Origin of the sequence: Rhodobacter capsulatus (assembly GCF_052363185.1) — a bacterium.
In the GTDB taxonomy this organism is placed as follows: Bacteria; Pseudomonadota; Alphaproteobacteria; order Rhodobacterales; family Rhodobacteraceae; genus Rhodobacter; species Rhodobacter capsulatus_E.
In genome coordinates, this window is sequence record NZ_CP198955.1 from 257,501 (window position 1) to 312,855 (window position 55,355).

At 64.6% G+C, this 55,355-nt stretch carries 52 protein-coding genes, 4 tRNA genes, 2 rRNA genes, 8 pseudogenes and 1 riboswitch (2 of these 67 running past the window's edge); of the genes and pseudogenes, 37 read left to right on the plus strand and 29 right to left on the minus strand.

The window, feature by feature from the left end; all coding sequences use genetic code 11:
- From ACTTAG_RS01260 to ACTTAG_RS01280, 5 genes are all read left to right on the plus strand, one after another.
- Positions 1-64: transfer RNA gene (locus ACTTAG_RS01260), tRNA-Ile, on the plus strand; it begins 13 nt to the left of the window's first position.
- Between the two features lie 61 nt (positions 65-125).
- Positions 126-201: transfer RNA gene (locus tag ACTTAG_RS01265), tRNA-Ala, on the plus strand.
- Between the two features lie 287 nt (positions 202-488).
- Positions 489-3,314 (plus strand): 23S ribosomal RNA (locus ACTTAG_RS01270).
- Between the two features lie 144 nt (positions 3,315-3,458).
- Positions 3,459-3,573 (plus strand): 5S ribosomal RNA (gene rrf, locus ACTTAG_RS01275).
- A gap of 71 nt (positions 3,574-3,644) precedes the next feature.
- Positions 3,645-3,721, plus strand: a tRNA-Met gene (locus tag ACTTAG_RS01280).
- A 137-nt stretch (positions 3,722-3,858) separates the two neighbouring features.
- Here the strand turns inward: ACTTAG_RS01280 and ACTTAG_RS01285 are convergent.
- Together ACTTAG_RS01285 and ACTTAG_RS01290 are read right to left on the minus strand one after the other, a co-directional pair.
- Positions 3,859-3,966: pseudogene (locus ACTTAG_RS01285) on the minus strand (type II toxin-antitoxin system RelE/ParE family toxin); the annotation flags it as partial.
- A gap of 41 nt (positions 3,967-4,007) precedes the next feature.
- Positions 4,008-4,391: pseudogene (locus ACTTAG_RS01290) on the minus strand (IS66 family transposase); the annotation flags it as partial.
- A 165-nt stretch (positions 4,392-4,556) separates the two neighbouring features.
- Between ACTTAG_RS01290 and tnpA the strand changes: the two are divergent.
- From tnpA to ACTTAG_RS01320, 6 genes and pseudogenes are all read left to right on the plus strand, one after another.
- Entirely contained in the window at positions 4,557-4,964 is a 408-nt protein-coding gene (gene tnpA, locus ACTTAG_RS01295) for an IS66-like element accessory protein TnpA (protein WP_444462229.1), read from the plus strand.
- The gene (gene tnpB, locus ACTTAG_RS01300; RefSeq protein WP_444462228.1) at positions 4,961-5,314 is read left to right on the plus strand and encodes an IS66 family insertion sequence element accessory protein TnpB; all 354 of its coding nucleotides are present in this window, start codon (positions 4,961-4,963) and stop codon (positions 5,312-5,314) included. Before tnpA ends, tnpB (ACTTAG_RS01300) begins: the two co-directional genes overlap by 4 nt.
- Before the next feature lie 63 nt (positions 5,315-5,377).
- Positions 5,378-7,063: an IS66 family transposase gene (gene tnpC, locus ACTTAG_RS01305; RefSeq protein WP_444463833.1), complete on the plus strand. Its 1,686-nt coding sequence runs from the start codon at positions 5,378-5,380 to the stop codon at positions 7,061-7,063.
- 149 nt (positions 7,064-7,212) lie between these two features.
- Complete coding sequence (locus ACTTAG_RS01310; protein ID WP_444463834.1) at positions 7,213-8,214, plus strand: hypothetical protein; 1,002 nt, start codon at positions 7,213-7,215, stop codon at positions 8,212-8,214.
- Positions 8,211-8,525, plus strand: coding sequence for a head-tail joining protein (locus ACTTAG_RS01315; protein WP_444463835.1), 315 nt, complete (start codon positions 8,211-8,213; stop codon positions 8,523-8,525). Before ACTTAG_RS01310 ends, ACTTAG_RS01315 begins: the two co-directional genes overlap by 4 nt.
- Before the next feature lie 5 nt (positions 8,526-8,530).
- Positions 8,531-9,145, plus strand: a pseudogene (locus ACTTAG_RS01320) (DUF6441 family protein); the annotation flags it as partial.
- Positions 9,146-9,486: 341 nt separating this feature from the next.
- Here ACTTAG_RS01320 and ACTTAG_RS01325 read toward each other — a convergent pair.
- Positions 9,487-11,022: pseudogene (locus tag ACTTAG_RS01325) on the minus strand (phage terminase large subunit family protein); the annotation flags it as partial.
- Entirely contained in the window at positions 10,970-11,506 is a 537-nt protein-coding gene (locus tag ACTTAG_RS01330; RefSeq protein WP_444463836.1) for a hypothetical protein, read from the minus strand. The pseudogene ACTTAG_RS01325 and the gene ACTTAG_RS01330, both read right to left, overlap by 53 nt.
- Before the next feature lie 123 nt (positions 11,507-11,629).
- Between ACTTAG_RS01330 and ACTTAG_RS01335 the strand changes: the two genes are divergently transcribed.
- The 4 genes from ACTTAG_RS01335 (at position 11,630) to ACTTAG_RS01350 (ending at position 13,255) form a co-directional block, all read left to right on the plus strand.
- Positions 11,630-11,824 carry a DUF6900 domain-containing protein gene (locus ACTTAG_RS01335; RefSeq protein ID WP_444463837.1) on the plus strand — a complete coding sequence of 65 codons (195 nt, stop codon included), beginning with the start codon at positions 11,630-11,632 and terminating at the stop codon, positions 11,822-11,824.
- A gap of 14 nt (positions 11,825-11,838) precedes the next feature.
- A complete protein-coding gene (locus ACTTAG_RS01340) occupies positions 11,839-12,060 on the plus strand; it encodes a hypothetical protein (RefSeq protein WP_444463838.1) in 222 nt (73 codons plus the stop codon).
- A 96-nt stretch (positions 12,061-12,156) separates the two neighbouring features.
- A complete protein-coding gene (locus ACTTAG_RS01345; protein WP_444463839.1) occupies positions 12,157-12,756 on the plus strand; it encodes a DUF3489 domain-containing protein in 600 nt (199 codons plus the stop codon).
- A 46-nt stretch (positions 12,757-12,802) separates the two neighbouring features.
- On the plus strand, positions 12,803-13,255 hold the full coding sequence (locus tag ACTTAG_RS01350; protein WP_444463840.1) for a hypothetical protein: 453 nt from the start codon (positions 12,803-12,805) through the stop codon (positions 13,253-13,255).
- Here the strand turns inward: ACTTAG_RS01350 and ACTTAG_RS01355 are convergent.
- The 8 genes and pseudogenes from ACTTAG_RS01355 to ACTTAG_RS01390 form a co-directional block, all read right to left on the minus strand.
- Entirely contained in the window at positions 13,250-13,852 is a 603-nt protein-coding gene (locus tag ACTTAG_RS01355) for a DNA-methyltransferase (protein WP_444463841.1), read from the minus strand. The genes ACTTAG_RS01350 and ACTTAG_RS01355 overlap by 6 nt on opposite strands.
- A gap of 22 nt (positions 13,853-13,874) precedes the next feature.
- Complete coding sequence (locus tag ACTTAG_RS01360; protein WP_444465177.1) at positions 13,875-14,087, minus strand: transposase domain-containing protein; 213 nt, start codon at positions 14,085-14,087, stop codon at positions 13,875-13,877.
- A pseudogene (gene tnpC, locus ACTTAG_RS01365) lies at positions 14,085-15,637 on the minus strand (IS66 family transposase); the annotation flags it as partial. The gene ACTTAG_RS01360 and the pseudogene tnpC (ACTTAG_RS01365), both read right to left, overlap by 3 nt.
- On the minus strand, positions 15,531-15,884 hold the full coding sequence (tnpB, locus tag ACTTAG_RS01370) for an IS66 family insertion sequence element accessory protein TnpB (protein ID WP_444462574.1): 354 nt from the start codon (positions 15,882-15,884) through the stop codon (positions 15,531-15,533). The pseudogene tnpC (ACTTAG_RS01365) and the gene tnpB (ACTTAG_RS01370), both read right to left, overlap by 107 nt.
- On the minus strand, positions 15,881-16,063 hold the full coding sequence (locus ACTTAG_RS01375) for a hypothetical protein (RefSeq protein WP_444463842.1): 183 nt from the start codon (positions 16,061-16,063) through the stop codon (positions 15,881-15,883). Before ACTTAG_RS01375 ends, tnpB (ACTTAG_RS01370) begins: the two co-directional genes overlap by 4 nt.
- The gene (locus ACTTAG_RS01380) at positions 16,050-16,178 is read right to left on the minus strand and encodes a transposase (RefSeq protein ID WP_444463843.1); all 129 of its coding nucleotides are present in this window, start codon (positions 16,176-16,178) and stop codon (positions 16,050-16,052) included. Before ACTTAG_RS01380 ends, ACTTAG_RS01375 begins: the two co-directional genes overlap by 14 nt.
- Positions 16,179-16,381: 203 nt before the next feature.
- Positions 16,382-17,140, minus strand: a pseudogene (locus tag ACTTAG_RS01385) (DNA modification methylase); the annotation flags it as partial.
- On the minus strand, positions 17,137-18,384 hold the full coding sequence (locus tag ACTTAG_RS01390; RefSeq protein WP_444463844.1) for a site-specific DNA-methyltransferase: 1,248 nt from the start codon (positions 18,382-18,384) through the stop codon (positions 17,137-17,139). The gene ACTTAG_RS01390 and the pseudogene ACTTAG_RS01385, both read right to left, overlap by 4 nt.
- Positions 18,385-18,412: 28 nt before the next feature.
- Between ACTTAG_RS01390 and ACTTAG_RS01395 the strand changes: the two genes are divergently transcribed.
- The gene (locus ACTTAG_RS01395; protein ID WP_444463845.1) at positions 18,413-19,129 is read left to right on the plus strand and encodes a DUF5655 domain-containing protein; all 717 of its coding nucleotides are present in this window, start codon (positions 18,413-18,415) and stop codon (positions 19,127-19,129) included.
- A complete protein-coding gene (locus tag ACTTAG_RS01400) occupies positions 19,126-20,235 on the plus strand; it encodes a hypothetical protein (protein ID WP_444463846.1) in 1,110 nt (369 codons plus the stop codon). Before ACTTAG_RS01395 ends, ACTTAG_RS01400 begins: the two co-directional genes overlap by 4 nt.
- Before the next feature lie 157 nt (positions 20,236-20,392).
- Here ACTTAG_RS01400 and ACTTAG_RS01405 read toward each other — a convergent pair.
- The 5 genes and pseudogenes from ACTTAG_RS01405 to ACTTAG_RS01425 all read right to left on the minus strand — a co-directional run.
- Positions 20,393-20,743 (minus strand): annotated as a pseudogene (locus tag ACTTAG_RS01405) (phage tail tube protein); the annotation flags it as partial.
- Positions 20,744-20,769: 26 nt separating this feature from the next.
- Positions 20,770-21,192, minus strand: coding sequence for an acyl-CoA transferase (locus tag ACTTAG_RS01410; protein ID WP_444463847.1), 423 nt, complete (start codon positions 21,190-21,192; stop codon positions 20,770-20,772).
- Positions 21,193-21,269: 77 nt separating this feature from the next.
- Positions 21,270-21,689: a hypothetical protein gene (locus ACTTAG_RS01415; protein WP_444465291.1), complete on the minus strand. Its 420-nt coding sequence runs from the start codon at positions 21,687-21,689 to the stop codon at positions 21,270-21,272.
- A pseudogene (locus ACTTAG_RS01420) lies at positions 21,655-21,921 on the minus strand (IS110 family transposase); the annotation flags it as partial. The pseudogene ACTTAG_RS01420 and the gene ACTTAG_RS01415, both read right to left, overlap by 35 nt.
- A gap of 362 nt (positions 21,922-22,283) precedes the next feature.
- Positions 22,284-22,562 (minus strand): SH3 domain-containing protein, encoded by a 279-nt coding sequence (locus tag ACTTAG_RS01425; RefSeq protein ID WP_444463848.1) that lies wholly within the window; start codon positions 22,560-22,562, stop codon positions 22,284-22,286.
- Between the two features lie 417 nt (positions 22,563-22,979).
- Between ACTTAG_RS01425 and ACTTAG_RS01430 the strand changes: the two genes are divergently transcribed.
- On the plus strand, positions 22,980-24,218 hold the full coding sequence (locus tag ACTTAG_RS01430; RefSeq protein ID WP_444463849.1) for a PAS domain-containing protein: 1,239 nt from the start codon (positions 22,980-22,982) through the stop codon (positions 24,216-24,218).
- 45 nt (positions 24,219-24,263) lie between these two features.
- On the opposite strand, the gene ACTTAG_RS01435 is transcribed toward ACTTAG_RS01430, so the two are convergent.
- From ACTTAG_RS01435 to mobA, 7 genes are all read right to left on the minus strand, one after another.
- Positions 24,264-24,983: an ABC transporter permease gene (locus ACTTAG_RS01435; protein ID WP_444463850.1), complete on the minus strand. Its 720-nt coding sequence runs from the start codon at positions 24,981-24,983 to the stop codon at positions 24,264-24,266.
- A complete protein-coding gene (locus ACTTAG_RS01440) occupies positions 24,980-25,669 on the minus strand; it encodes an ATP-binding cassette domain-containing protein (protein WP_444463851.1) in 690 nt (229 codons plus the stop codon). Before ACTTAG_RS01440 ends, ACTTAG_RS01435 begins: the two co-directional genes overlap by 4 nt.
- Positions 25,666-26,589, minus strand: a complete 924-nt coding sequence (locus ACTTAG_RS01445; RefSeq protein ID WP_444463852.1) for an ABC transporter substrate-binding protein — start codon at positions 26,587-26,589, stop codon at positions 25,666-25,668. Before ACTTAG_RS01445 ends, ACTTAG_RS01440 begins: the two co-directional genes overlap by 4 nt.
- 1 nt (position 26,590) lies before the next feature.
- Positions 26,591-27,388 (minus strand): bifunctional hydroxymethylpyrimidine kinase/phosphomethylpyrimidine kinase, encoded by a 798-nt coding sequence (gene thiD, locus ACTTAG_RS01450; protein WP_444463853.1) that lies wholly within the window; start codon positions 27,386-27,388, stop codon positions 26,591-26,593.
- Positions 27,385-27,996: a thiamine phosphate synthase gene (gene thiE / locus ACTTAG_RS01455; protein WP_444463854.1), complete on the minus strand. Its 612-nt coding sequence runs from the start codon at positions 27,994-27,996 to the stop codon at positions 27,385-27,387. Before thiE ends, thiD begins: the two co-directional genes overlap by 4 nt.
- On the minus strand, positions 27,993-28,781 hold the full coding sequence (gene thiM / locus ACTTAG_RS01460) for a hydroxyethylthiazole kinase (RefSeq protein ID WP_444463855.1): 789 nt from the start codon (positions 28,779-28,781) through the stop codon (positions 27,993-27,995). The genes thiE and thiM overlap by 4 nt, the downstream gene beginning before the upstream one ends.
- Before the next feature lie 45 nt (positions 28,782-28,826).
- A riboswitch (TPP riboswitch) is annotated at positions 28,827-28,922 on the minus strand.
- A 62-nt stretch (positions 28,923-28,984) separates the two neighbouring features.
- Positions 28,985-29,575 carry a molybdenum cofactor guanylyltransferase MobA gene (mobA, locus tag ACTTAG_RS01465; protein ID WP_444463856.1) on the minus strand — a complete coding sequence of 197 codons (591 nt, stop codon included), beginning with the start codon at positions 29,573-29,575 and terminating at the stop codon, positions 28,985-28,987.
- Positions 29,576-29,669: 94 nt separating this feature from the next.
- Here mobA and rnr point away from each other — a divergent pair, with 94 nt between their 5' ends.
- Positions 29,670-31,925: a ribonuclease R gene (rnr, locus tag ACTTAG_RS01470; protein WP_444463857.1), complete on the plus strand. Its 2,256-nt coding sequence runs from the start codon at positions 29,670-29,672 to the stop codon at positions 31,923-31,925.
- A gap of 61 nt (positions 31,926-31,986) precedes the next feature.
- On the opposite strand, the gene ACTTAG_RS01475 is transcribed toward rnr, so the two are convergent.
- A complete protein-coding gene (locus ACTTAG_RS01475) occupies positions 31,987-33,585 on the minus strand; it encodes a phosphoenolpyruvate carboxykinase (RefSeq protein ID WP_444463858.1) in 1,599 nt (532 codons plus the stop codon).
- 326 nt (positions 33,586-33,911) lie between these two features.
- Here ACTTAG_RS01475 and ACTTAG_RS01480 point away from each other — a divergent pair, with 326 nt between their 5' ends.
- The 7 genes from ACTTAG_RS01480 to ACTTAG_RS01510 are packed head-to-tail and all read left to right on the plus strand — an operon-like array spanning position 33,912 to position 39,239.
- Positions 33,912-34,613, plus strand: coding sequence for a response regulator transcription factor (locus tag ACTTAG_RS01480; protein WP_136907654.1), 702 nt, complete (start codon positions 33,912-33,914; stop codon positions 34,611-34,613).
- Positions 34,610-36,352 (plus strand): stimulus-sensing domain-containing protein, encoded by a 1,743-nt coding sequence (locus ACTTAG_RS01485; protein ID WP_444463859.1) that lies wholly within the window; start codon positions 34,610-34,612, stop codon positions 36,350-36,352. Before ACTTAG_RS01480 ends, ACTTAG_RS01485 begins: the two co-directional genes overlap by 4 nt.
- A gap of 3 nt (positions 36,353-36,355) precedes the next feature.
- Entirely contained in the window at positions 36,356-36,775 is a 420-nt protein-coding gene (locus ACTTAG_RS01490; RefSeq protein WP_444463860.1) for an HPr kinase/phosphorylase, read from the plus strand.
- The gene (gene rapZ, locus ACTTAG_RS01495) at positions 36,748-37,686 is read left to right on the plus strand and encodes an RNase adapter RapZ (RefSeq protein WP_444463861.1); all 939 of its coding nucleotides are present in this window, start codon (positions 36,748-36,750) and stop codon (positions 37,684-37,686) included. The genes ACTTAG_RS01490 and rapZ overlap by 28 nt, the downstream gene beginning before the upstream one ends.
- Entirely contained in the window at positions 37,683-38,084 is a 402-nt protein-coding gene (locus tag ACTTAG_RS01500) for a PTS sugar transporter subunit IIA (protein WP_013068539.1), read from the plus strand. The genes rapZ and ACTTAG_RS01500 overlap by 4 nt, the downstream gene beginning before the upstream one ends.
- Positions 38,081-38,353 carry an HPr family phosphocarrier protein gene (locus ACTTAG_RS01505; protein ID WP_444463862.1) on the plus strand — a complete coding sequence of 91 codons (273 nt, stop codon included), beginning with the start codon at positions 38,081-38,083 and terminating at the stop codon, positions 38,351-38,353. Before ACTTAG_RS01500 ends, ACTTAG_RS01505 begins: the two co-directional genes overlap by 4 nt.
- 25 nt (positions 38,354-38,378) lie before the next feature.
- Positions 38,379-39,239 (plus strand): lysophospholipid acyltransferase family protein, encoded by an 861-nt coding sequence (locus ACTTAG_RS01510; protein ID WP_444463863.1) that lies wholly within the window; start codon positions 38,379-38,381, stop codon positions 39,237-39,239.
- Positions 39,240-39,321: 82 nt separating this feature from the next.
- Here ACTTAG_RS01510 and ACTTAG_RS01515 read toward each other — a convergent pair whose 3' ends face one another.
- Positions 39,322-40,197, minus strand: a complete 876-nt coding sequence (locus tag ACTTAG_RS01515) for a 3-hydroxybutyryl-CoA dehydrogenase (RefSeq protein WP_444463864.1) — start codon at positions 40,195-40,197, stop codon at positions 39,322-39,324.
- A 176-nt stretch (positions 40,198-40,373) separates the two neighbouring features.
- On the opposite strand from ACTTAG_RS01515, the gene ACTTAG_RS01520 reads away from it, so the two are divergent.
- On the plus strand, positions 40,374-41,195 hold the full coding sequence (locus tag ACTTAG_RS01520) for a DUF6473 family protein (protein ID WP_444463865.1): 822 nt from the start codon (positions 40,374-40,376) through the stop codon (positions 41,193-41,195).
- Between the two features lie 63 nt (positions 41,196-41,258).
- Here the strand turns inward: ACTTAG_RS01520 and ACTTAG_RS01525 are convergent, their stop codons facing one another.
- The 3 genes from ACTTAG_RS01525 to ACTTAG_RS01535 form a co-directional block, all read right to left on the minus strand.
- Positions 41,259-42,185 carry an electron transfer flavoprotein subunit alpha/FixB family protein gene (locus tag ACTTAG_RS01525; protein ID WP_444463866.1) on the minus strand — a complete coding sequence of 309 codons (927 nt, stop codon included), beginning with the start codon at positions 42,183-42,185 and terminating at the stop codon, positions 41,259-41,261.
- Positions 42,185-42,943 (minus strand): electron transfer flavoprotein subunit beta/FixA family protein, encoded by a 759-nt coding sequence (locus ACTTAG_RS01530; protein ID WP_444463867.1) that lies wholly within the window; start codon positions 42,941-42,943, stop codon positions 42,185-42,187. Before ACTTAG_RS01530 ends, ACTTAG_RS01525 begins: the two co-directional genes overlap by 1 nt.
- A 156-nt stretch (positions 42,944-43,099) precedes the next feature.
- Positions 43,100-43,939, minus strand: a complete 840-nt coding sequence (locus tag ACTTAG_RS01535; RefSeq protein ID WP_444463868.1) for an SDR family NAD(P)-dependent oxidoreductase — start codon at positions 43,937-43,939, stop codon at positions 43,100-43,102.
- Between the two features lie 108 nt (positions 43,940-44,047).
- Between ACTTAG_RS01535 and parC the strand changes: the two genes are divergently transcribed.
- From parC to rpoB, 10 genes are all read left to right on the plus strand, one after another.
- Positions 44,048-46,306: a DNA topoisomerase IV subunit A gene (gene parC, locus ACTTAG_RS01540; protein WP_444463869.1), complete on the plus strand. Its 2,259-nt coding sequence runs from the start codon at positions 44,048-44,050 to the stop codon at positions 46,304-46,306.
- Between the two features lie 255 nt (positions 46,307-46,561).
- Complete coding sequence (tuf, locus tag ACTTAG_RS01545) at positions 46,562-47,737, plus strand: elongation factor Tu (RefSeq protein ID WP_444463881.1); 1,176 nt, start codon at positions 46,562-46,564, stop codon at positions 47,735-47,737.
- A 201-nt stretch (positions 47,738-47,938) separates the two neighbouring features.
- A tRNA-Trp gene (locus ACTTAG_RS01550) sits at positions 47,939-48,014 on the plus strand.
- 92 nt (positions 48,015-48,106) lie between these two features.
- Positions 48,107-48,289, plus strand: a complete 183-nt coding sequence (secE, locus tag ACTTAG_RS01555) for a preprotein translocase subunit SecE (RefSeq protein WP_444463870.1) — start codon at positions 48,107-48,109, stop codon at positions 48,287-48,289.
- 174 nt (positions 48,290-48,463) lie between these two features.
- Positions 48,464-49,003 (plus strand): transcription termination/antitermination protein NusG, encoded by a 540-nt coding sequence (gene nusG, locus ACTTAG_RS01560; protein ID WP_444463871.1) that lies wholly within the window; start codon positions 48,464-48,466, stop codon positions 49,001-49,003.
- 81 nt (positions 49,004-49,084) lie between these two features.
- Entirely contained in the window at positions 49,085-49,537 is a 453-nt protein-coding gene (gene rplK, locus ACTTAG_RS01565) for a 50S ribosomal protein L11 (protein WP_444463872.1), read from the plus strand.
- Positions 49,538-49,540: 3 nt separating this feature from the next.
- Positions 49,541-50,239, plus strand: a complete 699-nt coding sequence (rplA, locus tag ACTTAG_RS01570) for a 50S ribosomal protein L1 (protein ID WP_444463873.1) — start codon at positions 49,541-49,543, stop codon at positions 50,237-50,239.
- Between the two features lie 225 nt (positions 50,240-50,464).
- Positions 50,465-50,980 carry a 50S ribosomal protein L10 gene (gene rplJ, locus ACTTAG_RS01575; protein ID WP_444463874.1) on the plus strand — a complete coding sequence of 172 codons (516 nt, stop codon included), beginning with the start codon at positions 50,465-50,467 and terminating at the stop codon, positions 50,978-50,980.
- 68 nt (positions 50,981-51,048) lie between these two features.
- On the plus strand, positions 51,049-51,423 hold the full coding sequence (gene rplL, locus ACTTAG_RS01580; RefSeq protein ID WP_444463875.1) for a 50S ribosomal protein L7/L12: 375 nt from the start codon (positions 51,049-51,051) through the stop codon (positions 51,421-51,423).
- Between the two features lie 234 nt (positions 51,424-51,657).
- Positions 51,658-55,355, plus strand: the 5' portion of a protein-coding gene (rpoB, locus tag ACTTAG_RS01585; RefSeq protein ID WP_444463876.1) for a DNA-directed RNA polymerase subunit beta. The gene runs 442 nt beyond the window's last position; 3,698 of the gene's 4,140 nt are visible here — the first part of the coding sequence; the start codon lies at positions 51,658-51,660; its stop codon lies off the right edge, out of view.

Genomic DNA, 55,355 nt, shown 5'->3' on the forward strand with positions numbered 1-55,355 from the left:
AGGTGGTTAGAGCGTACGCCTGATAAGCGTAAGGTCGATGGTTCGAGTCCATCTCGACCCACCATACCCCAGATGATCCGCAAAGCGGTTTCGGCCAAGGCCAGCGCGCCGCGAGGCGGAAAGTTGGGGCCTTAGCTCAGCTGGGAGAGCGCCTGATTTGCATTCAGGAGGTCATCGGTTCGATCCCGATAGGCTCCACCACTACAGTATCATCAAGCCCTTCGATGAAGGGTTTGATCATCCTGTAGGATGAATTGACATCGTTTAGAGAGAACATCAGCACTGCTGGTTGTCCGTGTAAGGGCAACAGGCGTGACCAGAATGGACCTTATCCCGGTCCGGTCATGCGACGAGTGGCAGTGCTGTCCAAGTCAAGTACACTAACCAAAATGCGTCGACTGAGGTCGATGCAACGCGACATTCTTCGGAATGTTGCGGGTAGTATACATGCTTTTGATCCGGACAGAAGCCTTGCTTCTTCTGGATCAAATCAAGCGCGAGAAGGGCGTTTGGTGGATGCCTTGGCAGCAAGAGGCGATGAAGGACGTGATACTCTGCGATAAGTCATGGGGAGCTGAGAATAAGCTTTGATCCATGAATTTCCGAATGGGGAAACCCACCTGAATGTCGGTTATGATTGCCCTAGGGCACTTCTTAATCGGCATAACCAGGTACTTTACTCCTGAATACATAGGGGTTTAGAGCGAACCCGGGAACTGAAACATCTAAGTACCCGGAGGAAAGGAAATCAACGATACTCCGTTAGTAGTGGCGAGCGAACGCGGACCAGCCGAGCCGTGAGAATGAGCAGAATGGTCTGGAAAGGCCAGCAATATGGGTGACAGCCCCGTATGCGAAGTTTGATCGGACGCATTAAGTAGGGCGGGACACGTGTAATCCTGTCTGAAGATCGGGGGACCACCCTCGAAGGCTAAGTACTCCTTGCTGACCGATAGCGAACCAGTACCGTGAGGAAAGGTGAAAAGCACCCCGACGAGGGAGTGAAACAGTTTCTGAAACCGGACGCCTACAAGCAGTCGGAGCTTCCTTGAGAAGTGACGGCGTACCTTTTGTATAATGGGTCAACGACTTGGTCTTACGAGCAAGCTTAAGCCGATAGGTGTAGGCGCAGCGAAAGCGAGTCTTAAAGGGCGTTGAGTTCGTGGGATCAGACCCGAAACCAGATGATCTAGCCATGTCCAGGATGAAGGTTGGGTAACACCAACTGGAGGTCCGAACCGACACCCGTTGAAAAGGGTCCGGATGAGGTGTGGCTAGGGGTGAAAGGCCAATCAAATCTGGAGATAGCTGGTTCTCCGCGAAAGCTATTTAGGTAGCGCCTCGGACGAATACCTGCGGGGGTAGAGCACTACATGGATGATGGGGGCCCACAGCCTTACTGAGTCTAAGTAAACTCCGAATACCGCAGAGTACTATCCGGGAGACACACGGCGGGTGCTAACGTCCGTCGTGAAGAGGGAAACAACCCTGACCAACAGCTAAGGCCCCCAATTCGTGGCTAAGTGGGAAAGCATGTGGGATTTCCAAAACAACCAGGAGGTTGGCTTAGAAGCAGCCATCCTTTAAAGATAGCGTAACAGCTCACTGGTCTAGTCAAGAGATCCTGCGGCGAAGATGTAACGGGGCTCAAGCCACGAGCCGAAGCTTTGGATGTGCAGAAATGCACGTGGTAGCGGAGCGTTCTGTGATATAGCACCTTCCGACTTTAGCTCTCCTTCGGGAAAGCCTTGGTCGGAGCGGTGCTGACTGTGAAGCCGGCCTGTGAGGGATCCGGTGGAGTGATCAGAAGCGAGAATGTTGACATGAGTAGCGACAAAGAGGGTGAGAGACCCTCTCGCCGAAAGTCCAAGGGTTCCTGCTTAAAGCTAATCTGAGCAGGGTAAGCCGGCCCCTAAGGCGAGGCCGAAAGGCGTAGTCGATGGGAACCACGTTAATATTCGTGGGCCAGGAGGATGTGACGGATGCTCACTGTTGTTCGACCTTATCGGATTGGTCGGGCAGCTGCGGTGTCCCCTGGAAATAGCCCTCCATATGACCGTACCCTAAACCGACACAGGTGGACAGGTAGAGTATACCAAGGCGCTTGAGAGAACCACGTTTAAGGAACTCGGCAAAATGCCTCCGTAAGTTCGCGAGAAGGAGGCCCCATTCGCACGCAAGTGTGGGTGGGGGGCACAAACTAGGGGGTGGCGACTGTTTACTTAAAACACAGGGCTCTGCGAAGCCGTAAGGCGACGTATAGGGTCTGACGCCTGCCCGGTGCTGGAAGGTTAAAAGGAGGTGCAAGCTCCGAATTGAAGCCCCAGTAAACGGCGGCCGTAACTATAACGGTCCTAAGGTAGCGAAATTCCTTGTCGGGTAAGTTCCGACCTGCACGAATGGCGTAACGATCTCCCCGCTGTCTCAAACGTGGACTCAGCGAAATTGAACTGTGTGTCAAGATGCACACTACCCGCGGTTAGACGGAAAGACCCCATGAACCTTTACTCCAGCTTTGCACTGGCATCAGGATTGTGATGTGCAGGATAGGTGGTAGCCTTTGAAACCGAGACGCCAGTTTCGGTGGAGGCTCCTTGAGATACCACCCTTCGCACTCTTGATGTCTAACCGCGGTCCGTCATCCGGATCCGGGACCCTGCATGGTGGGGAGTTTGACTGGGGCGGTCGCCTCCCAAATCGTAACGGAGGCGCGCGAAGGTAGGCTCAGACCGGTCGGAAATCGGTCGTTGAGTGCAATGGCAAAAGCCTGCCTGACTGCAAGACTGACAAGTCGAGCAGAGACGAAAGTCGGTCATAGTGATCCGGTGGTCCCAAGTGGGAGGGCCATCGCTCAACGGATAAAAGGTACTCTGGGGATAACAGGCTGATGATGCCCAAGAGTCCATATCGACGGCATCGTTTGGCACCTCGATGTCGGCTCATCTCATCCTGGGGCTGGAGCAGGTCCCAAGGGTATGGCTGTTCGCCATTTAAAGAGGTACGTGAGCTGGGTTTAGAACGTCGTGAGACAGTTCGGTCCCTATCTGCCGTGGGTGTAGGATACTTGAGAGGAGTTGCCCCTAGTACGAGAGGACCGGGGTGAACGTTCCACTGGTGGACCAGTTATCGTGCCAACGGTAGTGCTGGGTAGCTATGAACGGACAGGATAAACGCTGAAGGCATCTAAGCGTGAAGCCCCTCAAAACCAGGTATCCCTTGAGGGCCGTGGAAGACCACCACGTCGATAGGCCGGAGATGTAAGTGCAGCAATGCATTCAGTTGACCGGTACTAATTGCCCGATTGGCTTGATTTGATCCAGTAGCAGCAAGGCTCATGATCAAAAGCAAGTATACACTGGTTAGTAAGAAGAACGCTCCGCGCCGGCGCAATGCCGGAGGCCGCATCCGCGGCAGGAGCGCTTCTCAGTTCCTTGACTTGGACGTGGCTTCTTCCTCGGTTTGGTGGTCATAGCGTTGGCTAAACACCCGATCCCATCCCGAACTCGGCCGTTAAGGGCCAACACGCCGATGGTACTGCGTCTCAAGACGTGGGAGAGTAGGTCACCGCCAAACCTAGTAAGAAGCCAGTTCTCTCATGACGATAACAATACTCCCCGATCGCAAACAAAGCCCTCGGGACATAACGCGGGGTGGAGCAGCCCGGTAGCTCGTCAGGCTCATAACCTGAAGGCCGCAGGTTCAAATCCTGCCCCCGCAACCAAAATATACCGGAAAATCAAAGACTTCAAAGCTGAGCGTAACGCTCGGCTTTTGCGATTCCAAATTCTTGTCAACACCTGGTCAACGTTTAACGAGCCCCCCATCAAGGGGTCAGATAATCGTCGCCAGAGGCATCCGTCACTTCGGAAGATCCTCCCGGAACCGGTCCATCTGATGCATCCGCTCGTGCAGGATCGTCACGATGCCGACGTCCCCGTTCGACAGACGCCGCCAGTACACGAAATGATGGTAAGCGCCCGCTCATCGCCCTTTGCCTTGCGGCTTGACTATTCTCGGAAGTTCCAGGGCATGAGCGCGGCGATATCGCTTTGCATGTGCTGGTCGAGGATCTTGCGGAGCGTGGCGGCGATATAGGCCTCGGGGTTTATGCCATTGAGGCGGCAGGTGCCGATCAGTGAGGCGATGCGGGCCCAGGTTTTCGCCCCGTCGTCGGAGCCCGCGAAGAGCGCGTTTTTCCTCGTCAGCGGAATCGGACGGATCGCGTTTTCGACGCCGTTGGTGTCCATTTCGAGCCGACCGTCCGCAAGGAACCGGGTCAGCCCCGCCCAACGTTTGAGCCCGTATCGGATGTGCCGCGCGAGTTCGTTCGTCGAGGAGAGCTGCTGCAGGCAGCCCTCGAGCCAGGGCCGCAGGGCCTCGACGATCGGCCTGACGCCGCTTGAAAGTGCCACGGTGACGATCCTCACCACCGCGAGCGCCAGCATTCTGGAGATCGAACCCTTCTGTATGCGCCGTCTCTGACCCATTGAAATCGTCGGTTCCAGCCGGTCGCGTGAACGGCGATTTTCCTTCTGAAGTTTCAGAAGGAGGCCGTGATGGCGGATGGAGGCGAAGGTTTTGGTGGCCGGATCGATGTGATTTCGCGGACACGGGGTTATCGGCGTTGGCCGGATGAAGTTAAGGCGCGGATCGTGGCGGAGAGTTTTCAGCTCGGCGCACGGGTCGGCGATGTCGCGCGTCGTCATGGGGTTCTGCCGCACCAGCTGTCGGATTGGCGCCGTCAGGCGCGGGCGGGGCGTCTGGCCTTGCCGGAGGAGGCGGTGGCGGACTTCGCCGCTGCTTTCGTGCCGCTGTCGGTGGAACCGGCGGTTGACGGCGACGCGGCGGCCGCGACCGACGGCGTGAGCATCGAGATCGGCAAGGGCGTCGTGTTGCGGGTTCCCGACGGCATTCCGGGCGCCCGGGTGGCCGAACTGGTCAAAGCCCTGCGGGATCTGGCATGATCGTCGCGGGCCAGCGTCTGCCTGTCCTGATCGCGACGAAGCCTGTGGACTTCCGCTGCGGGCATCAGGCGCTCGCGCTGATGGTGCAGAGCGAGCTGAAGCTCGACCCGCATTCCGGGGTGACGGTGGTGTTCCGTTCGAAGCGCGGCGACCGGCTGAAGATCCTGGTGTGGGACGGAACCGGGATGGTGCTGGTCTACAAGGTTTTGGAACAGGGCAGCTTCGCCTGGCCGAAGGTGCAGGACGGGGTGATGCGACTTTCGCGGGCGCAGTTCGAGGCCTTGTTCGAGGGCCTCGACTGGCGCCGGGTTCTGGCACAGCGGGTGCAGGCGCCGACTGCGGCGGGATGACTCGGCGGGCAGATTTTGGGCTTGTTTTATTGGGCTTTCCTCCCGGATCGGGTAGAAAGGCGCATGTCGCAGCCTTTCGATCTCAGCCAGTTTCCGGACCTGCCGCCCGAGGTGGTGCAGGCCTTTGCGGCCCAACAGGCGGCGTTGGAAGCGGCCCGGTTCGAAGCCTCGGTGGAGCGCGCCGCACGGGAGCATGAGCAGTCGGTTGGGGCCGAGAAGGACGCCTTCATCGCCGAGCTGAAGGCGCTGCTCGCCAAGCTGGAAGGTCAGGTTCAGGATTACCGGCGCACGAAGTTCGGGCCGAAGTCGGAAAAGCTCGATCCGGCGCAGCTGGAATTGGCGCTGGAAGATCTGGAAACGGCGATTGCCGAAACGCAGGCCCATATTGCCGCCGTCGAAGACCGGATCGCCGCCAACGAACCGGATCCCGAGAAACAAACGCCGCGCCCCCGCGCAAGGCCGGGCTCTGCCGAGAGCCTGCCGCGGGTCGAGCGGGTGATCGAGCCCGAAAGCATCATCTGTCCCTGCGGCTGTGGCGACATGGTCCGGATCGGCGAAGACAAGACCGAGCGGCTCGATTACATCCCGGCGCGCTATCAGGTGATCGCCACGATCCGCCCCCGATATGCCTGCCCGAAGGGCCGCACAGGTGTGGTGCAAGCCAAAGCTCCCGCGCATCTGCTCGAGGGGAGTTGGCCGACCGAGGCGCTGCTGGCGCAAATCGCCGTCTCCAAACATTCCGAGCACATGCCGCTGAACCGCCAGGCGGTGGTGATGGCGCGGCATGGCGTGCCGATCGACCGCTCGGTTCTGGCCGACTGGATGGGCCGCACCGGCGCGCTGATCGCCCCCGTGGTCGAGCACATGGCCAAGCGCCTGATTGCGGAAAGCACCCGTCTTTACGTTGATGAAACGACGGCCCCGGTGCTGGATCCGGGGAAAGGCAAAACCAAGACCGGCTATCTCTGGGCGGTGCTGCGCGATGATCGCGGCTGGGACGGGACGGCGCCTCCGGGGGTGGTGTTCCACTATCGCCCCGGCCGGAAGGGCACATATGCCGACGAAATCCTCGCGGGCTTCGAGGGCACGATCCAGGTCGATGCCTATGGCGCCTATACCCATCTGGCCACGCCGAAACGCGCGGGCGGCAAGCCTTTGCAGCTGGCGTTCTGCTGGGCGCACGGCCGACGCCAGTTGATCAAGGCCAAGCCAAAGACAGGCTCGCCCATCGTCGACGAGGCGCTTTTGCGCATCGCCGCGCTTTACAAGATCGAGGATGCCATCCGCGGCGCCGCGCCCGACCGACGCCGGGCGATGCGGCAGGACCTCTCCCGCCCGTTGGTGGACGCGTTCTTCCTCTGGCTCGCGGCCCAGGCCAAGCGGGTCTCGAGCAAAACCGACCTCGGCAAGGCGATGATCTACATGCTCAAGCGCGAGGATGGTTTCCGGCGTTTCCTCGACGATGGCCGGGTCGACATGGACTCGAACCTGGTCGAGAACGCCATCCGCAGCCCGGCGATGAACCGCCGCAATGCGCTCTTCGCCGGTCACGACGAGGGCGGCCGCAACTGGGCCCGCTTCGCCAGCCTGATCGGCACCTGCAAGATGAACGGTGTCGAGCCTTACGCCTATCTGCGCGATCTCTTCACCCGCCTCGCCAATGGCCACCTGGCCAGCAACATCGACGCGCTGATGCCATGGGCCTATGCCCGGGGGGGGCGGAAAATGAGGCCCCCTCAGATCTCGTGAAATGAACTCATCAGGGATTCCCCCAGTGAGATCATTTGAGGGCGATACAAAGCCGCAACGCGCACCCGTCCGCTCGCTCCTCCGACACCCGCAAGAAAAATATCAATGGGCCGTGGCCGCCGCATACACCCTTCTCGGACGAGGCCTATGTGCATTCCCGCGCGCTCGATGCGACCTCGGGGCGGGCCAATTCCTATGTCCGCCACCAGCAGATCCCCGACCCTTCGGCGCTTTACAAGCTGCGGCTGCGCAGCCTGAACCACGCCGCCTGGAAGCCGGTGACCGGCGCGGTGGCGGGCTCGGGCGGGGTGATCCGGCTCACCGTCGCCGCGCATGGGCTTGCGACCGGCAACCTTGTCTGGGTCGAATATCTGAACGGCGTGAGCAATGCCGGGGCGGAGCTGCGCGGCAACTTTACCGTGACGGTGATCGACGCGAACCAGATCGACCTGCAGGGCACGGTCTTCGCAGGGGCCTACATCGCGGGCTCGGGCCGGGTTGCGCTCGCCGCTGCGCCGACGGCGGTCAGCCTGCAGATGTCCTTCATCAACTGCCAGGACTATGCCGAGCTTACCGCGGAAATCACCGCCGGGCGCGGCCAGATCGTCGAGGGACAGGCGATTGCCGCACGCACGGTCGCGGGCTCGGTGGTGACGGCCACGGCGGTCGGTCCCGTCGCCCATGACGGCGCGCGCGGTTCGACGGCCCCGGTGATCGTCGCCGCCCGCGCGGTGACGGCGGCCTATGCGAGCGTCGCCAGCGGCGATGTGGCCGATCTGATCACCACGGTGCAGGGCGTGCAGGTGGTGCGCCCCTGGCAGATCCCCGAATTGGAATGGAGCTCAGCCGCCGCGGCAGGCGGGATCACCAACACCAGTGATGTGGTTCTGGGCGCAGCGGCCGGGGCCGGGCTGCGGCGGTTCGTGACCGCGCTGCAGCTGAAGAATGCGGGGACGGTCGCGACAGAGGTGGTGCTGAAGGATGGCGCGACGGTGATCTGGCGCGGGCATCTTGGCGCCTCGATGACGCTTTCGGAAAGCCACCAGTTCGCCGATCCGCTGCGCACGACGGCCAACACGGCGCTGAACGTCGCCTGCATCACCACCGGCGCGCAGGTCTATGTGAATGCGCAGGGCTTCATCGCGCCATGACGGTCTTTGCCGCGGCCGTCGATCGGCTGTTCGAGCACCCTGCCCTTGCGGCATCGGCGCTCTGGATCTCGGCCGCCAGTGCCGAGGAACGCCAGATCAGGGTCATCGCCCGCGCGCCCGACCGGGTGACCGACTTCGGCGCGGGGCGGTTTGTCAGCGACACAACGATGGTGGACGTGCGCGTGGCCGACCTGCCCGCGCCGCGGCCCGGCGATCTGATCGTCATCGGCGCCGAGCGCTTCGTGATCCAGGGCGAGCCGCTGCGCGACCGAGAGCGGCTGATCTGGACGCTGGACCTGCGGCCTGAGTGAGCCCGATGAAGCTGAAACTCGACATCCGGCCCGACCTCGTCGCGCTGATGCGGGAGGAAATCCGCGCGGGCGAAAAGGCCGTCACCACGGCGATGCACGACGCAGGCGCCCGCCTGAAATCGGCCTGGCGCGGGCAAATCGTGCAGGCGGGGCTTGGCACAAGGCTTGGGAATTCGATCCGGCTCGCGACTTATCCGAAGGGTGGTGAAAGCCTGAATGCAGCGGCGCTCGTCTGGTCGAACGCCCCGGTGATCGTCGGAGCGCATGACACGGGGCCGCTGATCCGGTCGAAAGACGGCTTCTGGCTCGCGATCCCCACCCCGGCCGCAGGCAAATCCACCCGTGGCGGCCGGATCACCCCGGGCGCATGGGAGCGCCGCACCGGGTTGAGGTTGCGGTTCATCTATCGCCGCCGCGGCCCGAGCCTGCTTGTGGCCGAGGGGCGGTTGAACAGCAAAGGCCGCGCCGTGGCGTCCCGCTCGAAAACCGGCCGCGGGCTGGCGACGATGCCGGTATTCCTCCTGGTGCCACAGGTCAGGCTCCGCAAGCGACTCGATCTGGCGCGGGAGGCCGAGCGGGCCATCGACGCCGTTCCGGGGCGCATCGCGGCGGGGTGGGTCACACCGCTTTCGAGGCAAAAGAGCTTGGAGGCCACTGCTCTATGCCAACAGCCTCTCGACGAAAGTGCTTGCTTTCGACCAGATTCTTGCCCGTCCCCCCTTGTTACCGAATACTGCCCAGCGCAGATAATCGACATATAGGACAACGAGCATAGGCGGATTTCAGGAATGACCTCGATTGATATTCTCGAGCCGCTTCGGCAGCGTCGTTCTCGGCTGGAGAGGCTCGCCGATCAGGTCAAGGCACTAGAGAAAGGCCGTGATGAGCTTGAGCGCGCGATAGCTGACTACAAGGCCTTCCGGCCAGAGATTGAAAAGGGCAAGATCGACAGCCTAGAGAGCTCTGCAAAGGTCGGGCCAGAGACGGGCGCCGCGCGGTTGAAGCCCTCAAGACCCTTCAGCGGCGCAACCTGTTCGAAGCCAACCTTGCGCGACCAGGCATAAACCGCGGCGGCCTCATAGCCGGTGTCGATGCCGAACCGCGCCACAGTCATGAAGGCGCCGTTGGCATGCTGCCATGACCGACCGAGTAGCGCGGTCAGCTTGTCCCACGCAGCAGGATCGTCAGGCCCGCCCGGAATGACGATGTGATCGACGAGCCAGCTTTCCAAGCCTCGCCCCCAGGCCCAGATATCGATCTCGATTCGGTCCTTCTGCACATCGGCGCCCGCGGTGAGGAACAGCCCCGCCATCGGCACGGTGCCCGGCTTCCACGTCTCCCGCCGATCCGCCAGCCGCTGCCATTCCGGCGCATCGCCCGACTCGACCCAAGTCTCGCCCAGAAGGGTGTTGCGCGCCGCGCGCAGCATTTCCTCCGAACCCTGTGCCGCCAGCCATTCCCGTGCGACGTCGGCCCAGCTCTTCCAGCCCAAGGGGGAATAGAGGGCCGACAGGTGAAAGCCGATGGCCTTCGGATCCGTCGCGACGGCCGTTGCCCGCCACTCGCCCCGCGCCAGCATCTCGGTCTTGTGGTGCTCGGCGATGGGGCGTTCGCAGCCCTCGCAGTGATAGGCCGCGGTCTCTGGCTTCCCCTTCGCCCAGCGCAGCCGGTCGAACTGCAGCCATTGCATCGCCCCGCAATGCGGGCAGGGGACAAAATAGCGCCGCTGGTCGGACGCCTCGAACTCCCGCTCGATCCGGCTCAGCCCCCGGATCGTCGGGGTCGAGACCATGAACACCTTGCGCCGGTGCGCGAAGGTGGTGGTCCGAGCTTCCGCCAGCGTGACCGGGTCGCCTTCCTCGTCGGCCGAGGCCGGATAGGCATCGACCTCGTCGAGAAACACATAGCGCGCGGGCATCGACCGCAGGCCGGTCGCCGAATTCGCGCCGGTCAGCACGAGTATGCCGCCGGGGAATTCTTTTGAGAGCATCGAGTTCCCGGCGTCCCGCGACCGGGCCGGGCTGACCCGTTCGCTGAGCGCCGGGCTTTCGGCGATCAGCGGGTCGATCCTGCCCCGCGAGGATCGCTTCGCCATCTCGACCGTGGGCAGCACCGCCAGCATCGGCCCCGGCGCATGGTGGATCACGAAGCCGATCCAGTTGTTGCCCGCTTCCGTGGCGCCCACCTGCGCCGCCTTCATGAAGCTGATGCGCTGCGCCGGATGGCTGGGCGAGAGCGCATCCATGATGGCGCGAAGATAGGGCGTGCGCGCGGTGCGATACCGCCCCGGTTCGGCCGAGGCGCGCGAGCCGAGCCAGCGATGCGCATCCGCCCATTCCGACACCGTCAGGTCCGGATCGGGGCGCAGCCCCTGCCGCCAGACCCGGAGCAGATCCTCGGCGCCGTCGAAGCCGAGGTCGAGACCCTCCGTCAGGTCGTTGTCATCATCCGAGCGAGACCCGAAGATCGGCGAGGGCGTCGAGCTGCTCTCTGACATGGGCTTCCAGCACCCTCTGCAGGATCGCGGTCTCGATCGTCACCGATGCCCCGGATTGTCGTTCCACCTCCGCCATGATCTGCGCTGCCATCAGCGCTGCCACCCGTCCGGGCCAGGTCACCCACGCGTCCCGTTCCTGACGCGCCAGCCGAAAGACGAGGGTTTCCGCCCGCGCCCGATCGACCAGCGTGCCCTTCTTCTTCTGCACCGCCAGCTGGCGTTCCTGCGCCGCATAGACCGTGAGCGCCGTGCGGGCCTTGATGTAGGATGTCGTGTCGCCGGGGCCGCTCGTCAGACCATCGCCGCCAAGGGACCGGCGCTGCTGGTCGGGGTCCGTCATCTCCGCCCGCCGCAAATCCGAGGCCGCGGCATTGATCGACCCGTCGTCATAAACCACCAGCCGCCCGTTCTTGCGCGCCTTTTGCACCCCGCCGCGCGACAGGCCGGAATGCGCCGCATACTCGCGTTCGCTCATGCCCTTCATGGCGCTGTGATGCCTGTCAAGATATTGAAAATAAATGGGAAATAACAATCATTCCCGTTGATTGTCTCCCCCTCCAGAGCGATTCTGCGATCAGGAATTCCCCCCCGGATCGGAGACCAGACCTTGACCACAACCGCCAAACCCACCTCCACAGCGCCCGAGACGCTGATGCTCGACATCGCAAAGCGCCACTTCTTCGTCGAGACGCTGGACACACGTATGAGCGACGGGCTCGATTTCCACGACGTTGCCGTCTGGGCGATGCGCGCGGCGCTCGCTGAAGCCTATGCCGCGGGCCTCGCCGCGGCCCGGCGCTGAGGGAGGGCTAAGCGATGATCCACCGCCGCAACACCGACAAAGCCCTCGACGCCTTCATCGCCGCCAAGGCCGAGATCGACGTGATGCTGGAGCGCCTGAAGGTCCTCAGCGACGACCACTTCGAGACCCACCCCGACGAGATCCATTGGGGGCATGTGGGCACGCTGAAGCACTACGCGGGCCTGCTGCGCCAGGTCACCGACAGCGCTTTCAAGGAAGGCGAACACGCCGCCTGACGCGCCAACACGCGCGAGAGCCGCCCCGCCCGGCAGCGCGGGGCTTGCCTCCGTAGAAGGCGCGCACTGCGCGCGCCCAAGCGCCCGGAGGCCCCGATGACCACCCCGTCCGACACCCAATCCCTGATCCTGTCCCGCGCCGCGACCCGGCCCGGCAACATCGCCCTGCCGCTGCCCGAGGGGCTGGTCGGCGCCGCCGCCAAGATGGTCGTTGGCAAGATGATCGCCCGCGGTTGGCTCGAGGAGGTCGAGGCAAACCTGCGGCGCGGCGAGCCGATGTGGCGCGAGACCGGTGACGGCTTTGGGACCACGCTGATCGCCACCGAGTCCGGGCTGGAGGCTATCGGGATCGAGCCGGTGGTGGCCAGCGCCGTTGCCAGCGCGCGGAGGGCGAAGCCGGAACCGCTTCAGACGCCCAGCGACACCGACACAGCGAAACCCGTCGCCATCCGCGCTGGCACCAAGCAGGCGCAGATCATCGCTATGCTCCAGCGCCCCGGGGGCGCGACGGTCGCCGACATGGTCGAGGCCACCGGATGGTTGGCCCACACTGTTCGGGGTTCGATCTCGGGGGCGCTGAAGAAGAAGCTGGGCCTGCCCATCAGCGCCGAGAAGGTCGAGGGCAGGGGGACGGTCTATCGTTTGTGCAGCTTTCCCGAAACGCGGCCGAAGATTGACTCTCTGGATACGCCTTGAAATAACGCTGCAAGTTGAGAGCATTGAATTCATCCCTGAGGTCGAAATGACGCGCTGGATCTTTCGCATCCTTCTTCTCGCTATCTTGGGCATTGCCTCATTCATGGGATACGACTTTTATCGCGCTGGCAATCTGAGCCTTCCCGATCTTCCTGATGGAGCTTACACCCTTTCCTACAAAAGTGGATTTCGGGCGATTGTTCTCGATGCAGAAGTCTCTAACCCGATAGCCGGAAATGGATCGAAGTACTTTCGGTCGTTGGGCGTTGCCAATCCGGATCGAAAATACCTGAGCGTGCCGTTTGACGTGCAGCCATGGTTCAAGGAGGCATGGTCGTGGTGCAAGTCGCCAACTGAACAAGAGAAGTCGGATCTTGAGCAGATGCCCGATGACTTCAAGCGCAGCGTAGCGAATGCTCGGTTCGAGGCGGTTTGCCGAATTGATGTTGATGGGACTGAGATCGTGCGAGGGCTTATATTCTCTGTCCCTCGGCTATAGGCATTCTCTCGTTTCATGTCTTTGGGCGCTTCGCCCCGTCGCCAACTCCCACCGCCGCACCGCAACGTCGCAATAGACCGGGTCCAGTTCTACCGCGCAGCAGCATCGCCCGGCGCGTTCTGCAGCGATCAGCTGGGTGCCGGAGCCGCAGAAGGGTTCGAACACCAGGTCGCCGGGATCGGTGAAGGCCTCCAGCACCGCCTCGACCAGCGCCACGGGGAACACGGCAGGGTGCGATCCGGCAGCACCCAGCCCGCCCTTGTGGCGCATGATCCGGAAGACGCTGTCGGGGATGCGGTGGCTCTGGATCGCGTTGCCGGTGCCGGTCTTGCGATGGACCGTGCCGTCGGCCCCGCGCAGGCCGCCGCCGCCGAGGGTTTCGCCAGCGTGCTTGCTCTCGACCGTCTTGTTCGGCTTCCGGGGCTGGCGGTTGAAGTGGAAGATGAACTCGTGCGAGGGGGCGAGACGCCCGTTCCAGTCGCCGGGCAGGCCGGGCCCCTGGTCCCAGACATACCAGCCGAAGCGCCGCCAGCCCTGCGCGCGCATCCAGTCAACCCAGCCTTCCCAATACGGGATCCATTGTAAGCGCCCGCTCATCGCCCTTTGCCTTGCGGCTTGACTATTCTCGGAAGTTCCAGGGCATGAGCGCGGCGATATCGCTTTGCATGTGCTGGTCGAGGATCTTGCGGAGCGTGGCGGCGATATAGGCCTCGGGGTTTATGCCATTGAGGCGGCAGGTGCCGATCAGTGAGGCGATGCGGGCCCAGGTTTTCGCCCCGTCGTCGGAGCCCGCGAAGAGCGCGTTTTTCCTCGTCAGCGGAATCGGACGGATCGCGTTTTCGACGCCGTTGGTGTCCATTTCGAGCCGACCGTCCGCAAGGAACCGGGTCAGCCCCGCCCAACGTTTGAGCCCGTATCGGATGTGCCGCGCGAGTTCGTTCGTCGAGGAGAGCTGCTGCAGGCAGCCCTCGAGCCAGGGCCGCAGGGCCTCGACGATCGGCCTGGAGAACCTCTGCCGGATTTTCACGCGCGTGGCCGGGTCACGGCCGCGGATTTCCTTTCGATGGCGTAAAGCTGCGCAATGCGCTCGACCATCTCGTCGCAGATTTCCGACGGCGTATCCTTGGCGAACTTGACGAAGCGGCGCCGCCAATGCGTCCAGCAATAGGCGATGTCCCATGGCTTTGCGGTCTTTTTCGGATCGGCCAGCTGGTCATAGCCGCCGTGGCCATCGACCAGCAGCGTGCCGCCGGAGAACCCTTGAGGATCTCTTGCGCGACCTTGCCTGCGCGACTGCGCGCGTGATGAAAGACCACGATCGGGGATCGCCGCCACCCCAGCCACGCTGATCGCGCAGCACCACCCAGAGCCAGTCGGTGCGCACCTCCCGGTGCCCGGCGCCAGCACCGGCACGGTGGTCTCATCCATCTGCAACCGGTCGCTGCGGCGCAACTCTGTCATCATCGCGTCGATCACCGGCGCCAGAAGCTGTGCCGCCCGCCCGGACCATTCCGCCAGCATCGTGCGGTCAAGATCGAGCCCCTGGCGGCGATAGATGTCGGCCTGACGGTAAAACGGCAGGTAATCGCCGAATTTGGCGACCATGCAATGCGCCACCAGCGCCTCGGTCGGCAGGCCGCGCGGCACCAGCCATTCCGGCGCCGGAGCCTGGGCATGCTGCGCGCCCGCGCAGGTCCGGCAGACATATTTCGGGCGCACCGTCACCAGCACGCGGAATTGCGCCGGGATCACATCGAGCCGCTCCGTCCGGCTTTCGCCAACCCTTTGCATCGCGCCGCAGCCGCAGGGGCAAAGGATGCTCTCCGGTTCGATGACCTGCTCGATCCGGGGCAGATGCGCGGGAAGATTGCCCTTGTTACGCTGCGGCGGAGCAGCTGGCGCCTTCCGGGGGCCGATCACCTTCTCGGCCGCTTCGCTGGCCGCCGCCAGCATCCCGGCCGCAGCCTCGACATCTTCGAATGGCAGGTGATGCTGGTCCGGATCGCCCTTCTCGGACTTCGCGCCGAAAGCATCGCGGCGCATCTGCGAGAGCAGGCGTTCCAGCCGCGCGCGCCTCCTCGACTGCGGCAAGACGTGTTTCCGCCTCGATCCGCGCGGTCTCGGCGGCAGCCCGCGCGGCTTCGGCCTCGGCCAGACGCCGTTCAAGATCTGCCACCCGGGCCGTGCTGGTGCTGCGTGATGCCATGGCCCGAGACTACCCCACAACACCCCGCAAGGACGCCATAAAACACGGCCCGAGTCACCCTGTCGCGGCTCACCCTGCCAGCCGCGGCCTCTGCCTGCGCTCGGCCCGGACAGCCCGCCAATCGACGCCCTCGAACAGAGCGGCGAATTGCGCCGGGGACAGCCTAATGACCCCATCCGCCGGCTTCGGCCAGGCAAAGGCACCGCCCTCGAGCTTCTTGTAGATCAGGATCAGACCGGTCTGGTCCCAGACCAGGCACTTCAGCTGATCGCCGCGCTTCGAGCGGAACAGATACACCGCGCCATTGTAGGGATCGTGGCCGAGCACGTTCTGCACGACCAGCGCGAGCCCCGCGTGACCTTTGCGGAAGTCCACCGGCCGCGTCGCCAGATAGGCGCGAGTGATCCCGCCCGGCAGGATCACGACGATGTCTCCCGCAATGCCGCAACCACCCGCCCAAGATGCGCCGCGTCGAAGCCGGTCGGCACGAGGATCCGCACCCCGACAATCTCCAGCTGAAGGCTCGTCTCGGGTTGATCGCCCGGCCCGGCGCCCCCGCTCACCACGATCGGCACGAGCCCGAGGGCATCATCTTCCGGCATCGGCAAAGCCCTCGCGCGCGGCCCGGCGCCAGGCATGCAGTTGCGGCGCCGAAACCCCATGACGCCGGGCCACATCGGCCACCGTCACCCCGTCCCGAAACGTCTCGAGCACCATTGCCGCCTTCACATGCTCGGGCCAGCGACGGCGACCGGTCGGCCCCGTCACGATGTCGATACGACCAGCGTATCCAGGATCATCACTGTGAGAACTTACGTAAGTTTGTATGTCGCTATCCATCGACGCCTCCGTTGTTACGGGCGTCATCTCGGATGACATCGCCCCTCAAACAACGAGGGCGATGGCCGGGCGCTTACGATCCATTCGCCATCGCGATGGACAAGGCCGAGGTTGACCAGCAGCTGCGCATCGGGGGTGACAGGCGCCGCGGCGAAGACGCCCTGCATCAGCGCATCCCAATCGCCGACCTTTTCCTTCGCCGCGCCATAGTCGCGCTGCTGGGCGTAGGGCGGGGAGGTGAACAACAGCGACGCCTGCGCCCCGCCCATCAGCCGCGCCACCACGGCCGGGTCGGTGGCATCGCCGCAAATCAGCCGGTGATGCCCGAGCCGCCAGATGTCTCCCGGCCGGGTGATCGGGTCGGTCGGGGCCTCCGGGATGGTATCGGCCGTGTCATTGTCGATGGGCGCGCGATCGTCGGCATCGTGCAGGAGCGCATCCAGTTCATCTTCGGGGATCCCGATCAGCCCGAGGTCGAAATCCTCGGCCATCAGGCCCCGCAGTTCCTCGAGCAGAAGGGCCTCGTCCCACCCGCCCAGTTCGGTCAGCTTGTTGTCGGCGATCCGGTAGGCGCGGCGCTGGGCCTCGGTCAAGTGACCCAGCACGATCACCGGCGCCTCGGCCAGCCCCAGCTGGGCTGCGGCCAGGATGCGCCCATGGCCAGCGATCAACTCGCCGTCTGCGGCGACAAGGCAGGGAACGGTCCAGCCGAATTCGGCCATGCTGGCGGCGATCATCGCCACCTGGTCGGCGTCATGGGTCTTGGCGTTCCGGGCATAGGGACTCAGACGTGCAAGGGGCCAGTGCTCGATCCGGCCGGGCAGGAGGGGCGCGTTCATGCCGCGAGCCGCTTTGCTTTCAGGGCTGCGAAGGTTTCGCCCGTTTCAGCTAGAACAGCCTCCTGACCCGTGAAGGCCTGCCAACGCTCGATGGCAACATCGACATAGGCCGGGTTCAGTTCCACCCCGAAGCAGACCCGGCCGGTGGTCTCGGCCGCGATCAGCGTCGTGCCGGATCCCATGAAGGGGTCATAGACGGCTTGCCCGGGGCTGGAATTGTTCAGGATCGGCCGCCGCATGCACTCGACCGGCTTCTGCGTGCCGTGGACCGTGTCGGCGTCCTGATCCCGGTTTGCGATCTGCCACAGTGTGGTCTGCTTGCGGTCCCCCGCCCAATGGCCCTTGCCCTTGGCGCGGACGGCATACCAGCAGGGTTCGTGCTGCCAGTGGTAATCGCCGCGGCTGAGCACCAGCCGGTCCTTCGCCCAGATGATCTGCGACCGGATGGCGAAACCCGCGGCGATCAGGCTGTCCGCCACCGTCGCGGCATGCAGGGCACCATGCCAGACATAGGCGACGTCGCCGGGGAACAACGCCCATGCCTCGCGCCAGTCGGCCCGGTCGTCGTTCAGTACCTTGCCGGTGCGCTTGGTCTTCGCGGCCCCGGCTGCATTGCGCCAGGAGGGGTCATATTCCACCCCATAGGGTGGGTCGGTCACCATCAGTAGCGGGCGCACATCACCCAAGAGCCGCCCGACCACATCGGCCGAGGTGCTGTCGCCGCAGATCAACCGGTGCGCCCCGAGCTGCCAAAGGTCGCCCGGCACCGACACCGGCGTGACCGGCAGTTCCGGCACATCGTCCTCGCCCTCGATCGGGCCATCACCGCCCAGCGCATCGGGATCCCGCAGCAGCGCGTCCAGATCATCGTCGCTGATGCCGAGCAGGGCCAAGTCGAAATCCTCTGCCAGCAGTCCCGCGATCTCGTCGCGCAGCACAGCCTCGTCCCAGTCGCCCAGTTCCGTCAGCTTGTTGTCGGCGATCCGGTAGGCCCGGCGCTCGGCTTCGTCGAGATGGCTGAGCCGGATCACCGGCACCTCGGTCAGCCCGAGCATGGTCGCGGCCAGCACCCGGCCGTGCCCCGCGATCAGTTCGCCATCATCGGCCACCATGCAGGGGACGGTCCAGCCGAACTTGGCCATGCTGGCGGCGATCTTCGCCACCTGGTCGTCGCCATGCACCTTGGCATTGCGGGCATAGGGGCGCAGCCGGGCAATCGGCCATGTTTCGATCTGGCTCGACACGCTGGGATTGGACGAAAACGGTTGTCCGGTGATCCTGGAATACAAGCGCGCCAGCAACGAGAACGTCATCAACCAGGGTCTCTTCTATCTTGATTGGCTGATGGATCACCGCAAGGATTTCCAATGGTTGGTGATGGAAAAGCTGGGAAAGGCGGCGGCTGACGGTGTCGACTGGTCTGCGCCGAGACTGATCTGCATTGCGGGGGACTTCAACCGTTACGACGACCATGCCGTGAAGCAGATCCAACGGAATATCGAACTGATCCGCTATCGGCGCTTTGGCCCCGAACTTCTGATGCTCGACCTGGTGGCCGCGACGTCGACCAAGGGCACCATGGTCGAGACCAAAGGCGGGTTGTCGGATGGAAGTGCGGGGAGCGGCAACAAGTACAAGACCATCGGCACGGTCCTGCAGGAACTTGATCCAGGCATGCTGGACCGCTTCGAGGCCCTGCGCGCGTTCATGATGGCGCTGGGGGACGATGTTCAGGAGACCAAGCTGCGCTTCTACATCGCCTTCAAGCGGATCAAGAATTTTGCCTGTGTCGAGTTTCGGCCGACGACCGGCAAGATACTTGTGTTTGTGAAGGTCGATCCCTCCACGGTCCAGATTGAGCCGGGCTTCACCCGCGATGTTTCCGACCTTGGCCACTTCGGCACCGGCGACCTCGAGATCACCTTGTCGAAGGCTGAGGATCTGGACAGGGCGAAGCCCCTGATCGAACTCAGCTATGGTGCGTCATGACCGGCGACAAACCTGCCTTTGCACGTGCAATCGGCATCGACTACTCGGGCGCAGAAACCGCGAATTCAAGCCTGAAGGGGCTTCGGGTCTATCTGGCCGAAGTTGGCGCGGCGCCCCAGGAGGTTGCCCCGCCGCCTTCGCCCAAGCGATACTGGACGCGGCGCGGGATCGCGGAGTGGCTGATCGAACGACTTGCCGAGGACATCCCGACGGTCGTCGGGATCGATCATGCCTTTTCGTTTCCCCTGCGCTATTTCGAGGTTCATGGGCTCTTGCCTGACTGGCCGACCTTTCTCGACGATTTCCAGCGGCATTGGCCGACGGACGCCGATCACACCTATGTCGATTTCGTGCGGTTCGGCACGGCCGGAAACGGCGCGGCGCGCGAGGGAAGCCCACGTTGGCGGCGCCTGACCGAAGAGCGCTCGCCCGGGGCGAAGTCGGTGTTTCATTTTGACGTGCAAGGGTCTGTGGCAAAATCCACCCATGCCGGAATCCCGTGGCTGTTGTTCATCCGACGGGCGCTGGGCGATCGGGTCCACTTCTGGCCCTTCGATGGTTGGGATGTGCCGGTGGGCAAGTCTGTGGTCCTCGAGGTCTATCCACGACTTTGGAGCGCTGACTATCCGGTTGAGGATCGCACGCCGGACCAGCACGATGCCCACAGCGTGGCCGCCTGGCTATCGACAGCGGCTGCCGACGGGCGCCTTCTGACGGCGATGACGCCTGATCTGTCGCCGCCCGAAATGGCATTGGCTCAGGTGGAGGGCTGGATACTGGGCGTTCCTTGGGAGCCATCGAAGAAGCCGAACCGCACCGTCATGCCTCCAGCGAAGGTGGGACGCACTCGTAGTGGCGGCAAGACGACCAAGGCAGGCTACGTGAACAAGAACGGCCAGGAAGTTTTGCGGGCAACCGATCTGCCGGGCAACGACCAAAACCAAGTCGTTTACGTCTTGCGTTGCGGAAGCTGCGGTCATCGCTACGGGGCGAATGGTTCGGATATCTGGCAGCGGAAATGTCCGTCATGCGGGGGGGGGAACAGCGGGGTTGGCGTTTTGACGCGTTTGGCCGAGGGCGGAAATATCGGGTTAACAAGAGGTTAACCCGGCAAAGAATTTTGTTCGCCGTTTGGGTCATCTGCCTCGGCAGGGTTTCCGAAGCCGACATGTTGCGGCGCGACGGGCTTCGCCTGGATCGCCTTCATTCCCCATTTCCCGTGCTTTTGGTCGAAACTTGCTACAGCCCAGCCCTCCACGAGATCATCGCGACCTCAATGGCCATGGATGGCAGGGTCCAGTTGCCCGACTGGAAAGTGTGGGTCTTTGGCGTCGTCCCTGTCGTGGTCGGGGCACCGAAGGCGGCCTTCAGCCAGAAGCCGAAAGCCTCCACATCGATCGGCACCACCACCTCGCCATCGGCGGTGACGGCGTCCTTGATCGGGGCCAGGGGATCGCGGCCATAACCGAGAAGCTCCGAGTTCAGCAGAGGCTGTTCCGCGCCCAGCGTGGTGCGGGCGAAGGGCATCAGCCGGTAGCCGCTGGCGGGCGGGGTGCCGTAGACGGTTTCGAACGCAAGCGCCATCTGCGCCCGCGCGCCGTGTGCGCGTGCCATGGGGGTCTCCTGTGAGTGTGGGGGTGTCAGGCCAGAGGGCCGGTCGTGGTGTAGTGCAGGACGACGGTGATCACCGCCGCCCTCAGTGCTGCGGCACCTTCGACGGGCAGATCGACCGAGGCCGGGGCTTCGGGTTCGACCCAGTCGCAGAGGCCGCCGAGCGTCCGGTCGGCTTCCAGAGCCGAGCCGATGGCGGCGATCAGGTCATCGAAGGCGCTGGCCCGGCCGGTGCCCGCTTGGACGACGACCTCCAGCTCGGCCCGGTGCTGGTAGTGGTATCGCAGTGGCGACAACGTCACCTCGGGTTCACCCGGCTGGCCGTCGCGCAGGATGATCAGCCCAACCGCCGGGATCCGCTCGGGCAAGACCTCATCGCGCAGGGTGAGGGCGGCAAGCGGCTGTAGCCGCGCGTGCAGCGCGGCGAGGACGGTTTCGCGGGTGGTGGGCATTTGTTCATCCAAGACTGAAGGCTTAGCCGACATGCACTTGGAGTCCTTCTTGCTACTTCGTCGGGATGCAGCGAAACTTAGCTTTTTCCGCCTTCAGCCACTCGATAAGTCTGAGCCGAGCATGTTGACTTCACGCCTGACACACCACCCAGCCAATCAAGCAATCCGGCTTCGCAATGTGGTATGCGCCTACTGCGGATGCGAGTTAAACGCTCAGAACTCCACCAAGGAGCATGTTGTGGGGCGCAGGTTTGTTCCCAGCCGATGCGGTTGCGCGCCACCAGCCAGAAGGCGGGCAGCATGAAAAGCCCCCCCACCACAAGCCCCGTGCCCTCTGGCAGCGACAGCGTTGTCAGCAGGTCGAGGTTGCGCCCCCCCGGCGTCACCCAAAGCCCCGCCAGCGTCTGCAGCAAGGGCGCCAGCCAGCCGTGCAGCGACATCTGCGCCACCACCGCAAAGATCAGGGATAAGCGATGGCGCCACCACGATGCAGTCATGCCCCATCTCGACAAGCTGGCGGTGGAGACCATAGCCGCAAGGCCCCGCCTCATAACAGAAATGAAGCCGCGCTCCGCCAGCTGCCAGCTTCTCGACCAGCTTGCGCACATGATCAGACCTGTGCGGCACCGTCCCCCAATGGCGGACCTCGCCGCCGCGTTCGCCCTGCGCGATCGCCACCGAGATCGTCGCCTTGTGGACATCCAGCCCAATGAACGTGCTATTCTGCATGTGGTCTCTCCCCCATTCTTGAGGCTCGGCGCCAGCTAATCTGGCGCAACCCTCGAACGGAGAATGCCGCGGGAGAGGCCGCCAACCCAGTCAGCTCACAACGCGATCATGCGGTCTAAAAGCGCGGCCAGTTCGTCCTCGGCAAGGATGTCGAGCAGGCTCAGCAAGGTCATCGGCATCCCTCCCGGCGGGCCCGACCGGCCCGAACCCCGATTTTGCGGCCGCCGCCCCCGGCTGACAAGCCCCGTGAAACCCCGGCCCGCTTTAGCCGCCGACCGGGGCATCCCCGTCACGCAAGCCGTGGAAGAAGTCGATCCGGGGTGGGGGATGCCGGCCCGTCCCCCGATCTGCGCAACAAGGCTTCAGCGATGCGCCAGATACTCTGCCGAAACATAGCCCGTGAGACTGGGCCTGTCGGCAAGGGACACCCGGCACCAGACCTTGCCCGCCCGTGTCACGCAGGGCCCGCGGGTGAGGCGCGTTCCGTCGGGCAGGCCGATGAGGATCTTGTGATCAAGGCCGGGCCCGTCGCGAAGCTTCAGAAGATCGTCCGGCCCGGCGCCTTTGACCACGGCGCCGGTCCCGGTGGCGCAGCCGGTGACGATCAGAAGGGCGAGGAGGGCGGCAAGAGATGGTCGCATGATCTGTCCTGACCTGTTTTGCCCTGCATACGACATCCTTTCGCGCGAAAAAAGCCGGGTGGCTGCGGCCGGAGGTTAACGGAACAGCTTTTGCCGGCGCAGAAGGCGGCGACAGGCAGACTCGCAGGCCGGAGCTTGCGCGGCCGGGGCAGGGAACGACTTTTCACGCCCTGCGGTTTCCGTGCAAAGGGCACACACGCTTGCGTTGAAAGGAAAAATTGCCCGCGATGCGACATTTTGTCCGGTATCCGCCGTTTGGCCCGCATTTTGCCGCCCCGGCGCGGATGTCTTCGAAAATTCCTCAATGATCAACTATGCTTATCAATTCTTGCCTAACGATCTGGGGGCTAGGCTTGCCGCAATCCCCTCCGCGGCACCGCTTTGCCGCGCTTTCCACGCGACCCGCACGAGAGCCCGATGAACGCAATTTCCCGCCCCACCCTCGCCCGCGAGGGGGAAGCCGATTTCGGCTTCCATGAACTGTTCTTTTCCCGCACCGACAGCCGCGGCGTGATCCTGTCCGGCAACGAGGTGTTCCGCCGCGTCTCCGGCTATGGCTGGACCGATCTGCTGGGGGCGCCGCATCGTTTCGTGCGCCATCCCGACACGCCGCGCGGGGTGTTCCGCATCCTGTGGGACGCGCTGGGCAAGGGCCATCCGATGGGCGGCTATGTCAAGAACCGCGCCTGCAACGGCGATTTCTACTGGGTTTTCGCGGTGCTTCTGCCCGCGCCGGGTGGGTTCCTCTCGGTGCGGATGAAACCCTCGACCCCGCTTTTCGCCCGCATCCGCGAGGTCTATGCCGAGCTGAGCGCCCGCGAGCGCGCCGAACGGCTGGACCCTGCGGAGGGGGCGCAGGCCTTGCGGGCCTTTGCCGCGGCGGAGGGGTTTTCGAGCTACACCAGCTTCATGGCGGCGGCGCTGGGGCAGGAAATGGCGGCCCGCGACGCCCGGCTGGGGCGGCCCGCCGATGCGCGCACGGTGCAGTTGATCGCGCTCAACACCTCGCTGGAACAAGTGGCGCGGGAACAGCGCAACCTGCTGCGCAGTTTCGAGGCGCTGCAATCGGTGCCCAACAACATGCGCATCATCGCCTCGCGGCTGGAGCCCTCGGGCGGGCCGGTTTCGGCGATTTCGGAAAATTACCGCAGCTCGTCGCAGGTGATTTCGGAACGGCTGCGCAGCTTCGTTTCGGGTCGGGACAACCTGTGCGATCGGGTGTCGCGGCAGGCGTCGCGGGCGCTGTTCCTGATCGGGGCGCATCGGGTGCTGTCGGAAATGCGGGCGAATTTCGCCGATGCCGATCCGGTGCCCGGGATCGACTGGGCCGAGGAACGGCAGATGCTGGGCCAGATCGAGGCGCAGGCGCAGCGCGACACCGGCACGGCGATGGAGCAGGCCATCGCCCATGCCGAGGTGCTGGGCCGCGCCAGTGCCGAGATCCGGCGGCAGATGCTGGGGCTTGATACGATCCGGGTGCTGGGCCGGGTGGAAACCGGGCGGATGCGCGGCACGAACACCCATCTGTCGGCGACGATCGACCAGCTCGACGTGTCGCATTCCGATATCCGGCTGCGGCTGGAAACGATCATGCGCCTGTCCGAGGGGATCAGCACGGCGATGCGGACCTTTCAGCGCCTGCAGCGGCCGCTGTGACCGGTGCCGGGCTTGCGACTGGGCCCGCGACTGGGCCGGGGGGCCTTACAGGCCGCCCCGGGCCAGCGCCCGGCTGACCAGACGGCTCAGCCCCAGCGTCATCGCAAGCGTCACCAGAAGGGCTGCGAACATCAGATCGGTGCGCATCCGGGCATTGGCCATCAGCATCAGATAGCCCAGCCCCTGCGCGGCGCCGACCCATTCGCCGATCACCGCGCCGGTGGGCGCATAGGCGACGGCGATGCGCAGCCCGGCGCCGAACTGTGGCAGCGCATGCGGCAGGCGCAGCCAGAGCAGCGTGCGTAGCTTCGACGCCCGGGCGATCCGCGCCAGATCCAGCACCGGCCCCGGCGTCGCGGCAAGCCCGTCATGCAGCCCCGAGGCGACCGGGAACACCACCAGCAGAACCACCATCGCCACTTTGGGCCCGGGGCCGTAGCCCAGCCACAGCGTCAGCACCGGCGCCAGCACGAAGACCGGCAGCGCCTGCGCCCCGGTCAGCACCGGGACGATCAGCCGGGCAAGCACCGGCACCAGCGCGCTGATCAGCGCCAGCGCAATGCCCAGACCAAGGCCCAGCGCAAGCCCGGCCGCCGTCTCGGCCAGCGTCACCAGCGCATGCCGGCCGATCAGGCCGCGTTCAAGCCAGAGCGTTTCGAAAACCTGCAGCGGCGGGGGCAGCACGAAGGCGGGCACCAGCGCGGCGGTGCATATCGCCTGCCACAGCGCGAAGATCGCCAGTATTGGCCAGACACGCGCGCTCATGGCCGCCGCATCCGCGCCAGAAGCCCCGCCGCCGCCTGCGCCAGCCCCGGATCGGCCAGCGGCACCGGACGCGGCCCGGGCAGCGGGGGGATCTCGTGCAACAGGCTGTCTTGCAACAGCACCACCCGGTCGCCCAGCCGCAGCGCCTCGGTCGGGTCATGGGTCACCATCACCACGGTTTTTCCGGTCAGGCATTCCGCCGCCAGATCCTGCATCGCCGCGCGGGTGGGGGCATCCAGCGCCGAAAAGGGCTCGTCCAGCGCCACGAATGCGGCGTCATCGGCCAGCACCCGGGCCAGCGCAAGCCGCTGCCGCTCGCCGCCCGAAAGCGCCCCGGGCCGCTCAGTGCCGCGGCCCGCCAGCCCGACGGCGGCCAGCAAAGCCTCGGCCCTTGCGCGGGGCAGGGGCTCGCCGCGCAGCCGCGCCATCAGCTGCAGATTGCCCAGAACCGAAAGCCGCGGCTGCAACAGATCGCTTTGCGCCATCCAGCCGATCCGGTCGGGCGCCTGCCGCGTGCCCTCCAGCCGGGCCGCGACGGGCAACCCGGCCAAGAGCCGCAACAGCGTCGATTTTCCCGCGCCCGAGGCCCCCAGAAGGCAGGTCCAGCCCGGGCGCAGCTGCAGATCAAGGGGCGCGACAAGCGGGCGCTCGCCCAGCCAGACCCGGCCGGAGAGCGCCGCGGTCATTTGCCCACCGCGATCGTCTCCACCGGCGGGGCGGTGGCGATCAGCCCGGTCTCGACCATGAAGGCGCCGAAATCGCGGTAGCGCGCGGCATCAAGCGCGGCCGGATCGCGGGCGAAATGCGGCCAGGTATCGGCCCAGGCTTTCGCGTTCAAAGGATCATCGAGTTCCGCGGCATGGGCGCGGAACGTGTCCCAGCCCGCCTGCGGATCGGCGGCGATCTCGGCGGCAGCGCGGCCGGTGGCGGCCAGAAACCGGGCGATGCGGTCATCATGCGCCAGATCGGCGCGGGCCAGATAGATCAGCTCGTCATAAGGCGGCACGCCGTTTTCCTCGGGCAGGAAGCAGCGGCCCTGATGGCCGACGGCCGCCATCTGATGCAGCTCGAAATTGCGAAACGCCCCCGAAACCGCCGCAACCTGCCCCGTCGCCACCGCGGGGGTCAGGGCGAAATTGACGTTGATCGTCTCGACCTCGGCGGGATCGACGCCATTGTGACGCAGCATCCGCTGCATCAGCGCCGCCTCGATCCCCGCCAGCGAATAGCCGACCTTGCGGCCGCGCAGATCGGCCATGGTTTGCACCGGCCCCGCGGCATCCACCATGACGCAGTAAAGCGGCGCGTCGATCAGCGTTCCGACCCGTTTCAGGCCCAGCCCCGCGGCGTGCTGCAGATAAAGCTGCGGCTGGTAGCTGACGGCCAGATCGGCCTGCCCGGCGGCGGCCATCTTCGGCGGGTCGGACGGGTCGGCGGGCGGGATGATCGTCACATCCAGCCCGGCCTCGGTGAAATAGCCGCGCTCGGCGGCGACGATGATCGGCCCGTGATCGGGGTTCACGAACCAGTCGAGCATGACCGACAGGCTGTCGGCGGCCTCGGCCCGGGGGGCCAGCAGCAAAAGGGCAAACAGAAGGGGTTTCATCTTACGACCTCATCGAAAAGAAATGATCCAGCGGGCCATGGCCTTGCCCGACCGAAAGCCGGTCGGCCCCGGCGATGGCGCGCAGGGTATAGGCACGGGCGGCGGCGGCGGCCTGGCGCAGATCGGGGATGCGGGCCAGCTGCGTGGCGAGCGCGGAGGACAGCGTGCAGCCGGTGCCATGGGTGTTCTGCGTCTCAACGCGCGGCGCCTCGAACCAGACCTCGCCCGCGGCATCGAGCAGCAGATCGGGGCAGATGGGCCCGGGCAGATGCCCGCCCTTGAGATAGACCGCCCGCGCACCCAAGATCCGCAGCCCGCGGGCCTGCGACACCATCTCGGCGCGGCTTTGCGCGACGGTGCAGCCCAGCAGATCGGCCGCCTCGGGCAGGTTCGGGGTGATCACCGCGGCGCGGGGCAACATGATCTGGCGCAGGGCGGTGACGGCCTCCGTGGCCAAAAGCCGGTCGCCGCCCTTCGCCACCATCACCGGGTCAAGGACGAGGGGGGCGGCAAGCCCCTCCAGCGCCTTGGCCACGGCGGCGATGATCTCCGTATCGCCGAGCATGCCGATCTTCACCGCGTCGATGCGGATATCGGCCCGGATCGCCGCGATCTGCGCGGTGACCATCTCGGGGCGGATCGGATCGACGGCACTGACGCCCCGCGTGTTTTGCGCCGTCAGCGCGGTCAGCGCCGCCATCGCATAGCCGCCATTGGCGGAGATCGCCTTCAGATCGGCCTGAATCCCCGCCCCGCCCGAGGGGTCGGAGCCCGCAATCGAAAGAATGTTGGGGATCATTTCTGCCTCCAGTCCTGCACCAATGCGCGGCAGGCTTCCTCGGGGTCGGCGGCGCGGGTGACGGCGGAAACGACGGCCATCCCGGCGACGCCCGCGGCTTTCAGCGCGGGAATGTCGGCCCGGCTCAGCCCGCCGATGGCGAGCGTCGGCACCGCGACCAGACGGGCGATCCGGGCCAGACCGTCAAAGCCTATGGGCGCTGCGGCATCGGGTTTCGTCGCCGTCGCCCGCACCGGCCCCGCGCCGATGTAATCGACGCAGCCGGGCAGGCGGCTGGCCTGCGCCTCGGTCTCGATCGAGAGCCCCAGCAGCATCCCCGCCCCGATCCGGGCGCGGATGGCGACGGGATCGCCGTCGCCTTGACCGATGTGCAGCCCGTCGGCCCCGGCGGCCAGCGCGACCTCGACCCGGTCATTGAGGAAGAGCTTCACCCCCTGCGCCCGAAGCTCGGGCAGAAGCTGCCGGGCAAGCGCCAGCAGATCGGCATCGGAGGCGGTCTTGTCGCGCAGCTGCACCGCGCTTGCGCCGCCGCGGGCCGCCGCGCGGGCCTGATCGGGCACGGAAAGCGCCGCCCCCGGGTCGGTGATGACGTAGATGGGCCCGATCATGCCGCGCTCACCTTTGCCCCGGCGCGGACGGCCTCGGGCGTCAGATTGGCCAGCGCATCGAGGAAAGCCACGGCGAAACTGCCCGGGCCTTTCGCCTGCCTTGCGGCGATCTCGCCCGCCAGACCGTAACAGGCGAGCGCCGCCACCGTCGCCTCCAGCGGCTTTTGGCCGACCAGAAAGGCGCCGATCACGCCATTGAGCGAACAGCCCAGCGCCGTCACCTGAGGCATCAGCGGATGGCCATTGCCGATGCGAAAGCCCTGTCGGCCATCGGTGACGTAATCAATAGGCCCCGAGACCGCGACCACCCCGCCCGTTTGCGCGGCAAGCGCCCGCGCCGCCGCCTCGGCCGCGGCAACGGGGTCGCCCGCATCGACGCCCCGCGCCTGTCCGCCCAGACCCCCCAGCGCCAGGATCTCCGAGGCATTGCCCCGGATCACCGTCGGGCGCAGGTCCATCAGCCGGGCGCAAAGCTGCTGGCGGAACCGCGTCGCGCCGACGCCGACCGGGTCCATCACCCAGGGCCGGTCGAGCCGGGTCATCACCGTCGCCGCCTGCACCATCGCCTCGGCCCAGGCGGCATCGGCGGTGCCGATGTTCACCGTCAGCGCCCCGGCGAGGGTGGCAAATTCGCCCACCTCCTCCAGCGCATGCACCATCGCGGGCGAGGCCCCCACGGCCAGCTGCACATTCGCCATCGCATTCATCGCGACGAAATTGGTGATGTTGTGCACCAGCGGCGCGGTGGCCCGCATCTGCGCAAGGCAAAGTCCGGGATTGGTCATCGGTCCTCCCCTGACGCGGAAGACCGAAGCCGGGCGGGCAAGGGCCCGGGACCGGTTGCGGACTCCCTACGCCAGCATGATCTGGTTCAGGTTCAAAGGGTGCTTCTCAGCCCGGATGCCCGGACGCCCCTGTCGCAAGGGCAGGGAACCACGGATGGCGGGGCTTGTCCAGTGGCGCCGATGCGGGGCGCGCCGGGCAGGGGTCAGGGTGCGTTCGCGCGCAGCCATGCCTCTGCCCGGGCCAGATCCTCGGGCGTGTTGAGATTGGCGAAGGGATCGGGGGTCGTGTCGAAGGGCACCGCCACGGCCCCCGCCAGACAGGCGCGCATCCGCCGCTCGCCCGCTGCGAAAAGCGCGTCGATCCGGGGGCGGTCGGCGACGCGCCAGAGCGCCGCGGTGTAATGGTCGCGCCCGAAGCTTTGCGCATGGGCGGCCCCGCCTGAAACCTTGCCCGCAGCGACCAGCCGTTCCACCAGATCTTCGGGCAGAAAGGGCGTGTCGGTGGCCACGCTGACCAGCGCCTCGGCGCCCAGCCCGGCCGCCCAGTCCAGCCCGGCGCGGATGCCCGCCAGGGGACCAAGCCCCGTTTCCCCGGGCCGATCCGGCAGCACCGGCAGGCCAAGGCCGAAGCGGCCGGGATCGCCATTGGCCGAGATCGCCACGGCCTGTACCTGCGGCGCGAGCCGTTCCAGCACCCGCGCGATCAGCGGCACGCCCAGAAGCGGCACCAGCGCCTTTTCGCGGCCCATCCGCCGCCCTTGGCCGCCCGCCAGAATGATGCCCACAATGGTCATGCGCCGCCTTTCCCCTTGCCCCAGCCCTGACCGTTCGGGCGCGCAACTGCAAGCCCGCACTTTCTTGCGCGGCCCCGTCGTGCTAGGCAAGGCCATGACCCAGACCCCCATTCCGACGAAGCAGCAGATCCTCGACTGGATCGCCGACAACCCCGATCAGGGGGCGAAACGCGATATCGCCAAGGCCTTCGGCCTGAAGGGCGCGGCGAAGATCGAGTTGAAGCGCCTGCTGAAAGAGCTGGCCGAGACCGGCCAGATCGCCCGCAAGAAGCGCAGCTATCATGACAGCGCCAGCCTGCCGCCGGTGACGGTGCTGGAAATCCTGCCCGCCGACGGCATGGGCGATCTTTGGGCGCGGCCTTTGGAATGGGCCGGTCCGGGGGAGGCGCCGCGGATTGCCTTTCTGACCCGCCGCGACGATCCGGCGCTGGGCGCGGGCGAGCGGGTGCTGGCCCGGATCGCGCAGACGGCCGAAGGATATGAGGCGCGGCTGATCCGCAAGCTGGGCCAAGCTCGGCATCGCATCGTCGGCATCTTCCGCAAGGGGGCGGAAGGGGGCCGGATCACGCCCATCGACAAAGGCGAGATGACCGAATGGATCGTGCCGCCCGGCGCCACCAATGACGCCCGCGATGGCGAATTGGTCGAGGCGGAACAATCCGGGCCGAAGGGCCGGATGGGGCTGCCGCGGGCGCGGGTGATCGAGCGGCTGGGCGATCCGACCGCGCCGCGGGCGGTGTCGCTGATCGCCATTCACCAGCACGGCATTCCCGACGATTTCCCCGATGACGTGATCGCCGAGGCCGATGCGGAAATCCCCGCCGCTTTGGGCGACCGCGAAGACCTGACCGGGCTGCCCTTTGTCACCATCGACCCGGCCGATGCCCGCGACCGCGACGATGCCTGTTTCGTTGCCCCCGACGACGATCCGGCGAATGCGGGCGGCTTCCTGCTCTGGGTCGCCATCGCCGATGTGGCGCATTACGTCCGCCCGGGCTCGGCCGTGGATCGCGAGGCGCGCAATCGGGGCAACTCGACCTATTTCCCCGACCGGGTGGTGCCGATGCTGCCCGACCGGCTTTCGGGCGATCTGTGTTCCCTGCATGAACATGTGCCGCGCGCGGTTCTGGCGGTGCGGATGAAGGTCTCCTCCGAGGGGCGCAAGATTGCGCATCGCTTCACCCGGGGCATCATCCGCTCGGTCGCCTCGCTGGAATATGGGCAGGTGCAGGCGGCGCAGGACGGGCGGCCCGATGACAAGACCGCGCCCCTGGTCGCGGAGATCATCACGCCGATCTATGCCTGTTACCGGGCGCTGACCCGGGCGCGGGCGATGCGACAGCCGCTGGATCTGGACCTGCCCGAACGTCGGATCGAGATCGACGAGAGTGGCAAGGTCGCCTCGGTCAAGTTTAAGGAACGGCTCGATGCGCACCGGCTGATCGAGGAATTCATGGTGCTGGCCAATGTGGCCGCCGCCGAGGAGCTGGAACGGCTGCGCCGTCCGCTGCTGTATCGCGTGCACGAGGAACCCTCCCCGGAAAAGATCGACGCGCTTCGCGAGGTTGCACAGGCCTCGGGGTTTTCGCTGGCGAAGGGGCAGGTGCTGAAGACGGCGCATCTGAACCGGCTGCTCAATGACGCCGAGGGCAGCGAGTTCGACGAGCTGATCAACATTTCCACCCTGCGCTCGATGACGCAGGCCTATTATGCGCCGCATAATCTGGGGCATTTCGGGCTGGCGCTGCGGTCTTATGCGCATTTCACCAGTCCGATCCGGCGCTATTCCGACCTGATCGTGCACCGGGCGCTGATTGCCGGTCATGGCTGGGGGAAGGATGGGCTGAGCCGCGACGACATCGCCCAGCTGGAAGACACCGCGCAGCATATTTCCGAGACCGAGCGGCGCTCGATGGCCGCCGAACGCGACACCACCGACCGCTATCTGGCGGCCTATCTGAGCGAGCGGGTGGGCAGCGAGTTCACCGGGCGGATTTCCGGCGTGCAGAAATTCGGCGCCTTCGTGAAGCTGGATGAGACCGGCGCGGATGGGCTGGTGCCGATCCGATCCGTGGGGCGCGAGTTCTTCCATTATGACCGCGACGCGCAGCAACTGATCGGGGCCGACAGCGGCATCACCTTGGGCATCGGGCAGCGGGTGCTGGTGCGGCTCGCCGAGGCCGTACCGGTGACCGGCGGGCTGGAGCTGGAGTTGCTGGAGCTGGAGGGGCAGGCGATGCCCGGCGCGGGCAAGGGCGGCAAGCGGCCGTTCCGGCCGGGGCGGAAATCCGTGGCCTTCAAGGCGAAGGAACGGGCGATTTCGCGCAAGGTGAAACGCACCCGCAAGTAAGCGGCCTGAACAAAAGGAAAGGGCCGGGGAAACCCCCGGCCCTTTGTCATTTCAAGGCGGTTCAGCCGATCGCGACGGCTTTCACGTCTTCGTCCACATAGGGCAGATATTGCGCGAAGTTGTCCGAGAACATCTTGACGAGCTTCGCCGCCTGCGCGTCGAAGGCGGCCTTGTCGGCCCAGGTTTCGCGCGGGTTCAGCAGCTTGCTGTCGACGTCATGCACCGCGACCGGCACTTCGAAGCCGAAGTTCGGGTCCTTGCGGAATTCGGCATCATGCAGCGACCCATCCAGCGCGGCGGTGAGCAGCGCCCGGGTTGCCTTGATCGGCATGCGCTTGCCGGTGCCAAAGGCGCCGCCGCTCCAGCCGGTGTTCACGAGCCAGCACGACGCGCCATGTTCGGCGATCTTCGCGGCCAGCAGTTTGCCATAGACTTCCGGACGACGCGGCATGAAGGGCGCACCAAAGCAGGTCGAGAAGGTCGGCACCGGTTCCACGATCCCCACTTCCGTCCCCGGGGTCTTCGAGGTGAAGCCCGAGAGGAAGTGATACATCGCCTGCGCGGGCGTCAGACGCGCGATCGGCGGCAGCACGCCATAGGCGTCGCAGGTCAGCATGATCACGTTCTTCGGATGGCCACCCAGCGCGGTGTCCGAGGCGTTGCCGATGTAGTGCAGCGGGTAGGCGCAGCGCATGTTCTCGGTCAGCGAGCTGTCGAAGAAGTCAAGTTCCAGCGTTTCCGGGTCGAAGACCATGTTCTCGACCACGGTGCCGAACATCGAACAGGTGTTGTAGATGTCCGGTTCGGCTTCTTTCGAGAGGTTGATCGTCTTGGCGTAGCAGCCGCCTTCGAAGTTGAAGATGCCCTTTTCCGACCAGCCGTGTTCGTCGTCGCCGATCAGCACGCGCGACGGGTCGGCCGAAAGCGTGGTCTTGCCGGTGCCCGACAGGCCGAAGAAGACGGCCGAGTCATCGGGGTTGTCGATCGCATGGTTGGCCGAGCAGTGCATCGCCATCACGCCCTTGCCGGGCAGGATGTAGTTAAGCAGCGTGAACACGCCCTTCTTGTTTTCGCCGGCATAGGCGGTGTTGCCGATCAGGATCAGCTTCTTGTCGAAGTTGAGCGCGATCACCGTTTCAGTGCGGCAGCCGTGGCGTTCCGGGTCGGCCTTGAACGACGGGCAGTTGATGATCGTCCATTCCGGGCTGAACGTGTCCAGCTCTTCGCGGGCGGGGCGGCGCAGCATGGTGCGCAGGAAGAGGCCGTGCCAGGCCAGTTCGGCCACCAGACGCACGTCCAGACGGTGGGCCGGATCGGCACCGCCATAAAGATCCTCGACGACGAAATCCTTGCCCTTCATGTGCTCAAGCATGTCGGCATGCAGCACGTCGAACTTGGCCGGATCCATCGGCTTGTTGTTTTCCCACCAGATCGTGTCTTCTACGCTGGCGGTGCGGACGACGAACTTGTCTTTCGGCGACCGGCCGGTGTGCTTGCCGGTCGAGCAGTAGAAAGCCCCGCCCTTGCCGAGCGTGCCTTCCCCGTTCTTGAGCGCCAGTTCGATGAGCGCGGGTTCCAGCAGGTTGTAATAGACGTTGCCGAGACCAGTGATGCCCTGATCTTCCAGCTTCTTCGCCGGGTTCACGCGTCCGATGCTCATGTTTCGCTCCCGTTGCCGCCCTGCGGCGCAGTGGTTCCTCGCGGCGCCCGTTACGGGCGGGCACCGATCCGCGCAAGAATGTTGCGGATGGCGCCCTATACCATGGTGCAATTGCGAAGGAACAGAAGGGTTTGTCGCAGCTAGCGCAAACAGAGCCGATTTAGCGCCATCATCGCGAAGAGGTGAGACAAATTAGTCAAACCTTCGCTTTTTTGCACTGAGATGATTCCCGCAGCGGGGCTGATTCGCACATCGCAGTTGATTCCGGGACCCGGAAAGCGGACAATGTCGCCAATCATAAAACCAAGCAGTATGAGGTGCAGCACATGTCGAGGATCGCGCTGGTCGATGACGATCGCAACATTCTGACCTCCGTCTCGATGACGCTCGAGGCAGAGGGCTATGAGGTCGAGACCTATAACGACGGTCAGGCCGCGCTCGATGCGTTCAGCAAGCGGTTGCCCGACATGGCCGTGCTTGACATCAAGATGCCGCGGATGGACGGCATGGAACTGCTGCAGCGGCTGCGCCAGAAGACCACGATGCCGGTGATCTTCCTGACCTCGAAGGATGACGAGATCGACGAGGTTCTGGGCCTGCGCATGGGCGCCGACGATTACGTCAAGAAGCCCTTCAGCCAGCGGCTTCTGGTTGAACGCATCCGCGCGCTTTTGCGCCGTCAGGAGGCGATCTCGACCGGCGAGGTTCCGGTGGCCGAAGATACCAAGGTGATCGTGCGCGGCTCGCTGTCCATGGACCCTTTGCGCCATTCGGTAACCTGGAAGGGCCGCGAAGTGACGCTGACGGTGACCGAATTCCTGCTGTTGCAGGCGCTGGCGATCCGGCCCGGCTTCGTGAAAAGCCGCGATCAGCTGATGGACGTGGCCTATGACGATCAGGTCTATGTCGACGATCGCACCATCGACAGCCACATCAAGCGGCTGCGCAAGAAGATGCGCACGGTGGATGACGATTTCTCGGCGATCGAGACGCTTTACGGCATCGGTTATCGTTACAACGAAGAATGACCATTGCCGGACTTCTTGCAGCAGGGCGGGGGCGTGTGACCAAGGCCGCGAAATCCGAAACGGATGTGGTCCTGGGCGAGGACTGGGTCGCGCCCTCGGGCGCGGTCGATGAGGATCTGGCCCGGGGGCGGCAGCGCCGCAGCTATATTTCGCTGAACCACTCGCCGCTGGCGCGCAAGATCATCACCTTCAACCTGCTCGCCATGCTGGTGATGGTGGCGGGGGTGCTTTATCTGAACCCGTTCCGCGATTCTCTGGTGTTCCAGCGCGAAAGCGCCATCGTCAGCGAGGCGGAACTGATCGCTGACGTGTTCGAGGCGCGGATGCCCGCGGCGGCGCCGGTCAATCTGGCGGCGGGCGATGGCCTCGACGTGGCCGAGGTGATGCGCGGCATCGAACTGCCCCCGGGGGCGACGATCTATGTCTTTGATGCGGCGGGCAATCTGCTGGCGGATTCCGCCGCCGTCGGCACCGCGCCGCGCAAACATGTCGAGGGGCTGGGGATCGACACCCGTTCGACGATGATCACCGATCTTTTGAACAGCGCCTGGGATTGGCTGACCCGGATCGCGCATCGCAGCCAGGATGCCGCCGCGCCGGTCGATACCCGCGCCATGGCCGAGGCGCTGCTGCCCCAGGTCGCCGCCGATCAGACCGTGATGGCGACGCGGCGCAACACCTCGGGGGCGACGATCTTCACCGTCGCGACCGGGCTTTACCAGAACGACAAGCGCGTTGGTGCGGTGGCGATGACCTCGGCCGCCGGGGAGATCGACAAGCTGGTGCGGGTCGAGCGCGAACAGGTGCTGCAGATGTTCGTGATTGCCATCATCGTCTCGATCGGGCTGTCGCTGGTGCTGGCCTCGACCATTGCCAATCCGCTCTCCGATCTGGCCGCTGCGGCCGAGATCGGGCGGGACCGGCATGCCCGCAAGATGACGCCGGGCCGAGTCCGCATTCCCGATCTGACCGCCCGCCCCGACGAGATCGGGCGGCTGTCGGGCGCGCTGCGCGGCATGGTGGCGGCGCTTTACGACCGCATCGACGCGAATGAACAGTTTGCCGCCGATGTGGCGCATGAAATCAAGAACCCGCTGGCCAGCCTGCGCTCGGCCGTAGCCTCGCTGCATGTGGTCAAGCGCGAGGATCAGCGCACGCGACTGCTTGAGGTGATCGACCATGACGTGCGGCGGCTGGACCGGCTGGTGAGCGACATCTCGAACGCCTCGCGGCTCGACAGCGATCTGGTCAAGGAGGAGGAGCAACCCTTCGACCTTTTGAAGATGGTCGCCAATCTGGGCGAATATCTGGGCAAGGAAGCGGCGGCGAAAGGGGTCGAATTCATCACCGACCTGCCGTCGGAGCCGATCCGCATCACCGGGCTTGAAGAACGTCTGGCGCAGGTCTTCGTCAATCTGATCGGCAATGCGATCAGCTTCTGCGAAGAGGGCGATGCGGTCCGCGTCTGGGCCCGCAAGCGCGAGAACCGGGTGCTGGTCGTGGTCGAGGACACCGGGCCGGGCATTCCCGAACAGGCGCTGACCAAGGTCTTCAAGCGCTTTTATTCGCAGCGCCCCGAGGGGCAGTTCGGCGACCATTCCGGCCTTGGTCTGGCGATTTCGAAACAGATCGTCGAGGCGCATGGTGGCGTGATCTGGGCCGAGAACATCCGCCCCACCGATGCCGACATCACCTCCGAGCCGCTGGGCGCCCGCTTCGTCGTCGGCCTGCCGGTCTGAGCCGTGAGCCCGCCGCTGCATGCCACGGCGGTCGCGCTGGGCCCCGCGGCGGGGGTGCTGATCCTTGGACCCTCGGGTGCGGGCAAGTCGAGCCTTGCGCTGCGGCTGATGGCCTTTGGCGCCGATCTGGTTTCCGATGACGGGGTGCTTCTGGCCGTGGAAAAGGGCGCGCTGATCGCCCGCGCCCCCGCGCCGATCGCCGGTCTGATCGAGGCGCGCGGCGCGGGCATCCTGCGCGCCGCGGTGCTGGCGCAGGCCCGGATCGTGCTGGCGGTGGACATGGGGCGGGACGAGACCGAAAGGCTGCCGCCTTCACGCGAGATTGCGGTGCTGGGCGTCACCCTGCCTCTTGTGCTGCGGCTGCAACATGGTCATCTTGAGGCGGTGATCCTGCAATGGCTGAAGGCCGGGAGAGCGATGTGAACGAACGTGCGGCAGCGGAGACGGTGAACCGGCTGGTTCTTGTCACCGGCCCCTCCGGGGCGGGTCGCACCACGGCCATCGTCGCGCTCGAGGATCTGGGCTACGAGGCGATCAACAACCTGCCGCTGTCGCTGGTGCCGCGGCTGATCGACGGTCCGCTGACCCGGCCGATGGCGCTGGGCATCGACGTGCGCAACCGCGATTTTTCCGTCGCTGCGCTGATCGAGCTGATCGACTGGCTGACCCGCGAGCCGGGGCTGCTGCTTGAGGTGCTCTATCTCGACGCCACGCCCGAGGCGCTGATCCGGCGCTATTCCGAGACCCGCCGCCGCCATCCGCTGGCGCCCGAGGCGCAGCCGCTGTCGGGGATCGTGCAGGAATTCGACATGCTGGCACCGATCCGGGTGCGGGCCGATGTGCTGATCGACAGTTCGGCCATGAGCCCGCATGATCTGCGCGCCGAGGTCGGGCGCTGGTTCGACATGGGGCAGATCTCGCGGCTGGCGATTTCGCTGCACAGTTTCAGCTACAAGCGCGGCGTGCCGCGCGGGCTCGACATGATGTTCGACTGCCGGTTTCTGGCCAACCCGCATTGGGTCGCGGCGCTGCGACCGCTGACCGGGCTTGATCCGGCGGTGGCGGCGCATGTGCAGGGCGATGCCCGCTATCAACCCTTCCTTCAGAAGGTCTGTGATCTACTTCTGTTTCAGCTTCCGGCCCATCTGGACGAGGGCAAGGCCCATCTGGCCGTGGGCTTCGGATGTACCGGCGGGCAACACCGTTCGGTTGCCGTAACGGAAGCGGTGGCCAAGGCCCTTGCACAGGCGCACTGGCAAGTGTCTAAACGGCACAGGGAGCTTGAGCGGCGGGCACAGTCCATGCCCACAGGGAAAGAGGCAGAGGGCGCGTGATCGGAATCGTGATCGTGGCACATGGCGGTTTGGCGCGGGAATATCTCGCGGCGGTCGAACATGTCGTCGGCCCGCAGGAAGGCATCCGTGCCATCACCATAGAAGACGACCATGACAGGGCGGCGAAACAGGCCGAGATTCGCGCCGCCGCCGATGCGGTGGACAGCGGCGCCGGGGTTGTCGTCGTCACCGACATGTTCGGCGGCTCGCCCTCGAACCTGAGCCTGATGGCCTGCGAGGCCGGCGGGCGCGAGATCATCTATGGTGCCAATCTGCCCTTGCTGATAAAGCTCGCCAAATCGCGCTCCTTGGGCGTGCATGCGGCGGTGGAAGCCTCTCTTGATGCCGGTCGCAAATATATCAATTGCTATTCGACGGGCGGAGCCTCGGCCAAGTGAGTGTCAGCAAGGTCTTGAAGATCGTGAACGAAAAGGGCCTGCATGCGCGGGCCTCGGCGCGGTTCGTGGAAGTCGTCGTGGCCCATGACGCAAGGGCCGAGGTCGAAAAGGACGGGATGAAGGTCTCGGGCGATTCGATCATGGGTCTTCTGATGCTCGCCGCCTCGCGCGGGACGACGATCGAGGTGACCACCTTCGGAACCGAGGCCGAGAAATTGTCCGATGCGCTGGCGGCGCTGGTCGCCGACCGCTTCGGCGAAGAGATGTGAGCCGCAAGGCAAGAAGGGATTTGTCGTGACCGACAGGAAACCCCGCGACCGCGCGCCGGTTGAACAAAAGCCCTATGATATCAAGCGGCTCTCCTATGCGGGCACCTTCACCAACCCGTGGAAGGCGAACACGATCCGCGCGATCGAATGGCTGACGGCGAAATGGACGCTGTTGCAACTGATCCGCAAGTTCGAACGCCGCGGCGCGCCGGTGGGGCAGGCCTTCTGGCCGCAGGCGCTGGAGATCATGGGGATCGAGGTGAAAACCCCGCCCGAGCAGATCGCCCGCATTCCGGCAACCGGCCCGCTGGTCGTCGTGGCCAACCATCCGCATGGTCTGGTGGACGGGATGGTGCTGGCCTGGCTGATCGGGCAGGTGCGCACGGATTACAAGATCCTGACGCGTTCGCTGCTGACGGGAATTCCCGAAATCGAGGAATTCATGCTGCCGGTGCCCTTCCCGCATGAACCGAATGCGCAGGAAGAAAGCCTGAAGATGCGTGCCGAATGCATGGCGCAGCTGAAGCGCGGCGGGGTGATCGTGCTCTTCCCGGCTGGCGCCGTGGCGCATTCCGAAACCTTCTTCGGCCCCGCGATCGAGGGGGAATGGAACCCATTCACCGCGAAGATGCTGGCGCGGTCGGGCGCGTCGGTGCTGCCGATCTATTTCCCCGGCAAGAATTCCCGCGCCTATCAGATCGCCAACAAACTGGGCGCGACGCTGCGGCAGGGCCTGCTTCTGCATGAAATCAAACGCGCGCTTTTCAAGCCGCAAGCGCCGGTGATCGGACAGCCCAAAACCGCCACCGAGATGGCCGAGGCGCTGAAACATCCGCGCCAGTTCCTGGCCGATCTGCGCGCCGAAACCCTGGCCCTGCGGCATTGAAAAAGGGCCCCGAAAGGCCCCCGTTTCACCTTGGCTCAAATATCCCGGGGTGCGGGGCAGCGCCCCGCTCCGCCGCCCGCCCTCAGCGCGTCGGCACCGGCGTCTCGCCGCGGTAGTCATAGAACCCCCGCCCGGTCTTGCGCCCCAGCCACCCGGCCTCGACATATTTCGTAAGCAGCGGGCAGGGACGGTATTTCGTGTCGGCCAGCCCGTCATAAAGCACGTTCATGATCGCCAGACAGGTATCGAGCCCGATGAAATCGGCCAGTTCCAGCGGCCCCATCGGATGGTTCGCGCCAAGCTTCATCGCCATGTCGATCGACTGCACATTGCCGACGCCTTCGTAAAGCGTATAGACCGCCTCGTTGATCATCGGGATCAGGATGCGGTTGACGATGAAGGCCGGGAAATCCTCGGCCGAGGCGGGGGTCTTGCCCAGCCGCTCGATCACCCCCAGAAGCGTGCGATAGGTTTCCTCGCCCGTCGCGATGCCGCGGATCAGCTCCACCAGCTGCATCACCGGCACCGGGTTCATGAAATGCACGCCGATGAATTTCTCCGGCCGATCCGTGCGCGAGGCCAGCCGCGTGATCGAGATCGAGGAGGTGTTGGTGGCCAGAATCGTCTCCGGCTTCAGATGCGGCAACAGGCTGTCGAAGATCGCCTGCTTGACCGGCTCGCGCTCGGTGGCCGCTTCGATGATCAGATCGGTCTGGCCCAGCTCTTCGATCGCCATCGTGGTGCGGATCCGCCCCAGCGCCGCGTCGCGATCCTCATGCGAGATCTTGCCCCGATGCACCTGCCGGTCGAGGTTCTTCGCGATTGTCCCCAGCGCCCGATCGAGGCTGTCGGGTGCCACGTCGTTCAGCAGCACCTCATAGCCCGACAAGGCAAAGACATGGGCGATGCCGTTGCCCATCTGTCCGGCGCCCACGACACCCACGCTCAAGATCGTCATTTCTGGTCCTTCTTTCGACTTCGTGCAAGTCTAAGCCCGATGCTGCATCGCGGCAAGGGGCAACGCCGCGGCAGTCGTCGGCATGATGCATGCCGTCAATTTTCTCTTTAGCTCTTTGGCAAGGCTTTCCGGTCCATTCTTCCTGCGGGTGAGTCGAACGAAACAAGGTGGGATGAATGGCCTTTGAATACACGGGCAGTGGTGCCCTTGATTATTTTCCATGCCGATATGGCAAGTCGAAGCTTTTGTTCCGGGGACCGCGGCGCGATCTGACCCGGCCCTTCGTGGCGGCGATGGGCGGCAGCGAAACCTATGGCAAATTCATTGCCGAGCCCTGGCCCGTGCTGCTGGAAGATCGTCTGGGCGTTCCGGTGGTGAATTTCGGCTATCTGAATGCCGGGATCGACGTCTTCTACAGCGAACCGCAACTGCCCGAAGCGACGCGGACGACCTCGCTTTCGGTCATCCAGCTTCTGGGCGCGCCGAACATGTCGAACCGGTTCTATGCCGTGCATCCGCGTCGCAATGACCGGTTCCTGCGCGCCTCGAACCTGATGCGGGCGGTGTTCAACGATGTCGATTTCACCGAATTCAACTTTACCCGCCACATGCTGAGCACGCTGCAGGCCTATGCGCCGGATCGGTTCGACACGCTGGTGGCCGAGTTGCGGACGGCCTGGGTGGCGCGGATGCGCGGGCTTCTGGAGAAGGTGCCGGGGCCGAGGCTGCTTTTGTGGCTGGGCGATTACCGCGATCCGCTGACCCAGGACCCGCTGGGGGCGGAACCGCTTCTGGTGACGCAGGCGATGGTCGATGAGATCGCGCCGCTGGCACAGGCGCTGGTCAAGGTGCAGCCCTCGGCGATGGCGCGTTCCACCGGCACGGTGGGGATGCATTTCGGCCCGATGGAGGAACCCGCGGCGCAGACGATGCCGGGGCCGCTCGTGCATCAGGAAATCGCCGAGGCTCTGGCGCCCGCGGTGCGGAAGTTCCTGTAAACCCGCCGTTCCGGCAAGGAAAAAGCCCCGCCACTGGCGGGGCTTTCTGTTCTGTGGGCCGGATCAGAGCTTCTCGGCCAGTTCCGGCACGGCCGTGAACAGGTCGGCGACCAGACCGAAATCGGCGACCTGGAAGATCGGCGCCTCTTCGTCCTTGTTGATCGCGACGATGATTTTCGAATCCTTCATCCCCGCAAGGTGCTGGATCGCGCCCGAAATGCCGACGGCGACATAAAGCTCGGGGGCGACGACCTTGCCGGTCTGACCCACCTGCCAGTCGTTCGGCGCAAAGCCGCTGTCGACAGCGGCGCGCGAGGCGCCCACGGCAGCGCCAAGCTTGTCGGCCAGCTTCTCGATCAGTGCGAAATCGGCCTCGCTGCCGACGCCGCGCCCGCCCGAGACGACGATCTTCGCCGAGGTCAGTTCGGGCCGGTCCGAGGCCGCGACCTTGTCTTCGACCCAAGTCGAGAGACCCGCGGCGGTTTCGCCCGAGATCGTCTCGACCGCGGCCGCGCCACTGGCGCCGACAGCGCCGAAGGTGGCGGTGCGGACGGTGAAGACCTTGATCTTGTCGGCGGATTTCACCGTCTGGATCGCGTTGCCCGCATAGATCGGACGCTCGAAGGTGTCGGCATCGATCACGGCGGTGATGTCGGTGATCATCATCACGTCGAGGAGCGCGGCGACGCGCGGCAGCACGTTCTTCGCCGCGGCGGTCGAGGCGGCGGCGACATGGGCATAGCCCGGGGCGAGCCCGACGATCAGCGCGGCGGTGGCTTCGGCCATGCCATGGCTGTAGTCCGTCGCGCCGGCCAGCAGCACTTTCGACACACCGTCCAGCTTCGCGGCCTCGGCGGCGGCGGCTTCGGCGCCAGCCCCGGCGACCAGCACATGCACCTCGCCCAGCGATTTCACGGCCGAAAGAGTTTTCGCAACCGAATCGGTGGCCAGTTGACCGCCATTCACGTCAGCAAGCAGAAGAACAGCCATCAGATCACCCCCGCGTCCTTGAGTTTGCCGATCAGCTCGTCGACCGAGCCGACCTTGATCCCGGCGGCCCGGCCTGCCGGTTCCGCGGTCTTCACGACCGTCAGGCGCGGCGTGACATCGACGCCGTAATCGGCGGCGGTCTTCTCGGCCAGCTCTTTCTTCTTCGCCTTCATGATGTTGGGCAGCGAGGCATAGCGCGGCTCGTTCAGGCGCAGATCGGCGGTGACCACGGCCGGAAGCTTGACCTCGATCGTCTGCAGACCGCCGTCGACTTCGCGCGTCACCTTGGCGGCATCGCCCGCGATCTCGACCGCCGAAGCAAAGGACGCCTGCGCCCAGCCCAGAAGTGCCGCGACCATCTGGCCGGTCGCGTTCATGTCATTGTCGATCGCCTGCTTGCCGGTGATGATCAGGCCCGGCTGTTCCTCGGCGGCGACCTTGGCGATGATCTTTGCCACGGCGAGCGGCTCGATATCGGTATGCACGTCCTCGGCGGCAACGACGAGGATGGCGCGGTCCGCCCCCATCGCCAGCGCCGTGCGCAGGGTTTCCTGCGCCTGTTTCACGCCCACGGAGACGACGACGATCTCGGTCGCGACGCCTTTTTCCTTCAGCCGGATCGCCTCTTCGACGGCGATTTCGTCGAAGGGGTTCATCGACATTTTCACGTTCGCAAGATCGACCCCGCTGCCATCCGCCTTCACACGGACTTTCACGTTGTAGTCGATCACGCGCTTCACAGGCACGAGGACCTTCATCGGCGGTGTCTCCCTAGGTTTCGAAGGCGCCCCCGAGGGGGGCGGATTCTTGCATCGGAAATTTTGTTACAATGCGACCGCAGCAAAAGACAGATGAAAAACGACGCCGGATGGTGTCGCTACGTCACGTCGCGAAAGCTTGGGGGCGAAATCGACTCAGGCCTTGGAAAACATCCAGTCCTGAAGCCGCAGCGGCAGAATCCGCCGCGCGATGGCGGCAAGCCAGGTCGCCTTGGTCACATAATAATGCGACTTCGGTTTCGGGTCGGTCAGGGCGCGCAGGATCTGGTCGGTCACCGCCGAACAGGGCAGCTCGAACATGTCGGGTTTGCCCGAAGGGGTATAAAGCCGTTTCAGAAGCGAGGTCTCGTATTGCTCACGCCGGGCCGAGGCCTTCCAGTCGATCCATTTCTCGAAATGCGGGATCGAGTTCACCCGGATCTTCGTCGGGATCGGCCCGGGGTTGACCGTGATGATATGGATGCCCGTATCGCGCATCTCGCGGCGCATCACCTCGGTCAGGCCCTCCAGCGCGAATTTGGTGGCGACATAGGCGCCGCGCCAGCGGATGCCCACCAGCCCCAGCACCGAGGAACATTGGATGATCCGGCCCTCGCCATTCTCGCCATAGGCCCGCATCACCCTGATCGCGCGAATGGTCAGGTCATGCAGGCCGAAAAGGTTGGTTTCGAAGATTTCGCGCAAAGCGCCCGGCGGCAGATCCTCGGCCGCGCCGGGGCAGCCATAGGCGGCATTGTTGTAAAGCGCGTCCAGCCGCCCGTTCGCCCGGGCCAAAGCCTCGTTGAAACCGGCCTCGATCGAGGCGGGGTCGGAGAGATCGAGCGGAAAGGAGATCAGCCCCTCGGCGCGCAGCCGGGCACAGTCTTCCTCGCGTCGGCAGGTGGCCAGCACCTTCCAGCCCGCCTTGTGCAGCCCATGCGCCGCATCATAGCCGATGCCCGAAGAGCAGCCGGTGATCAGGATCGTCTTCGCCATCGTCATCCCCCGTGTTTCGTTCCAGATAGGCCAAGCCCCGGTGCGGGACAACGGCTTTGGCCGGTCTTTGTGCTGGACCGGGGGCCGGTCCCGAATTACACCGCGACCATGAGCAGCGACGACGAAACCCCGACTTCCGCAACCCATGCCGAACCGCTTTCGCGGGCGATCGGCGAGCGTTATCTGACCTATGCGCTCTCGACGATCATGCACCGGGCGCTGCCCGATGCGCGCGACGGGCTGAAGCCGGTGCACCGGCGCATTCTTTACGCGATGCGGGAGTTGAAGCTGAGCTCGACCGGCGGGTTCCGGAAATCGGCGAAGATCTCGGGCGACGTGATGGGGAACTATCACCCGCATGGCGACGCGGCGATCTATGACGCGATGGCGCGGCTCGCGCAGGATTTCGCCATGCGTTACCCGCTGGTGGACGGGCAGGGGAACTACGGCAACATCGACGGCGACGGCCCGGCGGCGAGCCGCTATACCGAGGCGCGTCTGGCCTCCCCGGCCGAGGCGCTTCTGGAGGGGCTGGCCGAGGATTCGGTCGATTTCCGCCCGAACTATGACGGCACGCTGACCGAACCCGTCGTGCTGCCCGCGGCCTTTCCGAACCTTTTGGCGAACGGGGCCAGCGGCATTGCCGTCGGCATGGCGACGAACGTGCCGCCGCATAACCTTGATGAGCTGGTCGATGGCTGTCTGGCGATGATCGCCGAACCCGAGATCGACGAGGCCCGGCTTGTCGATCTGATTCCCGGGCCGGATTTCCCGACCGGCGGCGTGATCGTTGAACCGAAGGCGAATATCCTTGAGGCGTATCGCACCGGGCGCGGGGCCTTCCGGCTGCGGGCGCGCTGGGCGCTGGAGGATCTGGGCCGCGGTCAGTGGCAGATCGTTGTCACCGAGATCCCCTATCAGGTGCAGAAGGCCAAGCTGATCGAGCGGCTGGCCGAGCTGATCGAGACGAAGAAGGTCCCCGCGCTCGCCGATGTGCGCGATGAAAGCGCCGAGGATGTGCGGATCGTGCTGGAGCCCCGCGCGCGGACGGTGGAACCGGCGCAGCTGATGGGGATGCTGTTTCGCAACTCGGAACTTGAGGTGCGGTTCAGTCTGAACATGAACGTGCTGATCGACGGCCGGGTGCCGAAGGTCTGTTCGCTGAAAGAGGTGCTGCGGGCCTTTCTGGACCATCGCCGCGAGGTGCTGTGTCGGCGGTCCCGGCATCGGCTGGAGAAGATCGCGAACCGGCTGGAGGTGCTTGAGGGCTACATCATCGCCTTTTTGAACCTGGATCGGGTGATCGAGATCATCCGCACCGAGGACGACCCGAAAGCCGCCCTGATGGCCGAGAACTGGGCGGCCGAGGCGGGGGCGGTGGTGCATCTGACCGAGGTGCAGGCCGAGGCGATCCTGAACATGCGGCTGCGCAGCTTGCGGCGGCTGGAAGAGATGGAGTTGCGCGCCGAGCGCGATGATCTGCTGAAGGAACGCGCGGGGCTGGAGGCGCTTCTGGCCTCGGACGTGGCGCAATGGGCGCAGATTTCCTCGGAGCTGGAAGACCTGCGCAAGACCTGGGGCAAGGCCACCAAGGTCGGCGCGCGGCGGACCGATTTTGCCGAGGCCGGAGAGGTCGAGGAAGTGCCGATCGAGGCGATGATCGAGCGCGAGCCGATCACCATGATCCTGTCGAAGATGGGCTGGGTCCGCGCGATGAAGGGGCATCAGCCGCTCGATGCCGAGGTGAAGTTCAAGGACGGCGACGGGCAAGCCTTTGCGCTGCATGCGGAAACGACGGACCGGATCGTGCTGATGGGCTCGAACGGGCGGGCCTGGACGCTTCTGGGCGCGAACCTGCCCGGCGGGCGCGGCATGGGCGAGCCGGTGCGGCTGATGCTGGAGATGCCGAACGAGGTCGAGGTGACCCATGTTCTGGTGCCGAAACCGGGCGAGAAATATCTGCTGGCCTCGTCCGACGGCGACGGGTTCATCGTGCCTGCCGAGGAGCTGATCGCCTCGACCCGGACCGGCAAGCAGGTTTTGAACATGGGCGAGGGCGTGCGCACGCGGGTGTGCCGGCTGGCCTTGGGCGATGCGGTGGCCTGTGTCGGCGAGAACCGCAAGCTGCTGGTCTTCCCGCTGGAAGAGCTGCCCGAGATGGCGCGGGCCAAGGGCGTGCGGCTGCAGAAGTTCAAGGATGGCGGGCTGTCGGATGCGATCACCTTCCGTCTGGGGGAGGGGCTGAGCTGGAAGGATCCGGCCGGGCGGACGCGGACCGAGGCGGATCTGTCGGAATGGCTGGGCAAGCGGGCGAGTGCCGGGCGGATGGCGCCACGCGGCTTTCCGCGCGACAACCGGTTCCCCTGACCGGGGCGGGCGTTTGCCCTGACGGGGGTTCGGGCGCGGCCGCGCCCGACCCGCGCGGGGGCGCCGCCCCCGCACCCCCGGTCGTATTTGGCCAAGGAAAAGCAGGGCGGTGCCCGGACGTGGCGTTTCGGGGACGCGCCCGGGCGGCGGCTGGCCGCCTTGCGTGAACCGGGCTTGATTTTTCCCCGTTTCGGCAATAGGGAACGCGCCATATTCACTGGGCCGACGGCGGCCCCCGAACCAGAGGCGCCCGAAATGGCAAAGGCAAAGTTTGAACGGACGAAACCGCACGTGAATATCGGCACGATCGGCCACGTTGACCACGGCAAGACGACGCTGACGGCGGCGATCACGAAATACTACGGCGAATTCCGCGCCTATGACCAGATCGACGGTGCGCCGGAAGAACGTGCCCGCGGGATCACGATCTCGACCGCGCACGTGGAATACGAAACGGCGAGCCGCCACTATGCGCACGTCGACTGCCCCGGCCACGCCGACTATGTGAAGAACATGATCACCGGCGCGGCGCAGATGGACGGCGCGATTCTGGTTTGCGCGGCCTCGGACGGCCCGATGCCGCAAACGCGCGAGCACATCCTGCTTGGCCGTCAGGTGGGCATTCCGTACATGGTCTGCTACATGAACAAGGTCGACCTCGTGGATGACGAAGAGCTTCTGGAGCTCGTCGAGATGGAAATCCGCGAACTGTTCTCGTCCTACGAATATCCGGGCGACGACATTCCGATCATCAAGGGCTCGGCGCACCAGGCGATGATCGGCGAGCGCAAGGAGATCGGCGAGGATTCGATCCATGCGCTGCTGAAGGCGGTGGACGAATACATCCCGACCCCGGCGCGTGCGGTGGACCAGCCGTTCCTGATGCCGATCGAAGACGTGTTCTCGATCTCGGGTCGCGGCACGGTTGTGACCGGCCGTGTGGAGCGTGGCGTTGTGAACGTGGGCGACGAACTTGAGATCGTGGGCATCCGCGAAACCAAGAAATCGACCTGCACCGGCGTCGAGATGTTCCGCAAGCTCTTGGATCGCGGCGAGGCGGGCGACAACGTCGGCGTTCTGCTGCGCGGCATCGACCGTGACGGCGTGGAACGTGGCCAGGTGCTGTGCAAGCCGAAATCGGTGACGCCGCACACCCATTTCGAGGCCGAAGCCTATATCCTGACGAAGGAAGAAGGCGGCCGTCACACCCCGTTCTTTGCGAACTACCGTCCGCAATTCTACTTCCGCACGACGGACGTGACCGGGACCGTGAAGCTGCCGGAAGGCACGGAAATGGTGATGCCGGGCGACAACCTGAAGTTCGAAGTCGAGCTGATCGCCCCGATCGCGATGGAAGAAAAGCTGCGCTTCGCGATCCGCGAAGGCGGCCGCACCGTCGGCGCCGGTGTCGTGTCGAAGATCATCAAGTGAGGATCCCGAGACGCGCCCGCAAAGGTGTGTCGAAGAGCATCAGATGAATTTCCCGCAAGGGAAAACGGAAGGCCGCCCAACCCGGGCGGCCTTTTCGATTCGGCCTTTCGGTTCTGCGCGGGGCTGCGGCATCGCTGTCGCGGCTTCGTGCAAATCGCTCTTGATTTCCCCCGCCGGGTGCCGTAGCACGCGCTCAGGCTTAGGAGTTTAGCTCAGTTGGTAGAGCATCGGTCTCCAAAACCGAGGGTCGTGGGTTCGAGTCCCCCAACTCCTGCCAAGCCTTTCCCGCAGCGTTGACCGTCTTGCGAAGCGTCTTGTAATCGACGCCGCTTGCGCGTATCCCGGCGCGGTCGCATGAGAGGATGAAGCATGGCAAACCCGATCCAGTTCCTGAGCCAGGTGCGCTCGGAAGTCGGCAAGATCACCTGGCCGACCCGGCGCGAGACCGTTCTGACCACCATCATGGTGATGGTCATGGCGCTCCTGACCGCGATCTTCTTTTCCCTGGTGGATTGGGTGATCGGTCTCGGGATCAAGGCAATGTTCATGTGAGACGCATCGAAGCCCTTGAAATACGGGGCGACCGAGGCTAAACGGGCACGACACTCAAGAACCGGCGTGCATCGATTCGAAGGATGCGCGCCGTTCTTCATTGAGAGAGCAGCGGCAAGACCGTTGAAATGACAAGATTTCGGCGCTCGCCGCCGGGGGGAAAGAGGCAGGTTGATGGCGAAGCGGTGGTATTCGGTTTCCGTTCTCTCGAACTTCGAGAAGAAGGTGGCCGAGCAGATCAAACAGGCCGTGATCGACAAGGGCCTGGGGGACGAGATCGAGGAAGTTCTGGTTCCCACCGAAGAAGTGATCGAGATCCGCCGCGGCAAGAAGGTCACGTCGGAGCGTCGCTTCATGCCCGGCTATGTGCTGGTGCGCATGGACATGACCGACCGCGGCTATCACGCGATCACCTCGATCAACCGCGTCACCGGCTTCCTGGGTCCGCAGGGCAAGCCGACGCCGATGCGCGATTCCGAAGTGAACACGATCCTGAACCGTCAGGGCCCGACCGGCGAAGTCGCCGCGCCGCGCAACCTGATTCGCTTCGAGATCGGCGAGAATGTTTCCGTGACCGATGGCCCGTTCGAGGGCTTCTCGGGCATGGTCGAGGAAGTGGACGATGCCGCTGGCCGCCTGAAGGTGACGGTGTCGATCTTTGGCCGGCCGACGCCGGTCGAGCTGGAATTCACCCAGGTGTCGAAAACCGCCTGAGGTGGGATGTGGGAGGCGGGCGACCGCCGCACCACTAAACTTCGCCTCATGGGGAGGCGGCAGTGAAAAGGAGAAGGCCACATGGCCAAGAAAGTCATCGGGCAGCTGAAGCTGCAAGTGAAGGCGGGGCAAGCCAACCCCTCCCCGCCGATCGGTCCGGCGCTGGGTCAGCGCGGGATCAACATCATGGAATTCTGCAAGGCTTTCAACGCCCGCACCCAGGAAATGGAGCTCGGCTCGCCGGTTCCCTGCCTGATCACCTATTATGCCGACAAGAGCTTCACCTTTGAAACGAAGACCGCTCCGGCCTCGTTCATGCTGAAGAAGGCCGCCGGTCTGAAGCCGGTGGGCAAGCGCAACCGTCCGAAAGGCTCGCCGAAGCCGGGCCGCGAAGTCGCGGGCACCGTGACCGCCGCGCAGATCAAGGCGATTGCCGAAGCCAAGATGAAAGACCTGAACGCCAACGACATTCAGGGCGCCATCAACATCATCCTCGGCTCGGCGAAGTCGGTCGGTATCGAGGTTAAGGGGTAAGCCATGGCCAAGATCGGTAAACGTTCGGCCGCTGCGCGGACCGCTTTCGAAGGCAAGGCCAACCTCTCGGTTGAAGATGCCGTCAAGCTGATCAAGTCGGCGGCCTCGGCCAAGTTCGACGAAACGCTTGAAATCGCGATGAACCTGGGCGTCGACCCGCGTCACGCGGACCAGATGGTCCGGGGCGTGGTGCAGCTGCCGCATGGCACCGGCAAGACCGTCCGCGTCGCCGTTTTCGCCCGTGGCGCGAAGGCCGACGAGGCGAAAGCCGCCGGGGCCGACATCGTGGGTGCGGAAGACCTTATGGAAACCATCCAGCAGGGCAAGATCGAGTTCGATCGCTGCATCGCCACCCCGGACATGATGCCGCTCGTCGGCCGTCTGGGCAAGATCCTCGGGCCGCGCAACCTGATGCCGAACCCGAAGGTTGGCACCGTGACGATGGACGTGAAAACGGCGATCGAAGCGGCCAAGGGCGGCGAAGTGCAGTTCAAGGTCGAAAAGGCCGGCGTCATCCATGGCGGCATCGGCAAGGTTTCCTTCGCCGATGACAAGCTGGCCGACAACGTCCGCGCCTTTGTCGATGCGGTGTCGAAAGCCAAGCCCGCGGGCGCCAAGGGCACCTACCTGAAAAAGGTGTCGCTGTCCTCGACCATGGGCCCGGGCGTGACGGTCGATCTGACCTCGGCCACCGCCCACTGAAGAATTTGCCGGGAAACCGGCGAATGACGGGGCGGTCAAACGCCCCGTCCTGTCCGAGACGGAGGGTGGGGGTTTCCCCCATAAGTCCTTCCCGAGATGGGGAACGAGAATTTCCGGGGCTGCTGCCTCGGGCGATCTCTCGGGAACCTATTCGGACCCGACCTGCGGGCAATCGCCCGTGGGAAACGAGAGCCGGGGGGAAACCCCCAACCTTGGAGTGTAACCGTGGATAGAGCCCAAAAAGCGAAGGTGGTCGAAGAGCTCGGCCAGATCTTCGAAAGCTCTGGCGTCGTGGTGGTTGCCCACTACGAAGGCATGACGGTTGCTCAGATGCAGGACCTGCGCGCGAAAATGCGTGAAGTGGGTGGGTCCGTGCGCGTTGCCAAGAACACGCTCGCCAAGATCGCCCTGGAAGGCAAGCCCTGCGAGAGCATGGCCAAACTTCTGACGGGGATGACCGTTCTTGCCTATTCCGAAGACCCGGTGGCTGCGGCCAAGGTCGCGGACGCCTATGCCAAGACGAACGACAAGTTCGCCATTCTTGGTGGGGCCATGGGCAAGGACGCTCTGGATCCGGCCGGTGTCAAAGCCGTTGCCGCCATGCCGTCGCGCGAAGAGCTTATCGCTCAGGTCGTGTCGTGCATCGGGGCGCCTGCTTCGAACATCGCCGGTGCCATTGGCGCGCCTGCTTCCAACATCGCGGGCATCCTCAAGACGCTTGAGGAGCGGGAAGCCGCCTGACGCAACATCTTGCCTTCGTCGGGACAGTCTCGACGTCGGATAACCCTATATCAGAATGGAACGGAAAAATGGCCGATCTTAAAGCCCTTGCCGAGCAAATCGTCAACCTGACGCTGCTGCAGGCCCAAGAACTGAAAACCATCCTCAAGGACGAGTACGGCATCGAGCCGGCCGCCGGCGGCGCCGTCATGGTTGCTGGCCCGGCTGCTGCTGCCGCCCCGGCCGAAGAAGAAAAGACCGAATTCGACGTCGTTCTCGTCGATGCCGGCGCGAACAAGATCAACGTGATCAAGGAAGTCCGCGCCATCACCGGTCTGGGCCTGAAAGAAGCCAAGGACCTCGTCGAGGCCGGTGGCAAGGTGAAAGAAGCTGCGGCGAAAGCCGAAGCCGAAGACATCAAGAAAAAGCTCGAAGCGGCTGGCGCCAAGGTCGAGCTCAAGTAATCGGTGCGGATGCCTTCGCATCCGATCTGATTTTCAGGCTGGGTTCGGGCTTGCCCGAGCCCAGCCGCACCTGTCTCGGCAAGGGGTTTTGCGAAACCCTTTCCCAAGGCAGGGTCGGTTCGGGAGCCTTCCGGTGGGACGGAAGGCAGGTATGGAACCGCCCCCCATTCGCAAGCGGCGTGCATCGGGCCCCGACGAGGCACACCCGCGAAGAGACGAAAGGTCACGACGAGCATGGCTCAAGCTTACGTTGGTCAGAAGCGTATCCGCCGCTACTACGGCAAAATCCGCGAAGTTCTGGAAATGCCGAACCTGATCGAGGTTCAGAAGGCCTCCTACGACCTGTTCCTGCGCTCGGGCGATGCCGACAAGCCGCTGGATGGCGAGGGCATTCAGGGCGTCTTCCAGTCGGTCTTCCCGATCAAGGACTTCAATGACAACGCGATTCTCGAATTCGTGAAATACGAACTCGAAAAGCCGAAATATGACGTCGACGAATGCATGAGCCGCGATCTGACCTATTCGGCGCCGCTCAAGGTGACGCTGCGTCTGATCGTGTTCGATGTCGATGAAACCACCGGGGCGCGGTCGGTCAAGGACATCAAGGAACAGGACGTCTACATGGGCGACATGCCCCTGATGACGCCGAACGGCACCTTCATCGTCAACGGCACCGAACGGGTCATCGTCTCGCAGATGCACCGTTCGCCCGGTGTGTTCTTCGACCATGACCGCGGCAAGACCCATTCCTCGGGCAAGCTTCTGTTCGCCTGCCGGATCATTCCCTATCGCGGCTCGTGGCTGGATTTCGAATTCGACGCCAAGGATCTGGTGTTCGCGCGCATCGACCGTCGCCGCAAGCTGCCGGTGACGACGCTGCTTTATGCGCTCGGTCTCGATCAGGAAGGCATCATGGATGCCTATTACAACACCGTCATGTTCCGCGCCGAGGGCAAGCGCGGCTGGGTGTCGAAATTCTTCCCCGAACGCGCCCGCGGCACCCGTCCGACCTATGACATGATCGACGCCGCCACCGGCGAAGTGATCCTGAAGGCGGGCGAAAAGGTCACGCCGCGGATGGTGAAGAAATGGCTCGATGAAGCCAAGGTGACCGAACTGCTCTTGCCGTTCGACCACATCCTGGGCCGCTACTGCGCCAAGGACATCATCAACGAGCGCACCGGCTACATCTATATCGAAGCGGGCGACGAGCTGACGGCGGAATATGACCGGGACGGCCAGCTGGTCGGCGGTTCGGTGAAGACGCTGCTCGATAACGGCATCACCGAGATCCCCTGCCTCGACATCGACAACATCAACGTCGGCCCCTACATCCGCAACACGATGGCGGCGGACAAGAACATGGGCCGCGATGGCGCGCTGATGGACATCTACCGCGTCATGCGTCCGGGTGAGCCGCCGACCGTCGAAGCCGCGTCGTCGATGTTCGACACGCTGTTCTTCGATAGCGAACGCTATGACCTCTCGGCCGTGGGCCGGGTGAAGATGAACATGCGTCTGGATCTGGATGCGCCGGACACCCAGCGCACCCTGCGCCGCGAAGACATCATCTCCTGCATCAAGGGGCTGGTGGAGCTGCGCGACGGCAAGGGCGAGATCGACGATATCGACCACCTCGGCAACCGCCGTGTGCGCTCGGTCGGCGAGCTGATGGAAAACCAGTATCGCGTCGGCCTTTTGCGCATGGAACGCGCGATCAAGGAACGCATGTCCTCGGTCGAGATCGACACGGTGATGCCGCAAGATCTGATCAACGCGAAACCGGCCGCGGCCGCGGTGCGCGAATTCTTCGGCTCCTCGCAGCTGTCGCAGTTCATGGACCAGACGAACCCGCTTTCGGAAGTCACGCACAAGCGGCGTCTTTCGGCGCTCGGGCCGGGCGGTCTGACCCGCGAACGCGCGGGCTTCGAGGTCCGCGACGTTCACCCGACCCACTATGGCCGGATGTGCCCGATTGAAACGCCCGAAGGTCAGAACATCGGTCTGATCAACTCGCTGGCGACCTTCGCCCGGGTCAACAAATACGGCTTCATCGAGACCCCCTATCGCAAGGTGGTCGAGGGGCAGGTGACCGATGAAGTCATCTACATGTCGGCCACGGAAGAGATGCGCCACACCATCGCGCAGGCGAACGCCACGCTCGACGAGAACGGCAAGTTCGTCAACGATCTGGTGTCGACCCGGCAATCGGGCGAATTCATGCTCAACCCGGTCGAGGCGGTGGACCTGATTGACGTGTCGCCGAAACAGCTGGTTTCGGTCGCCGCGGCGCTGATCCCCTTCCTTGAAAACGACGACGCCAACCGCGCCCTGATGGGTTCGAACATGCAACGTCAGGCGGTTCCGCTTCTGCGCAACGAGGCGCCCTTTGTCGGCACCGGCATGGAAGCGACCGTTGCGCGCGATTCGGGCGCGGCCATCATGGCCCGCCGCGGCGGGATCGTGGATCAGGTCGATGCGTCGCGGATCGTTATCCGGGCGAACGAAGACATCGGCATGGGCGATGCGGGCGTCGATATCTACCGTCTGCGCAAGTTCAAACGCTCGAACCAATCCTCGACGATCAACCAGCGTCCGATCGTCAAGGTGGGCGACGTGGTGTCCAAGGGGCAGGTGGTTGCTGACGGTCCCTCGACCGATCAGGGCGAACTGGCACTTGGCCGCAACGTGGTCGTCGCCTTCATGCCCTGGAACGGCTACAACTACGAAGACTCGATCCTGATTTCGGAACGCATCCACCGCGATGACGTGTTCACCTCGATCCACATCGAAGAATACGAAGTGGCGGCGCGCGACACGAAACTCGGGCCGGAAGAGATCACCCGCGACATCCCGAACGTCGGCGAGGAGGCTTTGCGCAACCTTGACGAAGCGGGTATCGTCTATATCGGCGCCGAAGTGGGGCCTGGCGATATCCTTGTGGGCAAGATCACGCCGAAGGGCGAAAGCCCGATGACGCCGGAAGAAAAACTTCTGCGCGCCATCTTCGGCGAAAAGGCATCGGACGTGCGGGATACCTCGCTGCGTCTGCCGCCGGGCGCCTATGGCACGATCGTCGAAGTCCGCGTCTTCAACCGTCATGGTGTGGACAAGGACGAACGCGCGCTGCAGATCGAGCGGGAAGAAATCGAACGTCTCGCCCGCGACCGCGACGACGAGATGGCGATTTTGGAACGCAACATCTACGCGCGTCTGAAAACGCTGATCCTGGGCAAGGTGACGGTCAAAGGGCCGAAGAACACCTCGATCAAGGCCGGGTCGGAAATCACCGAAGAGCTGCTTGCCTCGCTGTCGCGTGGCCAGTGGTGGCAGCTGGCGCTGGAAAACGAAGCCGATGCCAAGGAAGTGGAAGCGCTGAACGACCAGTTCGACGCGCAGAAACGCGCCCTTGAGCATCGCTTCGATGACAAGGTGGAGAAAGTCCGTCAGGGCGACGATCTGCCCCCCGGCGTGATGAAGATGGTCAAGGTCTTCGTCGCGGTGAAGCGCAAGCTGCAAGCGGGCGACAAGATGGCCGGTCGTCACGGCAACAAGGGTGTGGTGTCGAAGGTCGTTCCGATCGAGGACATGCCCTTCCTGGCCGATGGCACCCCGGTCGATCTGGTGCTGAACCCGCTCGGCGTGCCGTCGCGGATGAACGTCGGGCAGATCCTGGAAACCCACATGGGTTGGGCCAGCCGTGGTCTGGGCATCCGGATCGACGAGGCGCTGAAAGCCTATCGTCGCAACGGCGACCTGACCCCGGTGCGCGAGGAAATGCGTCACGGCTATGGCGACGAGACCTACGAGGCGGTCTTTGCCGAGATGGAGAACGACCGTTTCGTCGAATGCGCCGAACAGGTGCGCGGCGGCGTTCCGATCGCCACGCCGGTCTTTGACGGGGCCAAGGAAGCCGATGTGAACGATGCGCT

Excerpts from the sequence above, each read along its gene's own strand:
- tnpA (WP_444462229.1), top strand. The coding sequence starts at position 4,557 with ATGGCGGATGGAGGCGAAGGTTTTGGTGGCCGGATCGATGTGATTTCG.
- tnpB (WP_444462228.1), top strand. The coding sequence starts at position 4,961 with ATGATCGTCGCGGGCCAGCGTCTGCCTGTCCTGATCGCGACGAAGCCT.
- tnpC (WP_444463833.1), top strand. The coding sequence starts at position 5,378 with ATGTCGCAGCCTTTCGATCTCAGCCAGTTTCCGGACCTGCCGCCCGAG.
- ACTTAG_RS01315 (WP_444463835.1), top strand. The coding sequence starts at position 8,211 with ATGACGGTCTTTGCCGCGGCCGTCGATCGGCTGTTCGAGCACCCTGCC.
- ACTTAG_RS01330 (WP_444463836.1), bottom strand. The coding sequence starts at position 11,506 with ATGAAGGGCATGAGCGAACGCGAGTATGCGGCGCATTCCGGCCTGTCG.
- ACTTAG_RS01340 (WP_444463838.1), top strand. The coding sequence starts at position 11,839 with ATGATCCACCGCCGCAACACCGACAAAGCCCTCGACGCCTTCATCGCC.
- ACTTAG_RS01345 (WP_444463839.1), top strand. The coding sequence starts at position 12,157 with ATGACCACCCCGTCCGACACCCAATCCCTGATCCTGTCCCGCGCCGCG.
- ACTTAG_RS01350 (WP_444463840.1), top strand. The coding sequence starts at position 12,803 with ATGACGCGCTGGATCTTTCGCATCCTTCTTCTCGCTATCTTGGGCATT.
- ACTTAG_RS01355 (WP_444463841.1), bottom strand. The coding sequence starts at position 13,852 with ATGAGCGGGCGCTTACAATGGATCCCGTATTGGGAAGGCTGGGTTGAC.
- ACTTAG_RS01375 (WP_444463842.1), bottom strand. The coding sequence starts at position 16,063 with ATGCCGGAAGATGATGCCCTCGGGCTCGTGCCGATCGTGGTGAGCGGG.
- ACTTAG_RS01380 (WP_444463843.1), bottom strand. The coding sequence starts at position 16,178 with ATGGTGCTCGAGACGTTTCGGGACGGGGTGACGGTGGCCGATGTGGCC.
- ACTTAG_RS01400 (WP_444463846.1), top strand. The coding sequence starts at position 19,126 with ATGACCGGCGACAAACCTGCCTTTGCACGTGCAATCGGCATCGACTAC.
- ACTTAG_RS01410 (WP_444463847.1), bottom strand. The coding sequence starts at position 21,192 with ATGCCCACCACCCGCGAAACCGTCCTCGCCGCGCTGCACGCGCGGCTA.
- ACTTAG_RS01415 (WP_444465291.1), bottom strand. The coding sequence starts at position 21,689 with ATGACTGCATCGTGGTGGCGCCATCGCTTATCCCTGATCTTTGCGGTG.
- ACTTAG_RS01425 (WP_444463848.1), bottom strand. The coding sequence starts at position 22,562 with ATGCGACCATCTCTTGCCGCCCTCCTCGCCCTTCTGATCGTCACCGGC.
- ACTTAG_RS01430 (WP_444463849.1), top strand. The coding sequence starts at position 22,980 with ATGAACGCAATTTCCCGCCCCACCCTCGCCCGCGAGGGGGAAGCCGAT.
- ACTTAG_RS01435 (WP_444463850.1), bottom strand. The coding sequence starts at position 24,983 with ATGAGCGCGCGTGTCTGGCCAATACTGGCGATCTTCGCGCTGTGGCAG.
- ACTTAG_RS01440 (WP_444463851.1), bottom strand. The coding sequence starts at position 25,669 with ATGACCGCGGCGCTCTCCGGCCGGGTCTGGCTGGGCGAGCGCCCGCTT.
- ACTTAG_RS01445 (WP_444463852.1), bottom strand. The coding sequence starts at position 26,589 with ATGAAACCCCTTCTGTTTGCCCTTTTGCTGCTGGCCCCCCGGGCCGAG.
- thiD (WP_444463853.1), bottom strand. The coding sequence starts at position 27,388 with ATGATCCCCAACATTCTTTCGATTGCGGGCTCCGACCCCTCGGGCGGG.
- thiE (WP_444463854.1), bottom strand. The coding sequence starts at position 27,996 with ATGATCGGGCCCATCTACGTCATCACCGACCCGGGGGCGGCGCTTTCC.
- thiM (WP_444463855.1), bottom strand. The coding sequence starts at position 28,781 with ATGACCAATCCCGGACTTTGCCTTGCGCAGATGCGGGCCACCGCGCCG.
- mobA (WP_444463856.1), bottom strand. The coding sequence starts at position 29,575 with ATGACCATTGTGGGCATCATTCTGGCGGGCGGCCAAGGGCGGCGGATG.
- rnr (WP_444463857.1), top strand. The coding sequence starts at position 29,670 with ATGACCCAGACCCCCATTCCGACGAAGCAGCAGATCCTCGACTGGATC.
- ACTTAG_RS01475 (WP_444463858.1), bottom strand. The coding sequence starts at position 33,585 with ATGAGCATCGGACGCGTGAACCCGGCGAAGAAGCTGGAAGATCAGGGC.
- ACTTAG_RS01480 (WP_136907654.1), top strand. The coding sequence starts at position 33,912 with ATGTCGAGGATCGCGCTGGTCGATGACGATCGCAACATTCTGACCTCC.
- ACTTAG_RS01485 (WP_444463859.1), top strand. The coding sequence starts at position 34,610 with ATGACCATTGCCGGACTTCTTGCAGCAGGGCGGGGGCGTGTGACCAAG.
- rapZ (WP_444463861.1), top strand. The coding sequence starts at position 36,748 with ATGGCTGAAGGCCGGGAGAGCGATGTGAACGAACGTGCGGCAGCGGAG.
- ACTTAG_RS01515 (WP_444463864.1), bottom strand. The coding sequence starts at position 40,197 with ATGACGATCTTGAGCGTGGGTGTCGTGGGCGCCGGACAGATGGGCAAC.
- ACTTAG_RS01520 (WP_444463865.1), top strand. The coding sequence starts at position 40,374 with ATGGCCTTTGAATACACGGGCAGTGGTGCCCTTGATTATTTTCCATGC.
- ACTTAG_RS01525 (WP_444463866.1), bottom strand. The coding sequence starts at position 42,185 with ATGGCTGTTCTTCTGCTTGCTGACGTGAATGGCGGTCAACTGGCCACC.
- ACTTAG_RS01530 (WP_444463867.1), bottom strand. The coding sequence starts at position 42,943 with ATGAAGGTCCTCGTGCCTGTGAAGCGCGTGATCGACTACAACGTGAAA.
- ACTTAG_RS01535 (WP_444463868.1), bottom strand. The coding sequence starts at position 43,939 with ATGGCGAAGACGATCCTGATCACCGGCTGCTCTTCGGGCATCGGCTAT.
- parC (WP_444463869.1), top strand. The coding sequence starts at position 44,048 with ATGAGCAGCGACGACGAAACCCCGACTTCCGCAACCCATGCCGAACCG.
- tuf (WP_444463881.1), top strand. The coding sequence starts at position 46,562 with ATGGCAAAGGCAAAGTTTGAACGGACGAAACCGCACGTGAATATCGGC.
- secE (WP_444463870.1), top strand. The coding sequence starts at position 48,107 with ATGGCAAACCCGATCCAGTTCCTGAGCCAGGTGCGCTCGGAAGTCGGC.
- nusG (WP_444463871.1), top strand. The coding sequence starts at position 48,464 with ATGGCGAAGCGGTGGTATTCGGTTTCCGTTCTCTCGAACTTCGAGAAG.
- rplK (WP_444463872.1), top strand. The coding sequence starts at position 49,085 with ATGGCCAAGAAAGTCATCGGGCAGCTGAAGCTGCAAGTGAAGGCGGGG.
- rplA (WP_444463873.1), top strand. The coding sequence starts at position 49,541 with ATGGCCAAGATCGGTAAACGTTCGGCCGCTGCGCGGACCGCTTTCGAA.
- rplL (WP_444463875.1), top strand. The coding sequence starts at position 51,049 with ATGGCCGATCTTAAAGCCCTTGCCGAGCAAATCGTCAACCTGACGCTG.